The organism is Streptomyces sp. NPDC054863 (genome assembly GCF_053610825.1).
In genome coordinates, this window is sequence record NZ_JBSGZD010000038.1 from 1 (window position 1) to 41,742 (window position 41,742).

The window sequence follows — 41,742 nt, forward strand, 5'->3', positions numbered from 1 at the left end:
CTTCTCGTACGTACGGAATCTGTACGTACGGAATTCGTAGGTACGGAAGAGCTCAGAGCTTGCGCAGCGACAGTCGCTGGACCTTGTGGTCCGGGCCCTTGCGGACGACCAGGGTGGCGCGGCCCCGGGTGGGGGCGACGTTCTCCAGGAGGTTGGGGCGGTTGATGGTGCGCCAGGTGTTGCGGGCGTAGTCGAGGGCTTCTTCCTCGGAGACCTGGGTGTACTTGCGGAAGTACGAGAACGGGTTCTGGAAGGCGGTCGCGCGCAGCTTGCGGAACCGGTTGAGGTACCACTGCTCGATGTCCTCGGCGCGGGCGTCGACGTACACCGAGAAGTCGAAGTAGTCGGCGAGGCCGACGCGGGTCTTGCCGTCGCTGCCCGGCAGGGCCGGCTGGAGGACGTTGAGGCCCTCGACGATCAGGATGTCCGGGCGGTGCACGGTGAGACGCTCGCCGGGGACGATGTCGTAGATCAGGTGGGAGTAGACGGGGGCGGTGACCTCGTCCTTCCCGGCCTTCACGTCGGCGACGAAGCGGGTCAGGGCGCGGCGGTCGTACGACTCGGGGAAGCCTTTGCGGGCCATCAGGCCGCGCTTCTCCAGCTCCTTCATCGGGTAGAGGAAGCCGTCGGTGGTGACCAGCTCCACGCGCGGGTGCTCCGGCCAGCGGGCCAGGAGGGCCTGGAGGAGGCGGGCCACGGTGGACTTGCCGACGGCGACGCTGCCCGCGACCCCTATGACGAAGGGGGTGCCGCGCTGGGTGCCGTTCTCGCCGAGGAAGGTGTTGAGGGCACTTCGCAGGTTTCCGGTGGCGCCCACATAGAGGTTGAGGAGGCGGGACAGCGGGAGGTAGATGTCGCGCACCTCGTCGAGGTCGATGACGTCGCCCAGACCTCGCAGCCGCTCGACCTCCTCCGCGGTGAGGGGCAGCGGCGTCTTCTCGCGCAGGGCGCTCCACTCCGTGCGGGTGAGGTCCAGGTACGGGGAGGACTCGGCCCGGCGAGGGGAGCAACGCGTCGGCGAAGTGATCACACAGTCCATTGTCGGGGGTGGGGCCGCCATGTCGCCGGTCGGGCGGGGTGGGGTGGGTCACGTGGGGGACGGGGTTGTACGGGGCCCGGTCTCGATCGGGGCGAGGTGGCGTTGCGTGACGGTCACGATCTTGGCTGCGGTGTGCCTGACGTGGGAATTCGGTGTTCTTGGCGAGGAGCGGGCCTTACATTCCTTGGGCACCACAGAATCCGCGTGGCCGGTAACAGGCAACTGTGCGCGGGGGGAGCACCGTTCGCCGTTTTCGTACCGCTCGGAGGATTACTTTCATGCGTCGCACCGATCTTCGTCGTACCGCTGTCGCTGCCGTGGCCGCGGCTTCGCTGACCCTGCTGGTCGGGGCCTGCGGGGCGGACAAGCCTGCCCCGGACGCTCCGGCCGCGGGCGCTTCCGGCAAGCAGGAGGAGCCCGGCAAGAAGGAGGAGCCCGCGGCGAAGGCGCTGTCGGCTGCCGAGCTGGAGAAGGTCGCCCTCGTGGAGGGTGACCTGGCCACCCACATGGTGCAGAAGGGCACGAAGGCCGACGAGGTCCCGGACGGCGCGGTCAAGGTGGACAAGCCGGAGTGCAAGCTGCTCGGCGACGCCATGGCGGCGGCTCCGATGGGGAAGCCGGTGGCCCACCTGCTGCGCAAGGCCATCGAGAAGCCCGCGAAGATGAAGGTGGACCCGACCGCGTCGGCCGAGGAGAAGGCCAAGGCCGGACTGAACGCGATGACCCAGCCGGTCACGGCGGAGCGGCTCGCCTCGTACGAGGGCAAGGGTGCCCAGGAGGCGTTCGCGAGCCTCAACAAGGCGGGTCAGGCCTGTGGGGGCGGCTTCAACGGCGACCAGGCCGGCGAGAAGGTCAAGATCACCAAGGTGCTCGCGGACACGGTGACCGGCGGCGACGAGGCACAGGGCTGGACGGTCACGATGGACGGCGAGGGCACCGAGGTCGTCATGAAGCTCGCGGCCGTGCGCAAGGGCGGCACGCTCGCCACCTTCTACACGATCAGCCTGGGCGGCACGGTCAAGGCGCAGCCGACGGGTGTCATCGAGGCGCAGCTGAAGAAGCTCGGCTGACCGTTTCTTCTTCTTCGCGTACGCACCCTGCTTCTTCGCGTACGAACCCCGCTCCGGCCGCCGTGCCGGGGCGGGGTTTTTCGTGTCCGTGGGTTCGTGGTGCCGTACGCCGACCATCTGGTCCGGGTGCCGCGTACGCCTACGCTTCTCCAGTCGCTGGTCACCACGGCGCCGTTGCAGGTCTTCGCCTGCGAGCCGGCCGCGGCGCGGGGCAACGAGGTGGACCGGCCGAGGAACCTCGCGAAGTCTGTGACGGTGGAGTGAGTCGGAGCGATTCGGAGCGATTCGGAGTGAGCTGGAGTGAGTAAGTGATTGTTGGGGTCGGGATCGATGTCGCCGAGATCGAGCGGTTCGGGGCGGCGCTGGCGCGTACGCCGCAGATGGCCGAACGCCTCTTCGTGGAGCGGGAGTTGATGCTGCCGAGCGGGGAACGGCGGGGGATCGCCTCGCTGGCGGCGAGGTTCGCGGCCAAGGAGGCCCTGGCGAAGGCGCTGGGAGCGCCGGCGGGACTGCTGTGGACGGACGCGGAGGTGTACGTCGAGGAGACGGGGCAGCCCCGGCTGCGGGTCTCGGGGTCCGTGGCCGCGCGGGCCGAGGCGCTCGGGGTGCGGTCGTGGCACGTGTCGCTCAGCCATGACGCGGGGGTGGCTTCGGCGGTGGTGATCGCGGAGGGGTAGGGGCAGACTCGGTGGCATGCGTACCGCACACAGCGTCGAGACCGTCAGGGCCGTCGAGCGGGAGGCCATGGCCAGGCTTCCGGAGGGCACGCTGATGCAGCGCGCCGCCGCCGGACTGGCCGCCGCCTGCGCCGATCTGCTGGACAGGCGGGTGTACGGGGCGAGGGTCGTGCTGCTCGTCGGCAGCGGCGACAACGGAGGCGACGCCCTCTACGCCGGGGCGCGGCTCGCCCGGCGCGGTGCCGGAGTGACTGCCGTACTGGTCGATGCGCGGCAGCGGGCGCACGCGGGCGGGATCGCGGCACTGCGGGCCGCCGGGGGACGGATCGTGGCAGGACCGCATGAGGCGCACGGGGTGCGCGGGGCGGGTGCTGCGGGATTGGCTGCGGGTGGTGCGGGGTCCGCCGCGTTCGTGGCGCTCGGCCGGGCCCATCTGGTCATGGACGCCATCACCGGCATCGGCGGACGGGGCGGGCTGCGCGCGGAGGTGGTGCCGCTGGTGCGGGCCGCCGAGGCCGCCGCGGCGGTGCTGGTGGCGGTGGACCTGCCGAGCGGGATCGACGCCGACAGCGGGCGGATCGAGGGCGAGTGCGTACGGGCCGACGTGACCGTGACCTTCGGGACGTACAAACCGGGGCTGCTGATCGACCCGGCGAAGGAACGGGCCGGCGTGCTGCGGTTCGTCGACCTCGGGCTGGAGACCGGTGGGACGCCCGCCGACGTGGAGGCGCTCCAGCATGCCGAGGTGGCGGGCCTGTTGCCCGTACCGGCTGCGGAGAGCGACAAGTACCGGCGGGGTGTGGTCGGGATCGTCGCCGGATCGGCGCGCTACCCGGGGGCCGCCGTGCTCGCGGTGGCGGGGGCGCTGCGCGGCGGCGCCGGTGCGGTGCGGTACGTCGGCCGGGGCGGCGCCGCGGTGCTGGCGCGGTTTCCCGAGGTGCTGGTGAGCGACGGGGCGCCCGGGGACGCGGGGCGGGTGCAGGCGTGGGTCGTCGGGCCGGGACTGGACGACCGTACGAAGGACGTGCTGGCAGACGTTCTGGAGTCCGACGCGCCGGTACTGGTCGACGCGGACGGGCTGCGGGCGCTCGACCCGGAGGCGGTACGGAGCCGGACCGCGCCCACCGTGCTGACGCCGCACGCGGGGGAGGCGGCGGCGCTGCTGGGTGTGGCGCGGGCGGAGGTGGAGGCCGAACGGCTGGACTCCGTAAGGAAGTTGGCGGTCAAGTACGGAGCGACGGTCCTGCTCAAGGGCTCGACCACGCTCGTCGCGCCGCCCGACGGGGTACGGCCGGTACGGGTCAACCCCACGGGGACGGGCTGGCTGGCGACGGCAGGCAGCGGGGACGTGCTGTCGGGGCTGACGGGCGCATTGCTGGCGGCCGGCCTGGGAGCGGTCGACGCCGCCTCGGTGGGCGCGTACCTGCACGGCCTTGCGGGACGCAGGGCGGCCCGGGGGGCGCCGGTGGGGGCGGGAGACGTGGCGGGGGAGATCGCGGGGGCTTGGCGGGACGTGAGGGGCGTGGGGGCTGTGGGGCGATGAGGGGTGTGGGGGGCATGGGGGGCATGGGGGACGCCGGGGTCGGGTCGGGAGGTGAGTGAGTCCGGGAGGTGAGTGAGCACTGGGGCGGCCCTCTCGGGAGCCGCCCCGGCGGGGGTGAGGTCCTTTGGGAACTGCCCCGGCGGGGTCAGGTCCTTGGGAACTGTCCCGGCGGGGTCAGGTCCCTCGGGAACCGCCCCAGCGGGGGGGGCAGGCCCTTGGAGAACCGCCCCGGCGGGGGGGCAGGCCCCTCGGGAACCTCCCCAGTGGGGGTCAGGCCCCTCGGGGAACCTCCCCGGCGGGGGGAGGCCCTTTGGGAACCTCCCCGGCGGGGGCAGGCCCCTCGGGAACCTCCCCGGCGGGGGCAGGCCCTCGGGGACCGCCCCGGCGGGGGGCAGGTCCCTCGGGGAGCCGCCTCAGTGTCGTCAGCTCCGCTGTCCGGGTGGGGTGAGTGGGGTGTTCAGGTCCCATTCCACCGGGATGTTCTCGCCGCCGAAGCCCTTGATGACGAGCTCGTCGTCGGTGAGGCGGCGGCCGTTGTCGTGCGAGGTCAGGGCGCGTACGTTCGTGCCCGGCTTGGCGCCCCAGACGTAGACCCTGCTGCCGACGCCGAGCTTGTTCCAGAGGCGTGCCGCGTCGTGCACGTACAGGTTGACGCAACCGCCGGAACCCGCCTCGAAGAGGTCGCCGTGCGTGCCGTGCAGCGCCTGCCCGCCGCTGAAGAACTGGCTGTACGGCATGGGGGCGTTGTTGTAGATGGTGGAGAAGTGGTTCTTGTGCTTCCAGTAGATCCGGTGCCAGCCGGTACGCGTCTCCAGCCCGCGGATGCCGCTGCGGATCGGCACCGGGGCGAAGGTGACCTTCCGTCCCACCTGCACCCAGAGGAGCTGGCGCGGCAGGTCCACGCAGGTGACGGAGTAGCCGTAGCGGATCGGGCACTTGCCCGCCGCGTTCGGGTTCTTGCGGGCCTCGCGGACCAGCAGCAGGCCGTGCGTCTTCGCGGTGGCGCGGCCGTCCGCCGGGTCGATGTTCAGCTGCCGCTGGAGCTTGCGGATGGCGATGCAGTCGGCCACCGACTGCTTGCCGTCGACCTTGAGGCGGAGCTTGCGCTCCAGTTCCTTCTGGTACGGACCGGTGGGCGCGGTACACGGTGGCTCGGGTGCACCAGGGGCAGCGAACGCACCGGGCGTGGCAAGCACATCGGCCGCAGCAAGCGCACCGGGCGCACCAGGGACAGCGGTCGGCACGGCGGCCGAGGCCGACGAAACGGGGACGACGGCCGCCGTCACCGCCACGGCGACGAGGCCGGCCAGAGCGGGTATGCGGGCGAGGTGGGCGCGTTTCATGGTTCCTCAGCTCCTTGAGCGTGCGGCGGGCCCGAGGAAACGAGCCCGCCCGTGGAGTCCATCGGGCGGCCCGCGCGCCCGGCGCGCCACGCACGGCCTGCCGCGCGGGTGACAGCGCAGGCCAAATGTGTGACGTGCGGTGATTTCACGCATACGCGGCGGTGGGCGGTGCCGGTCGCCGGGACGCTCCCCCGCACCGCCTCGACGGGCCCTGTCGTAGCCCTCTGCGAGACTGGGGGCGCGATGACCGTGAAGACCGAGAGCGTGATGAGCCAGGCGATGACCCAGTCGACGACGCGGGCGAGGGCCCGGGCCCCGATGCGCGCGCGTGCGGAGATCGATCTTGCCGCCCTGCGCGCCAACGTCCGGTCCCTGCGCGAGCGTGCCCCGCACGCCGCACTGATGGCCGTCGTGAAGTCGGACGCGTACGGGCACGGCGCGCTGCCGTGCGCCCGCGCCGCCCTCCAGGCCGGTGCGACCTGGCTCGGCACCGCCACCCCGCAGGAGGCGCTCGCCCTGCGCGCCGGCGGGATCACCCCGGCCGACGCGCGCGTCATGTGCTGGCTGTGGACCCCGGGCGACCCGTGGGGCGAGGCCGTCGAGGCGGACCTCGACATGGGGATCAGCGGAATGTGGGCGCTGCGCGAGGTCACCGACGCCGCCCGCGCCCTCGGACGTACGGCAAAGATCCAGCTCAAGGCCGACACGGGCCTCGGCCGCAACGGCTGCCAGCCCGCCGACTGGCCCGACCTGGTCGCCGCCGCCCGCGCCGCCGAGGCGGAGGGCACGGCGAAGGTCACGGGCCTGTGGTCGCACTTCGCGTGCGCCGACGAGCCGGGCCACCCCTCGATCGACCTCCAGCTCACCGCCTTCCGCGAGATGGTCGCGTACGCGGAGGAACAGGGCCTGGCCCCCGAGGTGCGCCACCTCGCCAACTCCCCGGCCACGCTGACGCTTCCGCACGCGCACTTCGATCTCGTACGGACCGGGATCGCGATGTACGGGGTGTCGCCGAGCCCCGAGCTGGGCACGCCCGCCGAGCTGGGCCTGCGCCCGGTGATGACGCTCGCCGCGTCCGTCGCCCTGGTCAAGGACGTCCCGGCGGGCCACGGCGTCAGCTACGGCCACCACTACGTCACCGAGCGCGCCACGACGCTCGGCCTGATCCCGGTCGGGTACGCGGACGGGATCCCGCGGAACGCCTCGGGGCGCGGTCCTGTCCTGGTCGGCGACCGGTGGCGGCGTGCTCGCGGCCGGATCGCGATGGATCAGTTCGTGGTCGATCTCGGCGGTGACGCGGTCGAACCGGGGGAAGAAGCCCTCCTGTTCGGCCCGGGCGACCGGGGTGAGCCGACCGCCGAGGACTGGGCGCAGGCCGCGGACACGATCGCGTACGAGATCGTCACGCGCATCGGTCGGCGCATCCCGCGCGTCCATGTGAACGAGGACCCTTCTCAGGACTCCGCTCAGGACTCCGATCAGGATTCCTCTCAGGGTCCTTCTCAGGACCGGTAGGGCCGGTAGGGCCGGTGGACGGCCAGGGCCGGTAGCAGGACCAGCAGGACCAGCAGGACCGCTAGAACCGGTAGACGGGTACACCACGGGCACACCGTCGGCCCGGCAGGCGCACCAGCGAGGAGCGGCACGTGAGCGAGAGCAGCACGGAGGGCGCGGCTGCCGCGGCACAGGCGGTGACCGAAGCGGTCGCCTCCGGCAACTGGCGCAGGGCCGGCCTGGCCGGAGCGGCCATAGGCGTGGTCGCCGCGGGCGCCGCGGCCGGTGTCGCCGTCGAACGGCTCACCGTCGGCCGCGGCATGCGCAAGAAGGCCCGCCTGGCCCTGGACGCGGCCGGTCCGTACGGCGCGCTGCGCGGCACCCCGGGTACCGCGCTCGCCGACGACGGCACCGAGCTGTACTACGAGACGGACGCGCCGGATCCGGACGTTCCGGCCAAGCGCCGGGGGCTCTTCGGCCGCCGCGTGCCCGCCCCCGTCACCGTCGTCTTCAGCCACGGCTACTGCCTCAACCAGGACTCCTGGCACTTCCAGCGCGCCGCCCTGCGCGGCGCCGTGCACACCGTGCACTGGGACCAGCGCAGCCACGGCCGCTCCGCGCGCGGCATGGCCCAGGCCGACGGCGAGCAGGTCACCATCGACCAGCTCGGCCGCGACCTCAAGACGGTCATCGACGCGGCGGCGCCCGAGGGGCCGCTGGTGCTGGTGGGGCACTCGATGGGCGGGATGACGGTGATGGCGCTGGCCGACCAGTTCCCGGAGCTGATCCGCGAGCGCGTCGTCGGCGTCGCCCTGGTCGGTACGTCGTCGGGGCACATGGGCGAGGTCAACTTCGGGCTGCCGGTCGCGGGCATGAACGCGATACGCCGCTTCCTGCCGCGCGTGCTGCGCACCCTGGGCTCGCAGGCGGAGCTGGTCGAGCGGGGGCGCCGGGCCACCGCGGACCTCTTCGCGGGCATCATCAAGCGGTACTCGTTCGGGTCGCGGGACGTGGACCCGGCGGTCGCCCGGTTCGCGGAGCGTCTGATCGAGGGCACGCCGATCGACGTGGTCGCCGAGTTCTACCCGGCGTTCCAGGACCACGACAAGGCGGCGGCGCTCCAGATCTTCGCGGAGGTGCCGGTGCTGGTGCTGGCCGGCACCAAGGACCTGGTCACGCCGAGCTCGCACAGCGAAGCCATCGCCGAGCTGCTCCCGGACGCGGAACTGGTGCTCGTCCCCGACGCGGGGCACCTGGTGATGCTGGAACTCCCGGAGCTGGTGAACGGGCACCTCTCGGAGCTGCTGGCGCGCGTGGGGGCCGTACCGCCGACGGCTAACGTTGACCAGCATGGAAGCACCGCACAGCGGGGGCGTTGAGAACGCCCCGATCAACTCCCACTCCCTGACCGTCAACTCCCCCGTAGAAATGGGGGAGCTGGGGCGCTCGCTGGCCAAGCTGCTGCGCCCCGGCGATCTCGTGATGCTCACCGGTGAGCTCGGCGCGGGCAAGACCACGCTGACCCGCGGCCTCGGCGAGGGGCTGGGGGTGCGCGGCGCCGTCACCTCGCCGACCTTCGTCATCGCCCGCGTGCACCCGCCGCTCGGGGACGGGCCCGCGCTGGTGCACGTCGACGCGTACCGGCTCGGCGGCGGCCTAGACGAGATGGAGGACCTCGACCTGGACGTCTCGCTGCCCGACTCGGTGATCGTCGTGGAGTGGGGCGAAGGCAAGGTCGAGGAACTCTCGGAGGACCGGCTGCACGTCCTCATCGACCGGGCGACGGGCGACACGGACGACGACGTACGGAGGGTACGGCTCGACGGCATCGGGGCGCGCTGGTCGGGAGAAGGGCTGACGGCGCTGGGGAGCTGACCGGGAACCTGGCCGGGCCGGCTCGGGGCCGGGAGCGGGGCGGGCATCGGTCCGGGAACCTGGCCGGGAACCTGGCCGGGAACCTGGCCGGCGTGCCGTGCGTTCTCCTGGCACACCGTACTTTCCGACAAGGTGTCGGGAAGATGTTGCATCGGGGGTGCCGGGCGTGGTCACATGGGTTCCGAGGCCTTGGTTAGGTCAGCCTAACCACCATCGCCCTGCGCCTGCTCCCGTCGCCCCAGGAGGCGTCCATGTCGGCACCGGAACGAGAAGTCGAGAAGCCCATGACGCCTGCCGCGCCCGCCGCCACCCCGGCTCCGGCCCCCGTCAGCATGAGCGCCCTGCTCGCGTCCTGTGCCGCGGCCACGGCGGTCTCGACCCCGCCCCGCCAGGCCTCCGTGCGTACGAGGGACGGCCGGGACAGCGAAAAGGGGACCGCCGGGCAGCGCGACGCCGCCTAGACGATCCCCTCGTTCGAGTGCGGGGGGCATGGGTGCGGGGCTACGGGACGACGACCACCTTGACGTTGACCGTGGCGAACTCCCACACCGCGGTGCCGTCCGCGCGGCTCAGGCGCACCGCGCCCGTGCCCTCCTGCGGCGTCGCGCCCGGCGTCGGCATCGTCCCGTCGACGGCCGCGCTGAAGCCGACCGTCGTCCCGTCGACGTTCGCGAAGCGCACCACGTGCTCCACCGGCTTGCCGTCGGAGCCCGTGATCTTCACGGAGCGGTTGAGGACCTGATAGGTGTCCGGCGTCGGGCTGACCGCGCTCGGTGCGACCCGGAAGGTCCGCGGCTTGGCGCCGGGCTTCGCCGCGGAGTCCACCAGCCAGATCCGCTTGCCCCCCAGCGAATACACGACCCGGGTGCCGCTGCCGGAGTTCGCGGGCAGTTCCAGCGGCGACGGCTTGCGGACCTTGCCCTTGGGGCCGGTGGCGGTGGGCGAGGCGGACGAGCTGGGTGCGACCGCCGACGCGGGTGCGCTCGCCGACGCCTGGTAGGCGAGGAATCCGACGACGGCGAGTGCCCCCGCGGTGAGCCCGGCCACGATTCCCGAGCTGCTGCTAGCCACCTTGCTGCACCTTTCGTTCCGACTCAGTCCGAGGTTCTGCACGAGGGTTCTGCACGTCTGTTCTGCGCGACTTTGTCGTGACGGTAGCAGCAGGCGTACGGCGTGGACGGACGCCGTGCTTCCGCTGCGCGGGCCGTAGGCTGTTTGTGTGCTCCTGCTCGCCGTTGATACCGCCACCCCTGCCGTCACCGTCGCCCTCCACGACGGTTCTTCCGTCGTTGCCGAGACCACCAGGGTCGACGCGCGCCGGCACGGGGAACTGCTGCTGCCCCTCATCGACTCGACCCTCCGCGAGGCCGGTCTGAAGCTCGATGCCGTCACCGGTCTGGTCGTGGGCGTGGGCCCGGGTCCGTACACCGGACTCCGCGTCGGCCTCGCGACCGCCGAGACCTTCGGGTTCGCCCTCGGCGTCCCCGTGCACGGCCTGTGCACGCTGGACGCGCTGGCGTACGCGGCGGGGACGGGCCCCGGGGGCGGTGTCGAAGGCCCCTTCGCGGTGGCGACCGACGCCCGCCGCAAGGAGGTCTACTGGGCGCGGTACGACGACGCGCGCACCCGCACCACCGAGCCCGCCGTGGACCGCCCCGCCGAGATCGCGGAGCGGCTCGCGGGCCTGCCGGTGGCCGGGGCCGGCGCGCTCCTCTACCCGGAGGCCTTCCCTGACGCGCGGGGCCCCGAGCACGTGTCGGCGGCGGCGCTCGCCTCGCTGGCCGCCGAGAAGCTGGCCGCGGGGACGGAGTTCCTGGCGCCGCTTCCCCTCTACCTGCGCCGCCCCGACGCGCAGGTGCCCAAGAACTACAAGGTGGTCACCCCCAAGTGACCCCCGCGGCAAGCGAGCCGAGCGACCGGGCCGATGCGGATGCGGCCGTCCTGCGCGAGATGCGCTGGTGGGACATCGAGCCCGTGCTCGCCCTGGAGCACGAACTCTTCCCCGAGGATGCCTGGTCGCCCGGCATGTTCTGGTCCGAGCTGGCGTACGCGCGCGGCCCCCGCGCCACCCGCCGCTACGTCGTGGCCGAGGACCGGGAGACCGGCCGCCTCGTCGGGTACGCGGGCTTCGCCGCCGCGGGAGACCTCGGCGACGTGCAGACCATCGCGGTCTCCCGCGACCAGTGGGGCACGGGCCTCGGTGCCCGCCTCCTCGCCGACCTCCTCAAGCACGCGACCGCCTTCGAGTGCACCGAGGTGCTGCTCGAAGTGCGCGTCGACAACACCCGCGCACAGCGGCTCTACGAGCGTTTCGGGTTCGAGCCGATCGGCTTCCGCCGCGGCTACTACCAGCCAGGCAACATCGACGCGCTCGTGATGCGGCGTACGACGACCGAAGAGACAGAAGAGATCCAGCCATGAACCTCACGAGCGGTATCGACGAGCCCCTGGTCCTCGGCATCGAGACCTCCTGCGACGAGACGGGCGTCGGCATCGTCCGCGGTACGACGCTGCTCGCCGACGCGGTCGCGTCCAGCGTGGACACACACGCCAGGTTCGGCGGCGTGGTCCCCGAGATCGCCTCCCGCGCACACCTGGAAGCGATGGTTCCGACCATCGAGCGGGCCCTGAAGGACGCCGGGATCGCCGCGTCCGACCTGGACGGCATCGCCGTCACCGCAGGTCCCGGCCTCGCGGGCGCCCTCCTCGTCGGCACGACGGCGGCCAAGGCGTACGCGTACGCCCTCGGCAAGCCCCTCTACGGCGTCAACCACCTCGCCTCCCACATCTGCGTCGACCAGCTCGAACACGGCAAGCTCCCCGAGCCGACCATGGCGCTCCTGGTCAGCGGCGGGCACTCGTCACTGCTCCTCGCTCCCGACATCACCTCCGACGTACGCCCCCTGGGCGCGACCATCGACGACGCGGCGGGCGAGGCCTTCGACAAGATCGCCCGCGTGCTCCACCTCGGCTTCCCCGGCGGCCCGGTCATCGACCGCCTCGCCAGGGAGGGCGACCCGAAGGCGATCGCGTTCCCGCGCGGTCTGACCGGCTCGCGCGACCCGGCGTACGACTTCTCCTTCTCCGGCCTCAAGACGTCCGTGGCGCGCTGGATCGAGGCGAAGCGGAACGCGGGCGAGGAGGTGCCGGTGCGCGACGTGGCGGCGTCCTTCCAGGAGGCGGTCGTCGACGTCCTGACCAGGAAGGCCGTACGCGCCTGCAAGGACGAGGGCGTCGACCACCTGATGATCGGCGGCGGCGTCGCCGCGAACTCCCGGCTGCGGGCGCTCGCCCAGGAGCGCTGCGAGAGGGCGGGCATCACGCTGCGGGTGCCGCGCCCCGGCCTGTGCACGGACAACGGAGCGATGGTCGCGGCGCTGGGTGCCGAGATGGTGGCCCGGGGCAGGCCCGCCTCCGGCTGGGACCTGTCGGCCGACTCCTCGCTGCCGGTGACGGAACCGCACGTTCCGGCCCATGCGCACAGCCACGGGGACGGGGACGGGGACGGCCACACGCATGGCCATACGCACGGTCACGGTCACGGGCATGCCCACGACCACGATCACGTCCACGAGATCAGCAAGGACAACCTCTACTCATGACCCTCGCGCTGATGTGGGAGGCCCGCGCCGTCGACGGCAAGGGCCCCGAGCTCCTTGAGTGGGCCTACGCCCAGGCGGAGGTCCTCGCCACCCCGCCGCTGCGCCGCGAGATCTTCCGGGCGCCGCAGGACCGGGTTCTCGTACTCACGTGGTGGGACGCTCCGTACGACGCGCAACTGCCCGAACTGCCGGAGCCCGACGCCGAGCTGATCTCCAGGCCGGTGCACAGGTGGCGGTTCGAATCGGTGGAGCGGCGGCCCTAGGGGCGAGTCGCACGGCTGGGCCATACGGCTGACTCCCGAGTGGCGTTAACCGCTTTTCGGACAATTCGACTTGAGACTCGGCGGTGCCAGGGGTCACCCCCGCCGCTCGTCGAGAAAGTGAGTCCGCCGTATGTTCGTTTCGCAGCTGAAGGTGGCCCAGGCCGCTCTGGGTGCCGTGTCCCTGGGCGTCGTGCTCGCGGTGTGCGCGCCGACCGGTGCCGTCGCCGCGCCGGTCGCGCCCGTCGCCGCCGCTTCGCAGGCGGCTGAATCCGCACAGGCCGTCGCTGCCCGCCACGGCGTCGGCGGCAGGGTGACCTCGCACACCGGTCAGATCGTCCGGGCCCACCCGACCACGCACTCCGCGAACATCGGCTCGTACCGTTCGCACGCCATCGTCCGCATCGCCTGCAAGGTGCGCGGCCAGAACGTCGGCGGCAACACGATCTGGTTCAAGCTGTGGGACCGCTCCGGCTGGATGAGCGCGAAGTACGTCGACAACTTCAGTTACGTCGGATGGTGCGGCCACGGCCACCGCGCGGGGGCGGGCACCGCCGAGCCCGCGGAATCCGCGGGCCTGGCGGCAACGGCCGTGCCCGCGAGCCCCGCCGCTCCCGCGAGCCCTGCCGCTCCCTTGAGCCCTGCCGACCCTGCGGCACCGGTGGGGTGACGGCCCAGGCCGGCTCCACCGCTACGGCTTCACCAGCGGGCCGCGGCCCGAAGACCGTCGGGTCTCCGGCCGCGGCCCGTCCGCGTGCCCCTGCCGCCCAGGCATGCCTCACCGCGCGCCGCGCCTCCGCCCGTGGCAGCCTCGTACGAGTACCCACCAAGGAGGCGGCACGTCCATGACCAGGGTCGATGTCCACGCGCACTACTTCCCCGAGCTCTACCTCGACATGCTCGACGAGCTCCACGGGTCGCCCGCCACGACCACCGGGCTGCGTGGCGAGGGCGGCGGGAGCACCCCGCGGGAGATCGACGCCCGCATCGCCGCCATGGACGCCGCCGGGGTCGACGTGCAGGTGCTGTCCGCGCCGCCCCTCACCCCGTACTTCGGCGATGCCTCGCAGGCGCTCGGTGCCGCGCGCGTCGCCAACGCCGCGTACGCCGACCTGATCCGCGCCCACCCCACCCGCTTCCGGGCCCTCGCCGCGCTCCCGCTCCCCAACGGTCTCGCGGCGGGCGACGAACTGGGCCGTTCCGTCGACGAGTTGGGATTCCTGGGTGCGGCCGTCACCACGACCGTCCTCGGACGCCCGCTCTCCGACCCGGAGTTCGTCCCGCTCCTCGACGCGCTGGAGCTGCGCGGCGCCGTACTCCTGCTGCATCCCACGGGCGGGGAGGATTCCCCACAGGCGTACGAAGGCCTGGACCTGACCCCGTACCCGAGCATCCGGCTGATCACCACCGGCGGCGCTCCGCCCGACCGCCCCGTCAACCCCTTCCACCACCACGCGGTCGCCGACGCGGACGCCCTGCGACGGGCGGCCGTGACGTTCGGCCCGGAGAGGCTGCTGCTGGGCAGCGGATATCCGTACCGTACGGGCGTGTTCGACGCGCTCGTGCCCGAGGGGAACGCGGCGGAACTCCTACGGCTCTAAGCCTCTTCTGCCGAAGCGCCGTACCCTGGTCGCACACGCTGCACCGGGGGAAAGGGGCGCGAAATGGCCTGGTACTGGTGGATATTCATCTTCTTCATGATGGGCGGCTTCGGCGGGCTCGCCAACATGGGCCGACAGGCGCTCGCCACCCGCCACGAGCGCCAGTTGCAGCGCATCGAGGTGCAGCGCCAGGAGCGTCAGGCGATCGAGGCGGCCAAGAAGCCGCCGGAGCCGATCTGCGGCTGTACGCACCACCTCGCCAAGCACGACAAGGCAGGCAAGTGCCACGAGGCGGTCGAGACGCCCACCGCCTGGGACGAGAACAAGAAGCCGATCCGCTTCGAGCCAGGCACCTGCAACTGCCAGCAGTACGTGGGCCCGCAGCCGCTCTCGCAGGTGTACGCGGACGAACTGACGGACCTCTAGAGCGGACGGACCTCTAGCGCGGGCGGGCCTCTGTAGCGGGCGGTCCTCTGGGCGGGCGGTCCTCTGGGCGGACGGATCTCCTGGGCCGCCGGGCCCTTCGACCCGGCCGTTCGTACGGCTCGGGGTGCGCGGTAGCGTCGACGCGGCCCCTGCCTGCTCCGTACGTACGAAGGACACTCATGCCCCGCCCGCCCCTCCCGCCGCCTCCGCCCGCCCCCGAGATCTGGGCCTGGCCGCACCGGGAGGCGATGCTGACCGACCGGGCGCGCGCGATGGAGGAGCTGGGCCGCAGGTGGCTCGGGGCGTCGGCGGCCGTCGGATTCTGGCTGTACGGGGTGCTGCTCGCGGTCGGGTGGGGGTGCGTCGGCGTCGCGCTCCAGTCCTTCGAGAACGGCATGTTCCCCGAGATCCTGATCGGCGGCGTCTTCCTCGTACCGGGCATCGGGGCGATCGTGCCCGCCGTCATCCTGCTGTGGCTGGGCGTGAAACGCGACCGGACGATACGCGAACGGCTGCGCGCCTGGGCCGAGTTGGGCTCCGACCCGGCCGTCGACGCCCGGCTGTGCGCCCCGGCCCGCAGTCTCGGCTGGCTGCTTCCCTCCTTCGTGCTCGCGGTGGTGGGTCTGTGGACCTCGCTGGGGTACGCGGCGACCGCGCGCCCGGGGTCGTCGACGTACGCGGACGCCACCTACTTCATCGGCTTCGGCTGCGTGATGTGGGTGGTGGGGCTGCTGGGATCGGTCAAGGCGGTGAGCCACTACCGGTGGGCGGTACGGGTGCCGGGGCGTCGGCGCACCGTGTCGCAGACCGGGCAGGGCTGACCGGAGCCGGCTGGACCGGGCAGGGCTGACCGGACCCGGCTACTCGTCCCGTGCGGCCTGCCACACCCACGCCGTACGCCGCTCGCGGCCGGGGAGGTCGCCGCGACCCGTGCACCAGAGCAACACGTGCGCCGGATCGCTGTCGGGAGCGTCGGCGGCCCCGGGGGCATCGGGGAAGAGCCGCTCCAGCACGAAGGCGCTCAGCCGGGCCGGGGGAACCCACTGCACCTTGAGGCCCCGCGTGATGTCGTACGTGTGGAGCATCGCCTCGGCCACCCCCATCGCCTCGAACCCGGTCGGATCGCACGGGCCCCAGTGGTACGCCCGCACCTCGGGGCCGGAGGCGGCCAGCGTGGCGCCGAGCATTGCGCCGGCGGCGGCGATCACGCGCAGGACGTCACCCGGGGCGGCCCCGGGCCGCACGGTCAGGTCCATCGGCAGATAGCGGTCCGTCGGACGGGCCGCCAACTGCCCCGCGTACGCGGTCAGATCGTGTGCGATGTGCGCGGCGGTCTCCCAGCAGGACCAGGTCAGGGATCCGGCGGGGACGGACCAGTCGGCACCGCTGGTGTCCCCGGCGCAGGGTCCGAGCACGCGCTGCAATTCGCTCAGTGCGTCTTCCAGATAGGTCATGCGGGCGACCCTACGCAGGTGTCTCGCGCCGTACGGGATCGATCGGCCAGGACTCGGAGCCGGGAGCCGGGAGCTGGGGGCCGGGATCCGGAGCCGGCGAGGGTGCGGGCCGCCGGATCGCTGGTTCAGGGCCGCGTGCGAGCATCCCCGTATGAAGAGATTCGAGGTCGTCACGCGTATCGGGACTTCGCCCGCGGCCGTGTTCGACCTCTCGCTGGACGTGGATCTGCACACGGCCTCGATGGCCGGTTCGGGCGAGCGGATCGTCGGGGGTGTGCGGGCCGGACGGATGGTGCTCGGGGACGCCGTCACCTGGGAGGCCAGGCACTTCGGCGTGCGGTGGCGGATGACTTCACGCATCACGGCGTACGAACGGCCGGGGCACTTCGTGGACGAGCAGGTGACCGGGCCGTTCAAGCGGTGGCACCACGCGCACTGGTTCGAGCCGGACGGACACGGCGGGACGGTGATGCGGGACGTCGTCGAATTCGCGGCGCCACTGGGGTGGTTGGGGACGGGCGTGGAAGCGGTGGCGCTCGACCGGTACATGCGGGGGCTCATCGCGGCGCGCAATGTGCATGTGCGGGAGTGCGCGGAGAAGGGCGACTGAGTCCCCGTCGGCCTGCCCGCCCCGTCCGCCTGCCCGCCCCGCCCGTCCGCCCGCCCGACCCGTACGGCCTGGTCAGGCCGGGTGGCCGAGCAGCATGGTCGGGGCGCCGGCGACGCGGGTGAGGAAGACGGTCGCGGAGTTCTTGCCGGAGAGCTTCATCTTCTTGCGGAGCTCCTCCGGCTCGACGGCCGAGCCGCGCTTCTTGATGGTGAGGATGCCGACCTCGCGCTCGCGAAGGAGGGCCTTCAACTTCTTTACGCCGAAGGGGAGTTGGTCGGTGATCTCGTACGGGGTGGCGTACGGGGTGGGGCGTAGCGCGTCGGCGGTGATGTACGCGATCGTCTCGTCGATCAGGCCGCCTTCCAGCTCCTCGGCCGCCTCGGCGACGAGGTGGGCGCGGATGACGGCGCCGTCGGGCTCGTAGAGGTAGCGGCCGACCTTGCGGACGTCGGGGTTGGGGAGGCCGCGGCCGACGAGGGTCGCACCAGAGGGGAGGAGCGTGGCGCGGCGGGTGCCGCCGACGATCTCCCGGTCCTGGTCCCGGCCCTGGCTGCTGGGCGCGTGCCAGAGGACCGCTTCCTTCACGTCGCCGTTGTCGGAGATCCACTCGGCCTCGAAGTCGTCGGGGACGAGCTCGTGGGGGATGCCGGGGGCGATCTTGATGGCGCCGGCGCCGACCTCGCGCACCGCCTCGATGGAGAAGGAGAGGGGCGGGGAGTACGCCTCGGGGTCGAAGATCCGGCCGCGGGCGCCCGACCTGCGGGCCGGGTCGATGAAGAGGGACTGCGCGCCGGTCAGGTCGTACGTCAGGACGTCGGCCTGTACGACGGTGAGCGCGGCGGGGTCGGGGAGGAGGGCCCGCGCGTTGGCGCGGGCGGCGAGGCAGGTGGCGGGGTCGAGGTCGACGGCGGTGACGGCCAGGCCCGCGCGGGCCATGGCGAGGGCGTCGCCGCCGATGCCGCCGCAGAGGTCGAGGACGTGGGGAGTGGCGGCGGGGACGAGGGTACGGAACCGGGCCGCCCGGTGGTCGGCGACCGACTTGCGGGTGGACTGCTCGACCCCGTTGGGCGTGAAGTACATCCGGTGCGCGTCCTCGGCGCCGAACTTCGCGGCCGCCCGCTGCCGCAGCCGGGCCTGGGCGAGTGCCGCCGACACCAGCTCGACGGGATGGTCGCGGCGCAGCCGGGTCGCGAGCGCCAGGGCCTGGGCGGGGTCGTAGTCCCGCAGCTCGGCTAGGAGGGCCTGGCCCTCGGGGGTGAGGAGGGCACGGAAGGCGGCGAGGGCGGCGGTCTCGGTGCTGGTGCTGGTGGTGGCGCCGGTGGTGTCCGGGGTGCCTGGGCCGCCCGGGGTGTCTGCGCCGACGGCGGCGTCGGTGGTGCCAGGGCCGGTGGTGGCGCCGGAGGTACCAGCGGCGCCGGAGGTGCCGGAGGCGTCGGCGTTGTCGTTGCCGGAGGGGCGGCCGGAGTGGTTCGTCACCCGTCCCATTGTGGTCCAGCCCGGCAGAACCGCCCGACCCGCCCGCCCCACCCCCCCTGTGGGCCAGGTGGGACCCTCTGTGGGCCAGGTGGGCGACCGTCCGTGCCCCCTCCCCGTGTCGCCCACCCCCCGCCCCGCCCCGCTGACAGGATGCGGCGCCATGCGACTTGTACGACAAGCAGAAGAAAGAGGGCTCTCTGTGGATATCTCGGGAGCAGTCGGGCGCAGGCGGGGCACCATGGCGGTAGCGGTTCTGGTGACGGCCGCGATCGCCTCGGGGTGCGCGACCCCGGCAGAGGAGAAGACGGGCGGGCGGGGCGGGTCCGCCGTCGGGAAGGAGTCGGGGGAGCTGGGGGAGTCGGGGGAGGGGCGGAAGGCGGTGGACGGCGCGGGCGGCGCCCTGCTCTCGCCCGCCGAGAAGCTGCGGCGCGAGCAGGCCGCGGCCAAGGCCGCGCAGGCGGCCCGGGTGGTGGCGGCCAGGCGCTGGGGGCTGGCGCAGACGCCGCTGGCCGTGCCTCCGGCGCCCAGGGCCAAGCCGAAGATCAAGACCCGGCAGGGCTTCGAGGTGGACGGGCACGTCTCGGAGGGACTGCCGCCGGTCTTCACGACGGTGCCGGTCAAGGACAGGGTCGTGTTCCTGACCATCGACGACGGGGCCGAGAAGGACCCCGAGCTGATCCGGATGATGGCCGAGCTGAAGATCCCGTACAGCGCGTTCCTCTCCGACTACCTGGTGAAGGAGGACTACGCGTACTTCAAGAAGATGCAGCGCAAGGGCGTGGCCCTGCACAACCACACCCTCAACCACCGCTATCTGCCCGGCCTTTCGTACGACGGGCAGAAGCGCGAGATCTGCGGCCAGCAGTCCAACATCGAGAAGCGCTACGGCAAGCGCCCTCCGCTCTTCCGCCCGCCGTACGGCAACTACAACAAGGACACGCTGCTCGCCGCCAAGACCTGCGGGGTGAAGGCGGTCCCGCTGTGGGCGGCGGAGGCCTTCCCGGACCGGATGGAATGGCGCGAATGGGACAAGGACCTGCACCCCGGCGACATCGTCCTCACCCATTTCCGGGGGCGGGGTGACTGGAAGGGGTCCATGCCCGACATGATTCGTCGCGTCATGAAGACGATCACCGCCAAGGGTTACGCCGTGGCCAAGCTGGAGGATTACGTGTGATGCGAGGACGGGCACGCCGGTCGGGACTGTGGGTGGCGGGGGCTGTGGCGGTCGGTGTGCTCGTCGCGGGGGTGAGCGGATGTGCGGGGCCAGGGGCCGGGGACGGCTCCGGCGCACCGCCGGAAGGGACCGCGGCGGAGGCTGCGACGCCCGGACGGGCGACGCCCGAGAAGGCGGCGCCCGCGCCCGCCGCACCGGGGACCGACGCCCGGGGCGTACCCCTGAAGGCGTACGCGCGCTGGGGCCTGGCGGGCCCCCTCGCGCCGGTCCCGGCGCGCCCGGACCGTAAGCCCGTGCTCAAGGCGTCAGGACCGCCCGTCGTCCTGGACCGGGTCCGCACCCGCGACAAGGTCGTCTTCCTGACCTTCGACGACGGGGCGGAGAAGGACCCCCGGTTCGTCAAGATGGTCGGGGAGCTGAAGCTCCCGATCAGCATGTTCCTGACGGACAGCGTCGCCGGGAGCGACTACGACCACTTCAAGCACCTGCGCGACGCGGGCGGCGGCACGATCCAGAACCACACCACGGGACACGCGAACCTGCGGACGCTGTCGTACGAGGGTCAGCGCAAGCAGATCTGCGGCCAGCAGGACCGTCTGGCGGCCCGCTTCGGCACCCGCCCCACCCTCTTCCGCCCGCCGTACGGCAACTACAACGACGACACGGTGCGCGCGGCCGGCAGCTGCGGCGTGCGGGCCCTCGTCCTGTGGCGCGAGTCGATGCAGATCCACAACATGCGCTACGCGGAGGGCGACCGCCTCAAGTCCGGTGACATCGTCCTCGCCCACTTCCGCGGCCCGGACGAGCTCAAGGGCTCGACCATCACCGAGATGACGACCCGCATGCTGCGCAGGATCCAGGACCAGGGGTTCACGGTGGCGCGGCTGGAGGACTATCTGTGACCTGCCCCGGCGGGCCCCGGGACCACTCCCAGGGGGCGTCCGAGCCACTCCCGGGGGGCTTGAATTGGCACTCCGCTTGACCGAGTGCTAACCGCGTCATAGTCTCGGCCCTGGCACTCACCACTGGAGAGTGCCAACACAGCGACAGGCAGGTCCGGCACCCGCGACGACGGATCCACCTGGTCGCCACCCCAGACTGTTAACCCCGTGAGATCTCCGAAGGGGGAGACCGGATCGTGACGACCGCAAGCTCCAAGGTTGCCATCAAGCCGCTTGAGGACCGCATCGTGGTCCAGCCGCTCGACGCCGAGCAGACCACGGCCTCCGGCCTGGTCATCCCGGACACCGCGAAGGAGAAGCCCCAGGAGGGCGTCGTCCTCGCCGTGGGCCCGGGCCGCTTCGAGAACGGCGAGCGCCTGCCGCTCGACGTCTCCGTCGGCGACGTAGTGCTGTACAGCAAGTACGGCGGCACCGAAGTGAAGTACAGCGGCGAGGAGTACCTCGTCCTCTCGGCCCGCGACGTTCTCGCCATCATCGAGAAGTAGGCAGCCGAGAAGCACTTAGCTTCCGCATTGCTTGATCTGCGCCCCTGGCCCCCGCTCACACGCCGGGTGGTCAGGGGCGTAGCTCGTTTTCACGTAGGCCCGCGGTTCACCCCGGCCGGGCCGCGTGCTTGCGCAGTTCGTATTCCGAGAGGACTTGAAAAGCTCCATGGCGAAGATCCTGAAGTTCGACGAGGACGCCCGTCGCGCCCTTGAGCGCGGCGTCAACAAGCTTGCCGACACCGTGAAGGTGACGATCGGCCCCCGTGGCCGCAACGTCGTCATCGACAAGAAGTTCGGCGCCCCGACCATCACCAACGACGGTGTCACCATCGCGCGTGAGGTCGAGCTCGACGACCCGTACGAGAACCTCGGCGCCCAGCTGGTGAAGGAGGTGGCGACCAAGACCAACGACATCGCGGGTGACGGTACGACCACCGCCACCGTGCTGGCCCAGGCGCTGGTCCGCGAGGGTCTGCGCAACGTCGCCGCGGGTGCCTCCCCGGCCGCCCTGAAGAAGGGCATCGACGCCGCGGTCAAGGCCGTGTCCGAGGAGCTCCTCGCGACCGCCCGCCCGATCGAGGACAAGTCCGACATCGCTGCCGTGGCCGCGCTCTCCGCGCAGGACCAGCAGGTCGGCGAGCTCATCGCCGAGGCGATGGACAAGGTCGGCAAGGACGGTGTCATCACCGTCGAGGAGTCCAACACCTTCGGCCTGGAGCTCGACTTCACCGAGGGCATGGCCTTCGACAAGGGCTACCTCTCGCCGTACATGGTGACCGACCAGGAGCGTATGGAGGCCGTCCTCGACGACCCGTACATCCTGATCCACCAGGGCAAGATCGGCTCGATCCAGGACCTGCTGCCGCTCCTGGAGAAGGTCATCGGCGCCGGTGGCTCCAAGCCGCTGCTGATCATCGCCGAGGACGTCGAGGGCGAGGCGCTCTCCACCCTCGTCGTCAACAAGATCCGCGGCACGTTCAACGCCGTGGCCGTCAAGGCCCCGGGCTTCGGCGACCGCCGCAAGGCGATGCTCGGTGACATGGCCACCCTCACCGGTGCCACCGTCATCGCGGAAGAGGTCGGCCTCAAGCTCGACCAGTCCGGTCTGGACGTCCTGGGCACCGCCCGCCGCGTCACGATCTCCAAGGACGACACGGTCATCGTCGACGGCGGGGGCAACTCCGAGGACGTCAAGGGCCGCGTCAACCAGATCAAGGCCGAGATCGAGTCCACGGACTCCGACTGGGACCGCGAGAAGCTGCAGGAGCGCCTGGCGAAGCTCGCCGGTGGCGTCTGCGTCATCAAGGTCGGTGCCGCGACCGAGGTCGAGCTCAAGGAGAAGAAGCACCGTCTGGAGGACGCCATCTCCGCGACCCGCGCCGCGGTCGAGGAAGGCATCGTCTCCGGTGGTGGCTCCGCGCTCGTCCACGCCGTGAAGGTCCTTGAGGGCAACCTCGGCAAGACCGGCGACGAGGCCACGGGTGTCGCGGTCGTCCGCCGCGCCGCCGTCGAGCCGCTGCGCTGGATCGCCGAGAACGCCGGCCTTGAGGGCTACGTCATCACCTCCAAGGTCGCCGACCTGGAGGCCGGGCAGGGCTTCAACGCCGCCACCGGCGAGTACGGCGACCTGGTCAAGGCCGGCGTCATCGACCCGGTCAAGGTCACCCGCTCCGCCCTGGAGAACGCCGCGTCCATCGCGTCGCTGCTGCTCACGACCGAGACCCTGGTCGTCGAGAAGCCGGCCGAGGACGAGGGCGACGCCGGTCACGGCGGCCACGGCCACTCCCACTGAGCTCAGGCTCAGTCGGTAGTACGGCCGGTTTCGGCCGTACGTCACTGAAGCCCGGTCCCCACCTTCGTGGCGGGGGCCGGGCTTCGGTGCGTGGTGGCGGGGCCGGGCGGTTGGTGTTCCCTGCGGCACGCGCTACGCGGAGTGCCCGAGCGCGTCACGGTGGACCGGCTCCGAGAACGGCGCCCCCGCCGCGTACCGCTCCAACTCACCCAGCGCATGGTCCGCCATCCGATGCAGCTCGTTCCCGAACGACCCCGCCATGTGCGGGGTGAGCAGCACATTAGGCAGGGTGTAGAACGGCGAACCGGCGGGCGGGAGTTCGGGCTCGGTCACGTCCAGTACGGCTTCCAGGCGGCCTGAGCGCAAATGCTCCAGGAGCCCCGCCTCGTCGACCAGTGAGCCCCGCGACGTGTTGATCAGCGTCGCCCCGTCCGGCATCGCCGCCAGCTGTGCGGCGCCGATCATGTGGTGGGTCTCGGGGAGCTGCGGGGCGTGCACGGAGACGACCGAGCTGCGGGCGCAGAGGCCGGCCAAGTCCGTTGATTCGGCGCCGAGTCCGGCTGCTTCGGACGTACTCACGTACGGGTCGTACAGCAGCGTGTGCACGTCGAAGGGGCGCAGCAGCTCGATGACGCGGCGGCCGATCCGGGAGGCGCCGACGATGCCGACGGTGCGGCGGTAGTTGCCCGAGGAGTGCAGCTCGGTGCGCCAGTCGTGGGCGGCGCCGTTCAACTCCCGGTACTTCAGCGCTGCTTGGCGGACCTGCTTGCCCGCGGAGAGGATCGCGGCGAGCGTGTACTCGGCGACGGGCAGGGCGTTGGCCCCGGCAGCCGCGCTGACGAGCAGGCCGCGGTCCCAGCAGGCCGGGGTGATGTGGTGCTTGACGGAACCCGCGGCGTGCACGACGGCGCGGAGTTTCGGGGCGCGGGCCAGGACCTCGGGGGTGAGCGGGGTCGCACCCCAACAGGTGAGCAGCACCTCCGCCCCGGCGAGCGCCGTCGCGTACGCGGGGGAGTGCAGGTCGTGGGCGACCAGGTGCGGGTCGGTGCGGGCGATCCGGGCCAGGCGGGTGCGGTGCTCGTCGGTGAGGAGGCGTTCGGCGATGCCGGGGGCCATGGCGAGGAGGGTCGCGGGGCGATTGTCAGTGGCGTGGTGCATGGTGGAACTCAGGTCTCCTCATCGGTTCGTTCGGCGCTCGGACCCCGGGTGCTGCACCCGTCACTTGACGCTGCCGGCCGTGAGCCCGGCCTTCCAGTGCCGCTGGAGGGAGACGAAGGCGACGATCAGGGGGATGACGGCGAGGAGGGAGCCGGTGACGACCATCGGGAGGTACGTCGGCTCGGCGTGGGCGCCCGAGTTCCATGCGTACAGGCCGAGGCTCAGCGGGAAGAGCTTCTGGTCCGAGAGCATCACCAGGGGGAGGAAGAAGTTGTTCCAGATCGCGGTGAACTGGAAGAGGAAGACGGTCACGAAGCCCGGCATGACCATGGGCAGACCGATCGAGAGGAAGATCCGCAGCTCGCCCGCGCCGTCGATACGGGCGGCCTCCAGGGCCTCGTTCGGGATGTAGCCCGCGCTGAAGACCCGGGAGAGGTAGACGCCGAAGGGGTGCACCAGGACCGGCAGCAGGACCGACCAGTAGGTGTTGACCAGCCCGATCCTGCTGGCCAGCAGGTACATCGGCAGGGCGAGCGCGGTCGTCGGGACCAGCACCCCGAGCAGCACCGTGGAGAACAGCTTCTCCTTGCCCCGGAAGGCGTACTTGTCGAAGGCGTAGCCCGCGGCCACGCTCACCAGCGAACTGAGCACGGCCCCCGCACCCGCGTACAGCAGGGAGTTGCCGTACCAGCGGAAGTAGATGCCGTCGCCGTGCGAGGCCAGGTCGGAGAGGTTCCGGCCGAGGTCGAAGCCCTCGAAGGAGAAGGCGTTGCCCGCGAGCAGTCCGCCGGCGTCCTTGGTGGCGGCGGTGAGCAGCCAGACCAGGGGGAAGAGCATGTAGAGCGTGGCGAGGACGAGCGCGCCGTTGACCGCCGTACGGGAAAGCCAGCGGTTGCCGGGAGAGGTGCCTGCGTGGGTGCTCATGCGGTCGCCACCTTCTTGGCCTTCTTCTGGCCGGCGTTCCCCTGACCGGCCCGCTTCCGGTCGGCCTTCTTCCGGTCGGCGTTGTTCTGGCCGGCGTTCTTCTGCTTGCGTCCGCCCGCCAGCCTGGTCACCACGAACGACAGCAGTGCGGCCGTGAGGGCGAGGAGCACGGAGGCGGCTGCGGCCAGCCCGTAGTCGTTGCGGTCGAAGGCCGCGGTGTAGGCGTACATGTTCGGCGTCCAGGTGGAGGTGACGGCGGAACCCGTGCCCTTGTTGAGGATCAGCGGTTCGGTGAACAGCTGGAGCGAGCCGATGACCGTGAACAGCGCGACCATCACCACCGAGGCCCTGATCAGCGGCACCTTGATGCTGAAGGCGGTGCGCCAGGCCCCCGCCCCGTCCACCGTGGCCGCCTCCAGGACGGACCGGTCGACGGCCTGGAGGGCTGCGTAGAAGATCACCATGTTGTAGCCGAGCCACTCCCACAGCGCGATGTTGACCACCGAGGGCAGGGCGCCCGAGGGCGAGAAGAAGTCGAAGCCGATCCCGCCGGCCTCCATCGCGTCGACCACCGGGCTGAGCTGCGGTGTGTACAGGTACACCCAGATCAGCGCGGCGATGATGCCGGGCACGGCGTGCGGCAGGAACAGCGCGAGCTGGAAGAAACGACGCGCGCGGGCGAGCGCCGAGTCGAGCAGCAGCGCCAGCGCGAGGGCTCCGCCGATCATCAGCGGGATGTAGAGCGCGCAGTACCCGAGGAGTACGACGAAGCCCTCGCGGAAGGCCGGATCGCCCAGCGCGGAGGCGTAGTTGTCGAGTCCGCTGAACACGGTCTCGACCCCGCCGAAGCCCAGCCCCGACTGCTTCTCGCTGAACAGGCTGAGCCACACCGCGTATCCGATCGGCACGACCATGACCAGGACGAACAGCACGAAGAAGGGAGTGAGGAAGAGGGCTGCGGCGGCATTGGTACGGGCGCGGGCGGCCGAGCGGGCCCGGCCCGGGGCGCGCGACGGCCGGGCGGCGGGGTCGACCGGCCCGGCACCGGAAGCGCCGGGCCGGGTACCGGCCTTGGTGGTGGTCATGGTGTTGCTCAGCCCTCGACCTTCAGGCCGCGCTTCTTCAGCTCGGCGACGGTCGCGTCGTGGCCGGCCTTCACCGCGTCGGCGATCGTGGTGCCACCGTGGGTGACCTTGCCGAACTGGTCCTTGATGATGCTGTTGGTGGTGCCGGTGCTCGGCCCCCACGACCAGTCCGCCCTGATCGACGTACCGGCGTCCTCGAAGACCTGGTAGATGTCCTGGCCGCCGTAGTACTTCGCGTCGAACGCCTTCTTGGCCGTCGGGCGCAGCTCGGAAGCGGCCGGGAAGGCACTCGAAGTGCCGGACGCGATCCGGGCCTTGATGCCCGCCTCCGTCGTCGTCATCCACTTCGCGAACTCGACCGCCGCAGCCGCCTTCTTGCTGCCCTTGGTCACCGCGAACGTCGACCCGCCGAGCATTCCGCTGGCCGCCTTCCCGTCCCAGGTCGGCATCGGCGCCACCGCCCACTTGCCGCTCTGCTCCGGGAGCGTCCCCTTGAGGACGCCCGCGCCCCAGGCCGCACCGAGGTAGCCGACGGTGCCGCCGCTCTTGAGGGAGTTGGTCCACTCCGGGCTGAAGGACGCGTTGTTGCGGATCAGGTCGCCGTCGAGGAGCTTCTGCCAGTACGCGGAGACCTTGGCGGTCGCCGGGTCGGTGGTGTTCACCTTCCAGGTGTCGCCCTCGGCCTTGAACCACCGGGCGCCCGCCTGCCAGGCCATCGCCTGGAACGTCGTCGGGTCGTCCGGGAAGAACGTGCCGATCCGCGCCTTCGCGTCGGCCTTCTTGACCTTCTCGGCCGCGGCCTCGAACTCGTCCCAGGTCTTGGGTACTTCGACGCCGTACTTGGCGAACAGGTCCTTGCGGTAGAAGAAGGCCTGCGGTGCGGCGTCGAAGGGCACCGCCCAGTTCTTGCCGCCGAGCGTCGTCAGCTCGACCGCCTGCGGCAGGAACTTCGTCCTCACGTCGTCGCCGAGCAGGGAGCCGATGTCCTGCACCGAACCCTGGCTGACGAACTCCGGCAGCATCGGGTACTCGATGGACACCAGGTCGGGGGCGTTGTCCGCCTTCACCGCGTTGGAGATCTTCGCGTAGCCGCCCGCGTTGCCGGACGGGATCTCCTCGAACTTCACCTTGATGTTCGTGTGCGAGGCGTTGAAGGCGTCGACGACTTCCTTGGTGCCCTTCGCCCAGCCCCAGAAGGTGATGTCGACGGGCTTGCCGTCGGCCCCCGGGGCGGCGGAACCGCCGTCACCGCTGCCGCCGCAGGCCGTGAGGACGGCGAGGGCGGTGGCGGCGCCGGCCATGACGAGTGGTGTTCGCTTCCAAGTGCTCCAACTGCGGCTCACGGCAAGGCTCCTGTGGGAAGGCGGCGACATTGGCGTTGGCCGCGATCCTTGGACCAGCCTTGAACGAAGTCAAGAGCGAACGATCGAATGATCGAAAATAGATCAGACGGATGTGGTCCGGGAGCCTGCCGGGGCCTGTGACGCGGCCCCGCACGAGGCCCGCACCCGCAGGCTCGGCAGCAGCGCCAGGTGCCGCCGCGGAGACTCCTGCGGGTCCTCGCCCCCGCCCGCCGGCCCGCCCAGCCTCTCCACCAGCAACTCCGCCGCGAGCCTTCCCACTTCGCGCTTCGGCGGGGCCACCGCCGTCAGCGGTGTGTCCGCCAGTGCGGCCACCTCGTCGTCGTACGCGATGACCGCCAGATCGTCCGGCACCCGCACGCCCAGCTCCGCCAGTCGCTGCACGATCTGGATCGCGTTCACGTCGTTGTGCACCAGCGCCGCCGTCGCCCCTGCCGCGACCGCCGCACGCAGATCCCGTACCGCCGTCTCGAACCCCTCCGGATCCAGGTCCGCCGGTACGGAGTCGATCGCCGTCCGCGGCGCGGCCAGCCCCAGCGAGGCGAGCGCCGCCGCGTATCCGGTGCGCACCGACAGCGCGGTGGGGCTGTCCGCCCGTGCCACCAGCACCGGCGCCCCGTGCCCGAGCCCCACCAGGTGCCGCACCGCGAGCAGCGCCCCGTACCGGTGGTCCGAGCACACCCGGTCGAGGCCGTCCGGCGCCGACCCCGGCTCGGGCTGCCGCTCCAGCAGCACGGCCGGTACGGGCAGTCGGGCGATCCATCCGCCGTGCACCGCCGGATCGTCGGGGCGCCGCCACCCGGGCGCCACCAGCAGCCCCTGCGCGCCCGCCGCGAGGAGCCCCTCCACCCGGGCATGGTCCTCCTCGGGGCGGTAGTCGGAGATCCGCAGGATCAGCCGCGCCCCGGCCCGCGCCGCCGCCTCGTGCGCACCCCGGATGACCTCGGCGAAGTAGTACGTCGCTGAGGGTGCGAGCAGCCCGAGCACCAGGTCGCCCGACCGCTGCCCCGAGGCCTCCGGCCCCTGCTCCCCGGGCCACGACACCGAGCCGTGCACCCGGTCCAGCAGCCCCTTCGCGGCCAGCGCCTCGGCGTCCCGCCGGGCGGTGACGGGGGAGACCCCCAGCAGCCCGGCCAGGTCGGAGACCCGTGCGGTGCCGTGCCGGCGCACCAGCTCCAGCAGTCGGTCATGACGTTCGGCGGCACTCTCGCGCACGGTCGCATCCCCCTAGGCGGTGTGGTGGCTCGGTCCGACCCTAGACCAGCAATCCTGATCGAACGACAGAAGTTTCGATCATTCGACCGCGATCCATTGACCTTCGATCAGCGGAAGTTGATGATTCCGGGCGACGCCGCCGCATCCCAGACCGCCGCACCCGAGACCGCCGCCTCCCAGACCGCCGCACCCGACGCCGCCGCACCCGTTCCGCCGCCATACCCGTACCGCCGCCTCCAGGGGGAGCATCATGCCCACGCCACCCGAGAACCGTGAGCCGCCGCCCGAGAACCGTGAGCTCAGCCCGTACACCGGATGGACCCGCGCCCACTGGGAGCACACGGCCGACGCACTCCTCCTCGCCGTGCGCCCGTACGCCACCCCCCGACACGGCCTGATCCACCTCCCCGGCCCCCGCCCCAGCGTCTCGGGACCCCGCTCCGACGGCCTCGAAGGGTACGCCCGTACGTTCCTCCTCGCGGCTCTCCGTGTCGCCGGAGCCCACGGCGACGACCCCCACGGCCACCTTCCCAGGTACGCCGAAGGGCTCGCCGCGGGCACCCGACACCCCACGTCCAGCGCCGATGTGAGTGTGAGCGACCCCGAGTCCTGGCCCCGTCAGGCCGACGTCCGCCAGGCCGTCGTCGAGTCCGCCTCCGTCGCCCTGTCGCTCCGCCTCACCCGCCCCTGGCTCTGGGACACCCTCGACGACGCCACGCAGCAGCGCGCCGTCGACTGGATGCTCCCCGCCCTCGGCCCGTCCCCCGTGGACAACAACTGGTGGCTCTTCGGTCTCACCGTCGCCGGATTCCTCCAGGACGCCGGCATCGAGACCGACCGCGCCCGCGCCACCATCGACACCGCCCTCGCCCGCATCGAGGACTGGCACCTGGGCGACGGCTGGTACAGCGACGGCTCCAACCGCGCCTTCGACCACTACAACGCCTGGGCCCTGCACTTCTATCCCGTACTGCACGCCCACCTCGCGGCCGACAAGGACCTCCTCGACGTCTACGGGCCGAGGCTGTACGCCCAACTCGGCGACGCCACCCGCCTGTTCGACGCCAACGGCGCCCCCATGCCGTACGGCCGCTCGCTCACCTACCGCTTCGCCGCGACCGCCGCCCCCTGGCTCGGCGCCCTCACCGGCCACACCCCGCTCGGCCCCGGCGCCACCCGCCGCCTCGCCTCCGGCACCCTGCGCCACTTCATGGACCGGGGCGCGACGGACGACGAAGGCCTGCTCACCCTCGGCTGGTACGGCCCCTACCCGCCCATGATCCAGACGTACTCGGGGCCCGGCTCCCCCTACTGGGCCTCCAAGGGCTTCCTCGGCCTGCTCCTTCCCGCAGACCACCCCGCCTGGACGGCGACCGAGGAGCCCCTCCCCGCCGAGACCGCCGACGCGGTCACCGTCGCCGCCCCACCGAACCTCCTCGTGCAGTCCACCGCGGCCGACGGCCTGGTCCGCCTGCACAACCACGGCAGCAACCACGTCGGCCCCGAAGACAGTCCCGGCTACGCGCGCTTCGCCTACTCGACCCGCACCGGCCCGGCCCACGAGAGGGCCGACAACCACTTCTCCCTGCTCGTCGACGGTGTGCAGACCAGCCGCGGCCCCGCCGAACCCCTCGCCCACGGGCCGGGCTGGGCGTCCTCCGCGCACACTCCCGCCCCCGGCATCCGCGTCGTCTCGGCCACCGCCGTCCACGGCCGCGCCGAGGTCCGCGCACACCTGGTCGTCGGCGCCCCGCCGGGCACCCCGGTCCGCCAGACCGGCTGGGCCGTCACCCCGGACGGGCCGACCGCCCAGCTCCACCCCGTCCACGGCTACCAGGACGAGAGCGCGACCCAACTCCACGTCGGCCCCACCCAGTTCGGCCCGTCCGCCCACGCCGCCGCACTCCACGGACGTACCGGCGAAGGGACTGCCGGAGCCGGAGGGCCCGGCGAAGGACGTACCGGAGTCGGAGGTCCCGGCACCGGCCCGAACACCCTCTTCGTCGCCCTCGCCTCCCTCACCGCCGAGCCCGGCCCGGCCCCCGCCGCGTCCCTCGCAGACGTCCAGGTCCACGGCACCGAAATCCGCGTGACCTGGCAGAACGGCAGCACTGTCCTGCTCCGCCTCGACCCGGAGGTACCGCACCGTGAGACACCGAACCCACGCCCGTAAGGCCCGTAGGACCATGACTCCGGCCGCCGTCGCGACCACCTCGGCCGCCGTCCTCGCCGTACTCCTCCCTTCCCCGGCCCAGGCCGCCCCGGCCCCGGCCCCCGCTCCTTCCTCCGGACAGACCCACTACGTCGACTGCTCCGCCACCACACCCGGAACCGGGTCCCGCTCCCGCCCCTGGACCACCCTCGCCGAAGCCAACGCCCACACCTTCGGCCCCGGCGACCGCTTGCTCTTCCAACGCGGTGCGACCTGCCAGGGTTCCCTCCAACCGAAGGGATCCGGTGCGGCCGGACGCCCCTTCACCATCTCCGACTACGGCCGCACCTCGGCGGGCCGCGCCAAGCTCGACGGCGCGGGCGCCCATGACGTCGTACTCCTCGCCAACACCCAGCACATCAGGCTCACCAACCTGGAGATCACCAACTCCGCGAACCCGGGAAGCGAGCGCAACGGCGTCCGCCTGCGCCTCACCGACCACGGCACCGCCCGGAGCTTCGAACTCGCAGGCCTCCACCTCCACGACATCCGTGGCGGCGACTTCAAGACCCTCAGCGGATCCAGTGCGATCCACATCGCGGTCGAGGGCAGGACGAAGGCCAGCAAGTACGACGGCCTGAACATCCACCACAACCTCATAGAGGACGTCGACCGCGAAGGCATCTACTTCAAGTCGACGTACTCCAAGCGCGACCTGGTCGGCAACCAGCAGGACCCCCACGTCTACCCCGGCGAATGGACGCCCTCCACCGGCGTCCGCATCCACCACAACACCCTCAAGTCCCTTGCGGGCGACGGCATCAAGCTCGACACGACCACCGGGGCCGTCGTCGAACGCAACCTCATAGCGGGCTTCCAGCTCCGCTCGCCCTCCGCCAACGCGGGCATCTGGACCTTCAACACCGACGACACGCTCGTCCAGCACAACGACGTCTCCGGCGGCGGCAACACCCACGACGGGATGTCCTTCGACGCCGACGGCGCCTCGAAGGGGACGGTCTTCCAGTACAACTACAGCCACGACAACGTCGGCGGCTTCCTGCTGATCTGCCCGTACAGCGGCGCCAAGACCGTCGACACGGTGGTCCGCTACAACGTCAGCCGCAACGACGGCGCCCGACTCGTCCAGAACTGCTGGGGCCCCATCCTCAACACCCAGATCTACAACAACAGTTTCTACAACAGGGAGAAGATCCCGGCCCGCCTCATGGAGGACAGCGCCGCCGCCTCCACCCAGCACGAACTCACCCTCCGCAACAACCTCTTCGTGAGCGAGGGCACCGGCGGCTACGCGTACGACGTGAAGATCCCCGCCATCACCTTCGACCACAACGCCTTCCACGGCGTCCCCACCACGGTCCCCAACCCCGGCGGCATCACCGCGAACCCCCTGCTGCGCCCCGACTTCCGTCTCGCCCCGGGCTCGCCCGCCCTCGCCGCCGGAGTCGAGATCCCCGACAACGGCGGCAAGGACTACTTCGGAAACCGCCTGGAGCCCGGCACGGCCCCGAACATCGGCGCGTACGCGGGAAGCGGCACCCGCTAGAGCAACACCCCTACTGAGGACCGTACTTGCGGCCTGTTCGGGAAGAGAGTCCGCCGAGCAGGCCGCGCGGCGCCACCTTCACCACACCCATCAGCGCCTTGTAGCGCGGGTCCGGGATCGACAGCGACTTCCCGCGCGCCAGGTCCTTCAGCGCCTCCGCCACCAGTTTGTCCGCGTCCAGCCACATCCACGACGGGATGTTGTCCGTCCCCATCCCGGCCCGCTCGTGGAACTCCGTCCGTACGAATCCGGGGCACAGCGCCATCAGCCGCACCCCGCTCCCGCCGAGGTCCTTCGCCGCGCCCTGGGTGAACTGCACCACCCACGCCTTGCTCGCCCCGTACGTGCCGCGCGGCACGAAAGCAGCGACCGAGGCGACATTGACGACCCCGCCCCGCCGCCGCTCCTTCATGCCCTTCACCGCCGCCGACGTCAGCCGCAGCACCGCCTCGCAGTGCACCTTGAGCATGGTCAGCTCGTCTTCCATCGGCACTTCGAGGAACTCGCCCTTGTTGCCGAACCCGGCGTTGTTGACCAGCAGGTCCACCGGGTGCGTACGGTCCGCGAGCCGCGCCTCGACGGCCGCGATGCCGTCGTCCGTGGACAGGTCGGCGGTCAGTACCTCCGCCTCCACGCCGTGCTTGTCGTGCAGCTCCGTCGCCTGCTCGTGGAGGCGCTCGGTGCTCCGTGCCACCAGCACCAGGTTGTGTCCGTCGGAGGCCAGGCGCCGTGCGAAGGCGGAACCGATGCCCGCGGTCGCTCCCGTGATCAGTGCAGTCGTCATGCGCTCCACGTTAGTGCCCTGCATGATCCCCGCCCGCCGGACGCCCGGCCTGCTGCCCCTTCTCCACGACCACGAACTGCCCCATCATCCCGGTGTCCTCGTGGTACAGCAGATGACAGTGGTACATGTACGGGGTGTCGGGATCGGCAGGACCGTCGAACCGCATCGCCAGCTCCACCGTGGTGCCGCCCGGCACGAACACCGTGTCCTTCGCCCCGCGCAGCGCTCCCGTGGGCGGTTTCCCGTCCACCTCCACCACCCTGAACTGCACGTCGTGCACATGGAAGTTGTGCGGCACGCCGTCCTCGTTCCGTACGGTCCACGTCTCGGTCGTGCCCCGCGTCACGGTCTCGTCGACCCGCCCCATGTCCATCTTCTTGCCGTTGATCCCCGACATCCGCAGCCCGAAGAACCGCCCCCGCACGGACTCCTTCCCCTGCGGGACCTCCAACTTGCCGAGTACACCGGGAAGTTTCGGCGACTTCCTCAAAGAGGCGGCGGCCCGCAGCTCCAGCACGTCGAACGAGTCGTCCCCGCCCCCGAACCGCTGCGCGAACCCGTCCGCGTAATTGCTCTGCGGGAAGCTGCGCAGCACGGTCTTCTCACCCGCCCGCATCCGCACCACGACCTCGGCCCGCTCTCCCGGCGACAGCTGTACCCGCTTCATCGCCTCGGGCTTCTCCAGCAGGCCGCCGTCGGTCCCGATCAGCGCGAAGTCGCGGTCGTCCGCGAACCCGAAGTCGTAGATCCGCGCCGTCGACGCGTTCAGCAGCCGCAGCCGTACGAGCTCGTCGCCGACCGTCCGGTACGGGTCGAGCGTCCCGTTGACCATGGTCCGCTCGCCCAGGAAGCCGGTGTTCTGCAGGAACAGCTTCCCGTGGTCGAACTCCGCCCCGTCGAAGGTCACGTCCTGCACCGCCACCGGCACGTCGTCCACCCCGTACCGCTTCGGCAGCTTCAGCGCGGACGCGCGCGCGTCATCGACGAGGAACATCCCCGCCAGTCCCCGCTGCACGTGCTCCTCGGTCTTCCCGTGCGGGTGCGGGTGGTACCAGAGCGTCGCGGCCGGCTGGTCGACCGTCCACTGCGGGGTCCACGTCTTGCCCGGTGCCACCTCTTGATGCGGGCCGCCGTCCATCTTCGCGGGCACGTGCATGCCGTGCCAGTGCACGCTCGACGCCTCGTCCAGTGCGTTGCCGACCCTGACCTTCACCTTCTCGCCGCGCGCGGCCCGCAGCGTGGGCCCGAAGTACGACCCGTTGAAACCCCAGGTCGGCGTCTTGGTCCCCTTCTCGAACTCCGTCGCACCCGACTGCATCCGCAGGTCGAACACCCGGGTGCCGTCCTTCTCGACGACCGACTTCGCGAGCGGCGGCACCTTGAGCTCGTTGCGGAACTCCACCTTTCCCACCGTGCTCACCTCGGCCCCCGTCCACCACCAGGCGAACAGGCCGCCGACAGCGGCCAGGAGCACGGCTGCGACCGAGCCGACAACGACGAGGACACGCTTCCACCGGGACATGCTCCGACCCTCGCCCCGGCGCCCCGCCCGGACATCGGGGGCGGCCCCGCAGTCGCCCCCGATCCCAAAACCCGCCCCTCCTAGGGGACTTCACCCACCGCCTACGCGCCGCCGCCGTGCTTCGCCAGGTAGGCGAGGGCCTTCTCCCGCGTGTACGGCGACAGCACGTCCCCGGCCTCCAGGAGCCGCGGCAGCAGCGACCGCTCCAGCGTGTACGCCTTGAAGTGCATCGCCACCGTCACGTCGTGCGCGGGCCGGTGCACGATCTCGATCGCGTCCCCGGCCCGTACGGCGCCGGGCTCCACCACTTTGAGATACGAGCCCGGAACGGCAGCCTCCGTGAAGCGCTTCACCCACTTCTCCTCGTTCAGCGCGCCCGCGAACGTACGGCACGGGATGCGCGAGGCGGTCACCTCAAGGACCAGGTCCGCCCCGACCCGCCACCGTTCGCCGAGCCGCGCGCCGTTCACGTCCACGCCCACGGTGGTGAAGTTCTCGCCGAACTCCCCGCCGCGCAGCGGACGTCCGAGATCGGCCTCCCACCGGTCCAGGTCCTCGCGCGCGTACGCGTAGACGGCCTGCCGCGTCCCCCCGTGGTGCCGCAGGTCGCACACGTCGTCACCGACGAGCCCGCTGCCGCCGGTCCCGCCGGGGCCCGGCTCCCGCACCTCCACCGGTCCTTCCACAGGCCGCTTGCCGATGCCGGTCAGCCCTTCCGCCTGATCGGTGTGCTCGCTGGCCGTGGCCCGCCCGATGTTCACACTCAGTAGTTCCATGCCCAGAACGCTAACCGAGCCCCACTCAAAGCCGTGTCCAATAATTGGCTCCCCACCCCAAGTAAGTCTTATACTCACCCCATGATCGAAGCCCGCCACCTCCGCGTCCTGCGCGCAGTCGCCTCCACCGGGTCCTTCTCCGCCGCCGCCCGCGAGCTCGGCTGTACGCAGCCGGCCGTCAGCCAGCAGATGAAGGCCCTGGAGCAGTCGGCGGGCACCCCGCTCCTGATCCGCGCCGCCCGCGAAATGCGCCTCACCCAGGCCGGTGAGGCCCTCGTCCGGCACGCGTCGGGCATCCTCGCCGGACTCACCGCCGCCGAGGAGGAGGTCGCCGCCATCGCGGGCCTGCGCGCAGGCCGGGTCCGCCTCGTCTCCTTCCCCTCCGGCAGTTCCACCCTGGTCCCCACCGCGCTCGCCGCCCTGCGCGCCGCCCACCCCGGCACCCGGGTCTCCCTCGTGGACGCCGAGCCCCCGCGCTCGGTGGAGATGCTCCGCGAGGGCGACTGCGACGTGGCCCTCGCCTTCCGCTACGGCCCCGGCGGAGCCACCGAGGACTGGACCGACCTGGTCGTACGCCCCCTGCTCACCGACCGCCTCGTCGGTCTCGTCCCCGAAGGGCACCGGCTCGCCGAGGCCGGGACGGTGGGCATCGTCGAACTCGCCGAGGAGCCCTGGATCGCGGGCTGCCCGCGCTGCCGCCGCCAACTGGTCGAAGTCTGCGAGAGCGCGGGCTTCGTGCCGCGTATCGATTTCGCCACCGACGACTACCCGGCCGTCATCGGCCTGGTCGGCGCCGGACTCGGCGTCGCCGTCCTGCCCGAGCTCGCCATGGAGTCCGTACGCCCCATGGGCGCGCGCACCGTGGTCGTGGAACCGGCCGTGCAGCGCGAGATCGTCGCGCTCACCCTGCCGGACCTGGCGCAGGTGCCGGCCGTGGCCGCCACCCTCGACCAGCTGGCTCTGGCCGCCGCCCGCTGAGCGGCTGCCCGCCGCACGGGTGGACCGGGCGGGTGACTCCTGTGCAGAAACGTTCCTTCTGTGGTGGGTCCACGGACTACTTCACGAGGGTGACGCGGCGCGAGTGCTCCACTCCGCCGCCCTTCACCGGAGCCTGCTTCTTCGCTGCCGCGGCGGCGCCCGCCGGGACCAGGCGGTGCCTGGCCCGGCCCATCAGCTCCTCGCGCTCGTCCTCGGTGAGGCCTCCCCAGACCCCGTAGGGCTCGCGGACCTGGAGTGCGTGCGCCGCGCACTGTGCGCGCACCGGGCAGCGCATGCAGACCTCCTTCGCCGAGTTCTCACGTGCGCTCCGCGCGGCCCCGCGCTCGCCCTCCGGGTGGAAGAACAGCGAGCTGTCGACACCACGGCACGCGGCGAGGAGCTGCCAGTCCCACAGGTCGGCGTTGGGTCCGGGAAGGCGGGAGAAATCTGCCATTGGTTGTCCCCTTGCGTCTGTGCTGAGGCGGAACGATGACCGAGATCATCACATCTTCTGACATCTACGGTGTGAGTAGATGTAAATATGACTCATTGCGAATCTAGCCATAGACACCAGCAAAAGGGAAGAAAACCGACTAAATGGGGCACTAGGTCTTCGAGGGGCCGATTCCGAGGCCGTAACTCTTTCGAGTGACCGTCGTTGAGTTGGCTGAGGCGGTTGAAGGAAAGGGCGATCGGGCAGATGTCCGAGAGCGTCAACCGCACAGGTGACGACTTGTATTCAGCCTGGAGGCCCAAGGTGACGCGCATCAGCTGTGCGAGTGGCGGAGGTCGGTCATGACATCCGTCCTCGTCTGCGACGACTCCCCGCTTGCCCGAGAGGCGCTTCGCCGCGCGGTCGCGACCGTGCCCGGTGTCGAGCGCGTGACGACGGCCGCCAATGGCGAGGAAGTCCTCCGCCGCTGGGGCGCCGACCGTTCGGACCTGATTCTGATGGACGTACGGATGCCCGGCCTGGGTGGCGTCGAGACCGTCCGCCGACTGCTGTCCGCCGATCCCGGCGCCCGGATCATCATGCTCACGGTCGCGGAGGACCTCGACGGGGTCGCGCTCGCGGTCGCCGCAGGAGCCCGCGGGTACCTGCACAAGGACGCGTCCCGCGCCGAGCTGCGCGCGACCGTCACGCAGGCGCTCGCCGACCCGACCTGGCGGCTGGCTCCGCGTCGGCTGCGGTCCGCCGAGATGGGCGCCGCTCCGACGCTCACCGCGCGCGAGATCCAGGTCCTCGAAGGGATGAGCCACGGCCGGTCCAACGCCGAGATCGGCCGCGAGCTCTTCCTCTCCGAGGACACGGTCAAGACGCACGCCCGCCGGCTCTTCAAGAAACTCGGCGCCTCGGACCGTGCACACGCGGTGGCGCTCGGGTTCCGCTGGGGCCTGGTCCGGTAGGACCCGTTCGCCGGGCGGGCCATGGGTCTGCCCGGGGTCCGGACCTGCCGGTTCGTGTGCGTGAGATGGTCCCCCGCCTGCCCTGCGCGGGCGGGGCGCAGGACGCCCGATCCCGGTTCGGCGGCCGATGCCGCATCCTTGAGGGATGGGGTTCCTCGGGAACGGGTCGGTCGAGCGGAAGGGGAGGGCGCGGGAGATGAGTCCTGGCGTACCTGCTCATAACGCTTCAGTGCACAACTACGGACGCGGTGGCGCGGAAGCCGCCACGTCAAGGCACCATGGACCGATGCGTGACGAAGAGGCGGTCGCGGCCCAGGGGGCCATCGGTGCCCTGGTGCACCTGGCTGTCGAGGGCGACGAGCAGGCCACGCACGACCTCCTCGCGCACGTCCACCCGCTCGCGCTGCGGTACTGCCGCGCGCGGCTCTCCCGGCTGCCGGGCGACGCCCGGCACTTCGTGGAGGACCTGGCGCAGGAAGTGTGTGTCGCGGTGCTGATGGCGCTGCCGCGCTACCGGGACACCGGGCGGCCCTTCGAGGCCTTCGTCTTCGCCATCGCCGCGCACAAGGTCGCCGATCTGCAGCGGGCGGCCATGCGCCACCCCGGATCGACCGCCGTGCCCTCCGACGAGATGCCGGAGCGGCCCGACGACTCCCTCGGCCCCGAGGAGCGGGCGCTGCTCAGCAGCGACGCCGCCTGGGCCAAGAAGCTGCTCGCCAATCTCCCCGAGCACCAGCGCGAACTGCTGGTGCTGCGGGTCGCGGTCGGACTGACCGCGGAGGAAACGGGCCAGAAGCTCGGAATGTCCCCGGGGGCCGTGCGTGTTGCACAGCACAGGGCGCTGAGCCGGCTCCGCGCCCTCGCCGGGCAGTAGACCCGTCGCCGCCTGCTCCGCCCGTGCCACGCCGCGTACCGCATCGCCGTACGGCCGCGCAGGAGAAACGTACAAACTCGGCCGCTTGTCATGATCGTGGAATCTGACACCCCTGGTTCCCGTTAGCATGGACATCCGCGCCGAGCAAGACCATTTGGGAAGGTGTCATGACTGCCAACGTCGATGGAGTGCCGGAGAAATTCGCGATGCTCGGGCTGACCTACGACGACGTGCTGCTGCTTCCCGGCGCGTCCGACATGGCCCCCGACCAGATCGACACCTCCTCCCTCATCTCGCGGAACGTACGGGTGAACATCCCCCTGCTGTCCGCCGCGATGGACAAGGTCACCGAGGCCCGGATGGCCATCGCGATGGCCCGCCAGGGCGGTGTCGGCGTCCTGCACCGCAATCTCTCCATCGCCGACCAGGCCAACCAGGTCGACCTGGTCAAGCGCTCCGAGTCGGGCATGGTCACCGACCCGATCACCGTGCACCCGGACGCCACGCTCGCCGAGGCGGACACGCTGTGCGCGAAGTTCCGCATCAGCGGCGTGCCGGTCACCGACCCGGCGGGCAAGCTGCTCGGCATCGTCACCAACCGCGACATGGCCTTCGAGACCGACCGCAGCCGTCAGGTGCGCGAGGTCATGACGCCGATGCCGCTGGTCACCGGCAAGGTCGGCATTTCGAGCGTGGACGCGGTGCAGCTGCTGCGCCGCCACAAGATCGAGAAGCTGCCGCTGGTCGACGACGCGGGCATCCTCAAGGGCCTCATCACGGTCAAGGACTTCGTCAAGGCCGAGAAGTACCCGAATGCGGCGAAGGACGCCGAGGGCAGGCTGCTCGTCGGTGCCGCCGTCGGCGTCGCAGGTGACGCGTTCGAGCGCGCCCAGGCGCTGGCCGAGGCCGGTGTCGACTTCATCGTCGTCGACACCGCGCACGGCCACTCCCGTCTGGTCGGCGACATGGTCTCCAAGATCAAGTCGAACACCTCGGGCGTCGACGTCATCGGCGGCAACATCGCCACCCGCGACGGCGCGCAGGCGCTCATCGACGCCGGTGTCGACGGCATCAAGGTCGGTGTCGGTCCCGGCTCCATCTGTACGACCCGTGTCGTCGCCGGTATCGGCGTCCCGCAGGTCACCGCCATCTACGAGGCGTCGCTCGCGGCGAAGGCGGCCGGGGTTCCGGTCATCGGCGACGGCGGCCTGCAGTACTCCGGCGACATCGCGAAGGCGCTCGTCGCCGGCGCGGACACGGTGATGCTCGGCTCGCTGCTCGCGGGCTGCGAGGAGTCGCCGGGCGAGCTGCTCTTCATCAACGGCAAGCAGTTCAAGTCGTACCGCGGCATGGGCTCGCTGGGCGCCATGCAGACCCGCGGCGAGAACAAGTCGTACTCCAAGGACCGGTACTTCCAGGAGGGCGTGCGCACCGACGACAAGCTCGTGCCCGAGGGCATCGAGGGCCAGGTGCCCTACCGGGGCCCGGTCTCGGCGGTCGTGCACCAGCTGGTCGGCGGCCTGCGCCAGTCGATGTTCTACGTCGGCGGGCGTACGGTGCCCGAGCTCCAGGACAACGGCCGCTTCGTCCGGATCACGTCCGCGGGCCTCAAGGAGAGCCACCCGCACGACATCCAGATGACGGTCGAGGCACCGAACTACAGCCGCAAGTAACCGCTGCGTGCGCTTGGGGGCGGTCCCGGATCACCGGGGCCGCCCCTCGCGTGCGTGTCGGGGATACTGGAACGGCAGACCAAGAGGGAAAGGCCACACAACGTGACTGAGATCGAGATCGGGCGCGGCAAGCGCGGCCGCAGGGCGTACGCGTTCGACGACATCGCCATCGTGCCGAGCCGGCGTACGCGGGACCCGAAGGAGGTCTCGATCGCCTGGCAGATCGACGCCTACCGCTTCGAGCTGCCGTTCCTGGCCGCTCCGATGGACTCGGTCGTCTCGCCGCAGACCGCCATCCGCATCGGCGAGATGGGCGGCCTCGGCGTCCTGAACCTCGAAGGCCTCTGGACGCGGTACGAGGACCCGGAGCCGCTGCTGGCCGAGATCCGCGAGCTGAACGACGAGGGCGCCGCCACCCGCCGCCTCCAGGAGATCTACTCCGAGCCCATCAAGGCGGAGCTGATCGGGCAGCGCATCAAGGAGGTGCGCGACTCGGGCGTGGTCACCGCCGCCGCACTGTCTCCGCAGCGTACGGCCGAATTCTCCAAGGCCGTCGTGGACGCCGGTGTCGACATCTTCGTGATCCGCGGCACCACCGTCTCGGCCGAGCACGTCTCCGGTGCCGCCGAGCCGCTGAACCTCAAGCAGTTCATCTACGAGCTGGACGTCCCGGTCATCGTGGGCGGCTGCGCCACCTACACCGCCGCGCTGCACCTGATGCGTACCGGCGCCGCCGGTGTGCTCGTGGGCTTCGGCGGCGGCGCCGCGCACACGACCCGTAACGTGCTGGGCATCCAGGTGCCGATGGCGACCGCGGTGGCCGACGTGGCCGCCGCGCGCCGCGACTACATGGACGAGTCCGGCGGCCGGTACGTGCACGTCATCGCCGACGGCGGTGTCGGCTGGTCCGGCGACATCCCGAAGGCCGTCGCCTGCGGCGCGGACGCCGTGATGATGGGCTCCCCGCTGGCCCGTGCCACCGACGCGCCCGGCCAGGGCCACCACTGGGGCATGGAGGCCGTCCACGAGGACGTGCCGCGCGGCAAGCGCATGAACCTGGGCGTGGTCGGCACCACCGAGGAGATCCTGACCGGTCCCTCGCACGTGCCGGACGGCTCGATGAACATGTTCGGCGCGCTGCGCCGCTCGATGGCCACGACGGGCTACAGCGAGCTCAAGGAGTTCCAGCGCGTCGAGGTGACGGTGGCGGACTCGCAGCACCGCCGCTGATCGTCTGTCCCGTACGTACGTGAGTGGCCCGGCACCTCTATGAGGTGGCGGGGCCCTGGTGCGTGGTGGTGGGCGGGGTGGGCGCCGTCCTGCGGGGGCAGGCGGGCGTCGTGGGCCCGGCGGCGGGGCCGCCGGCACCGCGGGCGCAAG

General features: G+C 71.4%; 42 protein-coding genes. 28 read left to right on the forward strand and 14 right to left on the reverse strand.

The window, feature by feature from the left end:
• Nucleotides 1-52 precede the first annotated feature (52 nt).
• On the reverse strand, nt 53-1,039 hold the full coding sequence (coaA, locus tag ACWGIG_RS10475; RefSeq protein ID WP_453321139.1) for a type I pantothenate kinase: 987 nt from the start codon (nt 1,037-1,039) through the stop codon (nt 53-55).
• A 278-nt stretch (nt 1,040-1,317) separates the two neighbouring features.
• On the opposite strand from coaA, the gene ACWGIG_RS10480 reads away from it, so the two are divergent.
• The 4 genes from ACWGIG_RS10480 to ACWGIG_RS10495 all read left to right on the forward strand — a co-directional run bounded on the left by ACWGIG_RS10480 (nt 1,318) and on the right by ACWGIG_RS10495 (nt 4,329).
• Nucleotides 1,318-2,109 carry a hypothetical protein gene (locus ACWGIG_RS10480; protein WP_453321140.1) on the forward strand — a complete coding sequence of 264 codons (792 nt, stop codon included), beginning with the start codon at nt 1,318-1,320 and terminating at the stop codon, nt 2,107-2,109.
• Nucleotides 2,110-2,235: 126 nt separating this feature from the next.
• Nucleotides 2,236-2,373: a hypothetical protein gene (locus tag ACWGIG_RS10485; protein ID WP_453321177.1), complete on the forward strand. Its 138-nt coding sequence runs from the start codon at nt 2,236-2,238 to the stop codon at nt 2,371-2,373.
• A 44-nt stretch (nt 2,374-2,417) separates the two neighbouring features.
• Nucleotides 2,418-2,786 (forward strand): holo-ACP synthase, encoded by a 369-nt coding sequence (locus tag ACWGIG_RS10490; protein ID WP_453321141.1) that lies wholly within the window; start codon nt 2,418-2,420, stop codon nt 2,784-2,786.
• Between the two features lie 16 nt (nt 2,787-2,802).
• Complete coding sequence (locus ACWGIG_RS10495) at nt 2,803-4,329, forward strand: NAD(P)H-hydrate dehydratase (protein WP_453321142.1); 1,527 nt, start codon at nt 2,803-2,805, stop codon at nt 4,327-4,329.
• 422 nt (nt 4,330-4,751) lie between these two features.
• Here the strand turns inward: ACWGIG_RS10495 and ACWGIG_RS10500 are convergent, their stop codons facing one another.
• Nucleotides 4,752-5,672, reverse strand: coding sequence for a L,D-transpeptidase (locus tag ACWGIG_RS10500; protein ID WP_453321143.1), 921 nt, complete (start codon nt 5,670-5,672; stop codon nt 4,752-4,754).
• 279 nt (nt 5,673-5,951) lie between these two features.
• Here ACWGIG_RS10500 and alr point away from each other — a divergent pair, with 279 nt between their 5' ends.
• From alr to ACWGIG_RS10520, 4 genes are all read left to right on the forward strand, one after another.
• Nucleotides 5,952-7,187 (forward strand): alanine racemase, encoded by a 1,236-nt coding sequence (alr, locus tag ACWGIG_RS10505; protein ID WP_453321174.1) that lies wholly within the window; start codon nt 5,952-5,954, stop codon nt 7,185-7,187.
• Nucleotides 7,188-7,318: 131 nt separating this feature from the next.
• Nucleotides 7,319-8,545 (forward strand): alpha/beta fold hydrolase, encoded by a 1,227-nt coding sequence (locus ACWGIG_RS10510; protein ID WP_453321144.1) that lies wholly within the window; start codon nt 7,319-7,321, stop codon nt 8,543-8,545.
• Nucleotides 8,517-9,041 carry a tRNA (adenosine(37)-N6)-threonylcarbamoyltransferase complex ATPase subunit type 1 TsaE gene (gene tsaE / locus ACWGIG_RS10515; protein ID WP_453321145.1) on the forward strand — a complete coding sequence of 175 codons (525 nt, stop codon included), beginning with the start codon at nt 8,517-8,519 and terminating at the stop codon, nt 9,039-9,041. Before ACWGIG_RS10510 ends, tsaE begins: the two co-directional genes overlap by 29 nt.
• A 251-nt stretch (nt 9,042-9,292) precedes the next feature.
• Nucleotides 9,293-9,502 (forward strand): hypothetical protein, encoded by a 210-nt coding sequence (locus ACWGIG_RS10520; protein WP_453321146.1) that lies wholly within the window; start codon nt 9,293-9,295, stop codon nt 9,500-9,502.
• A 40-nt stretch (nt 9,503-9,542) separates the two neighbouring features.
• On the opposite strand, the gene ACWGIG_RS10525 is transcribed toward ACWGIG_RS10520, so the two are convergent.
• Nucleotides 9,543-10,112 carry a hypothetical protein gene (locus tag ACWGIG_RS10525; protein WP_453321147.1) on the reverse strand — a complete coding sequence of 190 codons (570 nt, stop codon included), beginning with the start codon at nt 10,110-10,112 and terminating at the stop codon, nt 9,543-9,545.
• 148 nt (nt 10,113-10,260) lie between these two features.
• Here ACWGIG_RS10525 and tsaB point away from each other — a divergent pair, with 148 nt between their 5' ends.
• The 8 genes from tsaB to ACWGIG_RS10565 all read left to right on the forward strand — a co-directional run bounded on the left by tsaB (nt 10,261) and on the right by ACWGIG_RS10565 (nt 15,751).
• Complete coding sequence (gene tsaB, locus ACWGIG_RS10530) at nt 10,261-10,932, forward strand: tRNA (adenosine(37)-N6)-threonylcarbamoyltransferase complex dimerization subunit type 1 TsaB (RefSeq protein ID WP_453321148.1); 672 nt, start codon at nt 10,261-10,263, stop codon at nt 10,930-10,932.
• 59 nt (nt 10,933-10,991) lie between these two features.
• Nucleotides 10,992-11,462, forward strand: coding sequence for a ribosomal protein S18-alanine N-acetyltransferase (gene rimI / locus ACWGIG_RS10535; protein ID WP_453321175.1), 471 nt, complete (start codon nt 10,992-10,994; stop codon nt 11,460-11,462).
• The gene (gene tsaD / locus ACWGIG_RS10540) at nt 11,459-12,643 is read left to right on the forward strand and encodes a tRNA (adenosine(37)-N6)-threonylcarbamoyltransferase complex transferase subunit TsaD (RefSeq protein ID WP_453321149.1); all 1,185 of its coding nucleotides are present in this window, start codon (nt 11,459-11,461) and stop codon (nt 12,641-12,643) included. Before rimI ends, tsaD begins: the two co-directional genes overlap by 4 nt.
• Complete coding sequence (locus tag ACWGIG_RS10545) at nt 12,640-12,906, forward strand: hypothetical protein (RefSeq protein ID WP_453321150.1); 267 nt, start codon at nt 12,640-12,642, stop codon at nt 12,904-12,906. The genes tsaD and ACWGIG_RS10545 overlap by 4 nt, the downstream gene beginning before the upstream one ends.
• Nucleotides 12,907-13,036: 130 nt before the next feature.
• Nucleotides 13,037-13,573, forward strand: a complete 537-nt coding sequence (locus ACWGIG_RS10550) for a hypothetical protein (RefSeq protein WP_453321151.1) — start codon at nt 13,037-13,039, stop codon at nt 13,571-13,573.
• A 175-nt stretch (nt 13,574-13,748) separates the two neighbouring features.
• The gene (locus ACWGIG_RS10555; RefSeq protein WP_453321152.1) at nt 13,749-14,504 is read left to right on the forward strand and encodes an amidohydrolase family protein; all 756 of its coding nucleotides are present in this window, start codon (nt 13,749-13,751) and stop codon (nt 14,502-14,504) included.
• A gap of 63 nt (nt 14,505-14,567) precedes the next feature.
• Nucleotides 14,568-14,930 (forward strand): hypothetical protein, encoded by a 363-nt coding sequence (locus tag ACWGIG_RS10560; protein ID WP_453321153.1) that lies wholly within the window; start codon nt 14,568-14,570, stop codon nt 14,928-14,930.
• Between the two features lie 179 nt (nt 14,931-15,109).
• Entirely contained in the window at nt 15,110-15,751 is a 642-nt protein-coding gene (locus tag ACWGIG_RS10565; protein WP_453321154.1) for a hypothetical protein, read from the forward strand.
• Nucleotides 15,752-15,790: 39 nt separating this feature from the next.
• On the opposite strand, the gene ACWGIG_RS10570 is transcribed toward ACWGIG_RS10565, so the two are convergent.
• Nucleotides 15,791-16,384 (reverse strand): hypothetical protein, encoded by a 594-nt coding sequence (locus ACWGIG_RS10570; protein WP_453321155.1) that lies wholly within the window; start codon nt 16,382-16,384, stop codon nt 15,791-15,793.
• A 151-nt stretch (nt 16,385-16,535) separates the two neighbouring features.
• Here ACWGIG_RS10570 and ACWGIG_RS10575 point away from each other — a divergent pair, with 151 nt between their 5' ends.
• Nucleotides 16,536-16,994: an SRPBCC family protein gene (locus ACWGIG_RS10575; protein ID WP_453321156.1), complete on the forward strand. Its 459-nt coding sequence runs from the start codon at nt 16,536-16,538 to the stop codon at nt 16,992-16,994.
• 72 nt (nt 16,995-17,066) lie between these two features.
• On the opposite strand, the gene ACWGIG_RS10580 is transcribed toward ACWGIG_RS10575, so the two are convergent.
• The gene (locus tag ACWGIG_RS10580) at nt 17,067-18,221 is read right to left on the reverse strand and encodes a THUMP-like domain-containing protein (RefSeq protein ID WP_453321176.1); all 1,155 of its coding nucleotides are present in this window, start codon (nt 18,219-18,221) and stop codon (nt 17,067-17,069) included.
• 409 nt (nt 18,222-18,630) lie between these two features.
• Here ACWGIG_RS10580 and ACWGIG_RS10585 point away from each other — a divergent pair, with 409 nt between their 5' ends.
• The 4 genes from ACWGIG_RS10585 (at nt 18,631) to groL (ending at nt 22,886) form a co-directional block, all read left to right on the forward strand.
• On the forward strand, nt 18,631-19,647 hold the full coding sequence (locus ACWGIG_RS10585) for a polysaccharide deacetylase family protein (RefSeq protein ID WP_453321157.1): 1,017 nt from the start codon (nt 18,631-18,633) through the stop codon (nt 19,645-19,647).
• Complete coding sequence (locus tag ACWGIG_RS10590) at nt 19,647-20,549, forward strand: polysaccharide deacetylase family protein (RefSeq protein ID WP_453321158.1); 903 nt, start codon at nt 19,647-19,649, stop codon at nt 20,547-20,549. Before ACWGIG_RS10585 ends, ACWGIG_RS10590 begins: the two co-directional genes overlap by 1 nt.
• 236 nt (nt 20,550-20,785) lie before the next feature.
• On the forward strand, nt 20,786-21,094 hold the full coding sequence (gene groES, locus ACWGIG_RS10595) for a co-chaperone GroES (RefSeq protein ID WP_185028083.1): 309 nt from the start codon (nt 20,786-20,788) through the stop codon (nt 21,092-21,094).
• Nucleotides 21,095-21,260: 166 nt separating this feature from the next.
• Nucleotides 21,261-22,886, forward strand: coding sequence for a chaperonin GroEL (gene groL, locus ACWGIG_RS10600; protein WP_453321159.1), 1,626 nt, complete (start codon nt 21,261-21,263; stop codon nt 22,884-22,886).
• Between the two features lie 132 nt (nt 22,887-23,018).
• On the opposite strand, the gene ACWGIG_RS10605 is transcribed toward groL, so the two are convergent.
• The 5 genes from ACWGIG_RS10605 to ACWGIG_RS10625 form a co-directional block, all read right to left on the reverse strand.
• On the reverse strand, nt 23,019-24,044 hold the full coding sequence (locus ACWGIG_RS10605; RefSeq protein WP_453321160.1) for a hydroxyacid dehydrogenase: 1,026 nt from the start codon (nt 24,042-24,044) through the stop codon (nt 23,019-23,021).
• A gap of 60 nt (nt 24,045-24,104) precedes the next feature.
• Nucleotides 24,105-24,968: a carbohydrate ABC transporter permease gene (locus tag ACWGIG_RS10610; protein WP_453321161.1), complete on the reverse strand. Its 864-nt coding sequence runs from the start codon at nt 24,966-24,968 to the stop codon at nt 24,105-24,107.
• Nucleotides 24,965-26,053 (reverse strand): carbohydrate ABC transporter permease, encoded by a 1,089-nt coding sequence (locus ACWGIG_RS10615; protein WP_453321162.1) that lies wholly within the window; start codon nt 26,051-26,053, stop codon nt 24,965-24,967. Before ACWGIG_RS10615 ends, ACWGIG_RS10610 begins: the two co-directional genes overlap by 4 nt.
• Before the next feature lie 8 nt (nt 26,054-26,061).
• The gene (locus tag ACWGIG_RS10620; RefSeq protein WP_453321163.1) at nt 26,062-27,396 is read right to left on the reverse strand and encodes an ABC transporter substrate-binding protein; all 1,335 of its coding nucleotides are present in this window, start codon (nt 27,394-27,396) and stop codon (nt 26,062-26,064) included.
• A gap of 102 nt (nt 27,397-27,498) precedes the next feature.
• On the reverse strand, nt 27,499-28,629 hold the full coding sequence (locus tag ACWGIG_RS10625) for a substrate-binding domain-containing protein (RefSeq protein WP_453321164.1): 1,131 nt from the start codon (nt 28,627-28,629) through the stop codon (nt 27,499-27,501).
• Between the two features lie 250 nt (nt 28,630-28,879).
• Between ACWGIG_RS10625 and ACWGIG_RS10630 the strand changes: the two genes are divergently transcribed.
• Nucleotides 28,880-30,802 (forward strand): DUF2264 domain-containing protein, encoded by a 1,923-nt coding sequence (locus ACWGIG_RS10630; RefSeq protein ID WP_453321165.1) that lies wholly within the window; start codon nt 28,880-28,882, stop codon nt 30,800-30,802.
• Complete coding sequence (locus tag ACWGIG_RS10635) at nt 30,777-32,348, forward strand: right-handed parallel beta-helix repeat-containing protein (protein ID WP_453321166.1); 1,572 nt, start codon at nt 30,777-30,779, stop codon at nt 32,346-32,348. Before ACWGIG_RS10630 ends, ACWGIG_RS10635 begins: the two co-directional genes overlap by 26 nt.
• A 10-nt stretch (nt 32,349-32,358) precedes the next feature.
• Here ACWGIG_RS10635 and ACWGIG_RS10640 read toward each other — a convergent pair whose 3' ends face one another.
• From ACWGIG_RS10640 to ACWGIG_RS10650, 3 genes are all read right to left on the reverse strand, one after another.
• Nucleotides 32,359-33,132, reverse strand: coding sequence for an SDR family NAD(P)-dependent oxidoreductase (locus ACWGIG_RS10640; protein WP_453321167.1), 774 nt, complete (start codon nt 33,130-33,132; stop codon nt 32,359-32,361).
• 10 nt (nt 33,133-33,142) lie between these two features.
• Nucleotides 33,143-34,654 carry a multicopper oxidase family protein gene (locus tag ACWGIG_RS10645; RefSeq protein ID WP_453321168.1) on the reverse strand — a complete coding sequence of 504 codons (1,512 nt, stop codon included), beginning with the start codon at nt 34,652-34,654 and terminating at the stop codon, nt 33,143-33,145.
• Between the two features lie 101 nt (nt 34,655-34,755).
• A complete protein-coding gene (locus ACWGIG_RS10650; RefSeq protein ID WP_453321169.1) occupies nt 34,756-35,430 on the reverse strand; it encodes an MOSC domain-containing protein in 675 nt (224 codons plus the stop codon).
• Between the two features lie 81 nt (nt 35,431-35,511).
• Between ACWGIG_RS10650 and ACWGIG_RS10655 the strand changes: the two genes are divergently transcribed.
• Nucleotides 35,512-36,408: a LysR family transcriptional regulator gene (locus ACWGIG_RS10655; RefSeq protein ID WP_453321170.1), complete on the forward strand. Its 897-nt coding sequence runs from the start codon at nt 35,512-35,514 to the stop codon at nt 36,406-36,408.
• Between the two features lie 76 nt (nt 36,409-36,484).
• Here ACWGIG_RS10655 and ACWGIG_RS10660 read toward each other — a convergent pair whose 3' ends face one another.
• Nucleotides 36,485-36,862: a WhiB family transcriptional regulator gene (locus ACWGIG_RS10660; RefSeq protein ID WP_453321171.1), complete on the reverse strand. Its 378-nt coding sequence runs from the start codon at nt 36,860-36,862 to the stop codon at nt 36,485-36,487.
• A 341-nt stretch (nt 36,863-37,203) separates the two neighbouring features.
• Between ACWGIG_RS10660 and ACWGIG_RS10665 the strand changes: the two genes are divergently transcribed.
• From ACWGIG_RS10665 to ACWGIG_RS10680, 4 genes are all read left to right on the forward strand, one after another.
• Entirely contained in the window at nt 37,204-37,815 is a 612-nt protein-coding gene (locus ACWGIG_RS10665) for a response regulator transcription factor (RefSeq protein WP_003948568.1), read from the forward strand.
• Between the two features lie 286 nt (nt 37,816-38,101).
• Nucleotides 38,102-38,689: a sigma-70 family RNA polymerase sigma factor gene (locus ACWGIG_RS10670; protein WP_453321172.1), complete on the forward strand. Its 588-nt coding sequence runs from the start codon at nt 38,102-38,104 to the stop codon at nt 38,687-38,689.
• 167 nt (nt 38,690-38,856) lie between these two features.
• Entirely contained in the window at nt 38,857-40,362 is a 1,506-nt protein-coding gene (guaB, locus tag ACWGIG_RS10675; RefSeq protein ID WP_453321173.1) for an IMP dehydrogenase, read from the forward strand.
• Between the two features lie 102 nt (nt 40,363-40,464).
• Entirely contained in the window at nt 40,465-41,592 is a 1,128-nt protein-coding gene (locus tag ACWGIG_RS10680; protein WP_398417519.1) for a GuaB3 family IMP dehydrogenase-related protein, read from the forward strand.
• The last annotated feature ends 150 nt before the right edge of the window (nt 41,593-41,742 follow it).

Coding starts and splice junctions, on each gene's coding strand:
- coaA (WP_453321139.1), bottom strand. CDS start 1,039: ATGGACTGTGTGATCACTTCGCCGACGCGTTGCTCCCCTCGCCGGGCC.
- ACWGIG_RS10480 (WP_453321140.1), top strand. CDS start 1,318: ATGCGTCGCACCGATCTTCGTCGTACCGCTGTCGCTGCCGTGGCCGCG.
- ACWGIG_RS10495 (WP_453321142.1), top strand. CDS start 2,803: ATGCGTACCGCACACAGCGTCGAGACCGTCAGGGCCGTCGAGCGGGAG.
- ACWGIG_RS10500 (WP_453321143.1), bottom strand. CDS start 5,672: ATGAAACGCGCCCACCTCGCCCGCATACCCGCTCTGGCCGGCCTCGTC.
- alr (WP_453321174.1), top strand. CDS start 5,952: ATGACCCAGTCGACGACGCGGGCGAGGGCCCGGGCCCCGATGCGCGCG.
- tsaE (WP_453321145.1), top strand. CDS start 8,517: ATGGAAGCACCGCACAGCGGGGGCGTTGAGAACGCCCCGATCAACTCC.
- ACWGIG_RS10520 (WP_453321146.1), top strand. CDS start 9,293: ATGTCGGCACCGGAACGAGAAGTCGAGAAGCCCATGACGCCTGCCGCG.
- rimI (WP_453321175.1), top strand. CDS start 10,992: ATGCGCTGGTGGGACATCGAGCCCGTGCTCGCCCTGGAGCACGAACTC.
- tsaD (WP_453321149.1), top strand. CDS start 11,459: ATGAACCTCACGAGCGGTATCGACGAGCCCCTGGTCCTCGGCATCGAG.
- ACWGIG_RS10545 (WP_453321150.1), top strand. CDS start 12,640: ATGACCCTCGCGCTGATGTGGGAGGCCCGCGCCGTCGACGGCAAGGGC.
- ACWGIG_RS10550 (WP_453321151.1), top strand. CDS start 13,037: ATGTTCGTTTCGCAGCTGAAGGTGGCCCAGGCCGCTCTGGGTGCCGTG.
- ACWGIG_RS10555 (WP_453321152.1), top strand. CDS start 13,749: ATGACCAGGGTCGATGTCCACGCGCACTACTTCCCCGAGCTCTACCTC.
- ACWGIG_RS10560 (WP_453321153.1), top strand. CDS start 14,568: ATGGCCTGGTACTGGTGGATATTCATCTTCTTCATGATGGGCGGCTTC.
- ACWGIG_RS10565 (WP_453321154.1), top strand. CDS start 15,110: ATGCCCCGCCCGCCCCTCCCGCCGCCTCCGCCCGCCCCCGAGATCTGG.
- ACWGIG_RS10570 (WP_453321155.1), bottom strand. CDS start 16,384: ATGACCTATCTGGAAGACGCACTGAGCGAATTGCAGCGCGTGCTCGGA.
- ACWGIG_RS10575 (WP_453321156.1), top strand. CDS start 16,536: ATGAAGAGATTCGAGGTCGTCACGCGTATCGGGACTTCGCCCGCGGCC.
- ACWGIG_RS10585 (WP_453321157.1), top strand. CDS start 18,631: ATGCGACTTGTACGACAAGCAGAAGAAAGAGGGCTCTCTGTGGATATC.
- ACWGIG_RS10590 (WP_453321158.1), top strand. CDS start 19,647: ATGCGAGGACGGGCACGCCGGTCGGGACTGTGGGTGGCGGGGGCTGTG.
- groL (WP_453321159.1), top strand. CDS start 21,261: ATGGCGAAGATCCTGAAGTTCGACGAGGACGCCCGTCGCGCCCTTGAG.
- ACWGIG_RS10605 (WP_453321160.1), bottom strand. CDS start 24,044: ATGCACCACGCCACTGACAATCGCCCCGCGACCCTCCTCGCCATGGCC.
- ACWGIG_RS10610 (WP_453321161.1), bottom strand. CDS start 24,968: ATGAGCACCCACGCAGGCACCTCTCCCGGCAACCGCTGGCTTTCCCGT.
- ACWGIG_RS10615 (WP_453321162.1), bottom strand. CDS start 26,053: ATGACCACCACCAAGGCCGGTACCCGGCCCGGCGCTTCCGGTGCCGGG.
- ACWGIG_RS10630 (WP_453321165.1), top strand. CDS start 28,880: ATGCCCACGCCACCCGAGAACCGTGAGCCGCCGCCCGAGAACCGTGAG.
- ACWGIG_RS10640 (WP_453321167.1), bottom strand. CDS start 33,132: ATGACGACTGCACTGATCACGGGAGCGACCGCGGGCATCGGTTCCGCC.
- ACWGIG_RS10645 (WP_453321168.1), bottom strand. CDS start 34,654: ATGTCCCGGTGGAAGCGTGTCCTCGTCGTTGTCGGCTCGGTCGCAGCC.
- ACWGIG_RS10650 (WP_453321169.1), bottom strand. CDS start 35,430: ATGGAACTACTGAGTGTGAACATCGGGCGGGCCACGGCCAGCGAGCAC.
- ACWGIG_RS10655 (WP_453321170.1), top strand. CDS start 35,512: ATGATCGAAGCCCGCCACCTCCGCGTCCTGCGCGCAGTCGCCTCCACC.
- ACWGIG_RS10660 (WP_453321171.1), bottom strand. CDS start 36,862: ATGGCAGATTTCTCCCGCCTTCCCGGACCCAACGCCGACCTGTGGGAC.
- ACWGIG_RS10665 (WP_003948568.1), top strand. CDS start 37,204: ATGACATCCGTCCTCGTCTGCGACGACTCCCCGCTTGCCCGAGAGGCG.
- ACWGIG_RS10670 (WP_453321172.1), top strand. CDS start 38,102: ATGCGTGACGAAGAGGCGGTCGCGGCCCAGGGGGCCATCGGTGCCCTG.
- guaB (WP_453321173.1), top strand. CDS start 38,857: ATGACTGCCAACGTCGATGGAGTGCCGGAGAAATTCGCGATGCTCGGG.